This window comes from Rhodanobacter sp. IGA1.0 (genome assembly GCF_040208325.1).
GTDB classification, from domain to species: Bacteria; Pseudomonadota; Gammaproteobacteria; order Xanthomonadales; family Rhodanobacteraceae; genus Rhodanobacter; species Rhodanobacter spathiphylli.
In genome coordinates, this window is record NZ_CP157948.1 from 3,685,103 (window position 1) to 3,742,773 (window position 57,671).

45 protein-coding genes and 1 pseudogene (2 of these 46 running past the window's edge) are annotated in these 57,671 nt (G+C 67.9%); 23 read left to right on the forward strand and 23 right to left on the reverse strand.

The features are described 5' to 3' along the window. Positions 1-206: the beginning of a 3-hydroxybutyrate dehydrogenase gene (locus ABNK63_RS16530; RefSeq protein WP_007810530.1), read on the reverse strand. The gene continues 595 nt to the left of window position 1, outside the view; 206 of the gene's 801 nt are visible here — the first part of the coding sequence; its start codon is at positions 204-206; its stop codon lies off the left edge, out of view. Between the two features lie 103 nt (positions 207-309). Then, positions 310-2,199, reverse strand: coding sequence for an arginine decarboxylase (speA, locus tag ABNK63_RS16535; RefSeq protein WP_007810532.1), 1,890 nt, complete (start codon positions 2,197-2,199; stop codon positions 310-312). A 286-nt stretch (positions 2,200-2,485) separates the two neighbouring features. Here speA and speE point away from each other — a divergent pair, with 286 nt between their 5' ends. Beyond that, a complete protein-coding gene (gene speE, locus ABNK63_RS16540; protein ID WP_007810534.1) occupies positions 2,486-3,355 on the forward strand; it encodes a polyamine aminopropyltransferase in 870 nt (289 codons plus the stop codon). A 102-nt stretch (positions 3,356-3,457) separates the two neighbouring features. Here speE and ABNK63_RS16545 read toward each other — a convergent pair whose 3' ends face one another. Beyond that, a complete protein-coding gene (locus ABNK63_RS16545) occupies positions 3,458-3,652 on the reverse strand; it encodes a hypothetical protein (RefSeq protein WP_007810536.1) in 195 nt (64 codons plus the stop codon). A gap of 159 nt (positions 3,653-3,811) precedes the next feature. Between ABNK63_RS16545 and ABNK63_RS16550 the strand changes: the two genes are divergently transcribed. The 4 genes from ABNK63_RS16550 to ABNK63_RS16565 all read left to right on the forward strand — a co-directional run bounded on the left by ABNK63_RS16550 (position 3,812) and on the right by ABNK63_RS16565 (position 8,127). Next, complete coding sequence (locus ABNK63_RS16550) at positions 3,812-4,852, forward strand: hypothetical protein (RefSeq protein WP_007810538.1); 1,041 nt, start codon at positions 3,812-3,814, stop codon at positions 4,850-4,852. A gap of 131 nt (positions 4,853-4,983) precedes the next feature. Further along, on the forward strand, positions 4,984-5,616 hold the full coding sequence (locus tag ABNK63_RS16555; protein WP_350016246.1) for a ParA family protein: 633 nt from the start codon (positions 4,984-4,986) through the stop codon (positions 5,614-5,616). Between the two features lie 55 nt (positions 5,617-5,671). After that, complete coding sequence (locus tag ABNK63_RS16560; protein WP_007810542.1) at positions 5,672-6,145, forward strand: histidine phosphatase family protein; 474 nt, start codon at positions 5,672-5,674, stop codon at positions 6,143-6,145. A 107-nt stretch (positions 6,146-6,252) separates the two neighbouring features. Further along, the gene (locus ABNK63_RS16565) at positions 6,253-8,127 is read left to right on the forward strand and encodes a phospholipase D family protein (protein ID WP_350016247.1); all 1,875 of its coding nucleotides are present in this window, start codon (positions 6,253-6,255) and stop codon (positions 8,125-8,127) included. Positions 8,128-8,219: 92 nt separating this feature from the next. Here ABNK63_RS16565 and ABNK63_RS16570 read toward each other — a convergent pair whose 3' ends face one another. Both ABNK63_RS16570 and ABNK63_RS16575 read right to left on the reverse strand, forming a co-directional pair. After that, a complete protein-coding gene (locus ABNK63_RS16570) occupies positions 8,220-8,774 on the reverse strand; it encodes an energy transducer TonB (protein ID WP_007810545.1) in 555 nt (184 codons plus the stop codon). A gap of 52 nt (positions 8,775-8,826) precedes the next feature. Then, positions 8,827-10,110, reverse strand: a complete 1,284-nt coding sequence (locus tag ABNK63_RS16575) for an acetyl-CoA C-acetyltransferase (RefSeq protein ID WP_007810547.1) — start codon at positions 10,108-10,110, stop codon at positions 8,827-8,829. Positions 10,111-10,224: 114 nt separating this feature from the next. On the opposite strand from ABNK63_RS16575, the gene ABNK63_RS16580 reads away from it, so the two are divergent. Both ABNK63_RS16580 and ABNK63_RS16585 read left to right on the forward strand, forming a co-directional pair. Next, positions 10,225-11,367 (forward strand): hypothetical protein, encoded by a 1,143-nt coding sequence (locus ABNK63_RS16580; protein WP_350016248.1) that lies wholly within the window; start codon positions 10,225-10,227, stop codon positions 11,365-11,367. 93 nt (positions 11,368-11,460) lie between these two features. Continuing rightward, positions 11,461-13,944, forward strand: coding sequence for an EAL domain-containing protein (locus tag ABNK63_RS16585; RefSeq protein ID WP_350016249.1), 2,484 nt, complete (start codon positions 11,461-11,463; stop codon positions 13,942-13,944). Between the two features lie 13 nt (positions 13,945-13,957). Here ABNK63_RS16585 and ABNK63_RS16590 read toward each other — a convergent pair whose 3' ends face one another. Further along, positions 13,958-14,419 (reverse strand): GNAT family N-acetyltransferase, encoded by a 462-nt coding sequence (locus ABNK63_RS16590; RefSeq protein WP_007810554.1) that lies wholly within the window; start codon positions 14,417-14,419, stop codon positions 13,958-13,960. Between the two features lie 179 nt (positions 14,420-14,598). Between ABNK63_RS16590 and ABNK63_RS16595 the strand changes: the two genes are divergently transcribed. Further along, the gene (locus ABNK63_RS16595; protein WP_350016250.1) at positions 14,599-23,235 is read left to right on the forward strand and encodes a glucoamylase family protein; all 8,637 of its coding nucleotides are present in this window, start codon (positions 14,599-14,601) and stop codon (positions 23,233-23,235) included. Positions 23,236-23,270: 35 nt separating this feature from the next. Here ABNK63_RS16595 and ABNK63_RS16600 read toward each other — a convergent pair whose 3' ends face one another. After that, on the reverse strand, positions 23,271-24,242 hold the full coding sequence (locus ABNK63_RS16600) for an integron integrase (RefSeq protein ID WP_350016251.1): 972 nt from the start codon (positions 24,240-24,242) through the stop codon (positions 23,271-23,273). Between the two features lie 224 nt (positions 24,243-24,466). Here ABNK63_RS16600 and ABNK63_RS16605 point away from each other — a divergent pair, with 224 nt between their 5' ends. Then, a complete protein-coding gene (locus ABNK63_RS16605) occupies positions 24,467-24,817 on the forward strand; it encodes a hypothetical protein (RefSeq protein WP_350016252.1) in 351 nt (116 codons plus the stop codon). A gap of 210 nt (positions 24,818-25,027) precedes the next feature. Here ABNK63_RS16605 and ABNK63_RS16610 read toward each other — a convergent pair whose 3' ends face one another. Continuing rightward, on the reverse strand, positions 25,028-26,560 hold the full coding sequence (locus ABNK63_RS16610; protein WP_350016253.1) for an IS1182 family transposase: 1,533 nt from the start codon (positions 26,558-26,560) through the stop codon (positions 25,028-25,030). A gap of 146 nt (positions 26,561-26,706) precedes the next feature. On the opposite strand from ABNK63_RS16610, the gene ABNK63_RS16615 reads away from it, so the two are divergent. Then, a complete protein-coding gene (locus ABNK63_RS16615) occupies positions 26,707-27,138 on the forward strand; it encodes a hypothetical protein (RefSeq protein WP_350016254.1) in 432 nt (143 codons plus the stop codon). A 622-nt stretch (positions 27,139-27,760) separates the two neighbouring features. Here ABNK63_RS16615 and ABNK63_RS16620 read toward each other — a convergent pair. The 4 genes and pseudogenes from ABNK63_RS16620 to ABNK63_RS16635 all read right to left on the reverse strand — a co-directional run. Then, complete coding sequence (locus tag ABNK63_RS16620) at positions 27,761-28,840, reverse strand: IS110 family transposase (protein ID WP_350015891.1); 1,080 nt, start codon at positions 28,838-28,840, stop codon at positions 27,761-27,763. A 287-nt stretch (positions 28,841-29,127) separates the two neighbouring features. After that, positions 29,128-30,147 carry a transposase gene (locus ABNK63_RS16625; protein WP_350015803.1) on the reverse strand — a complete coding sequence of 340 codons (1,020 nt, stop codon included), beginning with the start codon at positions 30,145-30,147 and terminating at the stop codon, positions 29,128-29,130. Positions 30,148-30,298: 151 nt separating this feature from the next. Further along, positions 30,299-30,691 (reverse strand): transposase, encoded by a 393-nt coding sequence (locus ABNK63_RS16630; protein WP_350015804.1) that lies wholly within the window; start codon positions 30,689-30,691, stop codon positions 30,299-30,301. Between the two features lie 907 nt (positions 30,692-31,598). Then, positions 31,599-32,038: pseudogene (locus tag ABNK63_RS16635) on the reverse strand (transposase); the annotation flags it as partial. A 332-nt stretch (positions 32,039-32,370) separates the two neighbouring features. Between ABNK63_RS16635 and zwf the strand changes: the two are divergent. The 6 genes from zwf (at position 32,371) to tkt (ending at position 41,196) form a co-directional block, all read left to right on the forward strand. Next, positions 32,371-33,777 carry a glucose-6-phosphate dehydrogenase gene (gene zwf / locus ABNK63_RS16640; protein WP_350016255.1) on the forward strand — a complete coding sequence of 469 codons (1,407 nt, stop codon included), beginning with the start codon at positions 32,371-32,373 and terminating at the stop codon, positions 33,775-33,777. Continuing rightward, positions 33,771-34,511, forward strand: a complete 741-nt coding sequence (locus ABNK63_RS16645) for an HAD family hydrolase (protein WP_350016256.1) — start codon at positions 33,771-33,773, stop codon at positions 34,509-34,511. Before zwf ends, ABNK63_RS16645 begins: the two co-directional genes overlap by 7 nt. Positions 34,512-34,528: 17 nt before the next feature. Further along, positions 34,529-35,632, forward strand: a complete 1,104-nt coding sequence (gene tal / locus ABNK63_RS16650; protein ID WP_350016257.1) for a transaldolase — start codon at positions 34,529-34,531, stop codon at positions 35,630-35,632. Next, a complete protein-coding gene (pgi, locus tag ABNK63_RS16655) occupies positions 35,629-37,281 on the forward strand; it encodes a glucose-6-phosphate isomerase (protein WP_350016258.1) in 1,653 nt (550 codons plus the stop codon). The genes tal and pgi overlap by 4 nt, the downstream gene beginning before the upstream one ends. A 117-nt stretch (positions 37,282-37,398) precedes the next feature. Continuing rightward, complete coding sequence (gene pgm / locus ABNK63_RS16660; protein WP_350016259.1) at positions 37,399-39,045, forward strand: phosphoglucomutase (alpha-D-glucose-1,6-bisphosphate-dependent); 1,647 nt, start codon at positions 37,399-37,401, stop codon at positions 39,043-39,045. 102 nt (positions 39,046-39,147) lie between these two features. Then, on the forward strand, positions 39,148-41,196 hold the full coding sequence (gene tkt, locus ABNK63_RS16665; RefSeq protein ID WP_350016260.1) for a transketolase: 2,049 nt from the start codon (positions 39,148-39,150) through the stop codon (positions 41,194-41,196). Positions 41,197-41,430: 234 nt separating this feature from the next. Here the strand turns inward: tkt and ABNK63_RS16670 are convergent, their stop codons facing one another. Further along, the gene (locus ABNK63_RS16670) at positions 41,431-42,186 is read right to left on the reverse strand and encodes a Bax inhibitor-1/YccA family protein (RefSeq protein WP_350016261.1); all 756 of its coding nucleotides are present in this window, start codon (positions 42,184-42,186) and stop codon (positions 41,431-41,433) included. Between the two features lie 134 nt (positions 42,187-42,320). On the opposite strand from ABNK63_RS16670, the gene hemC reads away from it, so the two are divergent. Further along, the gene (gene hemC, locus ABNK63_RS16675) at positions 42,321-43,235 is read left to right on the forward strand and encodes a hydroxymethylbilane synthase (protein WP_350016262.1); all 915 of its coding nucleotides are present in this window, start codon (positions 42,321-42,323) and stop codon (positions 43,233-43,235) included. 73 nt (positions 43,236-43,308) lie between these two features. Here the strand turns inward: hemC and ABNK63_RS16680 are convergent, their stop codons facing one another. Together ABNK63_RS16680 and ABNK63_RS16685 are read right to left on the reverse strand one after the other, a co-directional pair. Next, positions 43,309-44,115 (reverse strand): DUF481 domain-containing protein, encoded by an 807-nt coding sequence (locus tag ABNK63_RS16680; RefSeq protein ID WP_007809943.1) that lies wholly within the window; start codon positions 44,113-44,115, stop codon positions 43,309-43,311. Between the two features lie 81 nt (positions 44,116-44,196). Continuing rightward, positions 44,197-45,120 carry a hypothetical protein gene (locus ABNK63_RS16685; RefSeq protein ID WP_350016263.1) on the reverse strand — a complete coding sequence of 308 codons (924 nt, stop codon included), beginning with the start codon at positions 45,118-45,120 and terminating at the stop codon, positions 44,197-44,199. A 104-nt stretch (positions 45,121-45,224) separates the two neighbouring features. Between ABNK63_RS16685 and ABNK63_RS16690 the strand changes: the two genes are divergently transcribed. Next, positions 45,225-46,205 carry a transcriptional regulator gene (locus ABNK63_RS16690; RefSeq protein WP_007809939.1) on the forward strand — a complete coding sequence of 327 codons (981 nt, stop codon included), beginning with the start codon at positions 45,225-45,227 and terminating at the stop codon, positions 46,203-46,205. Positions 46,206-46,433: 228 nt separating this feature from the next. Here ABNK63_RS16690 and ABNK63_RS16695 read toward each other — a convergent pair whose 3' ends face one another. After that, complete coding sequence (locus tag ABNK63_RS16695; protein ID WP_007809937.1) at positions 46,434-48,194, reverse strand: SLC13 family permease; 1,761 nt, start codon at positions 48,192-48,194, stop codon at positions 46,434-46,436. 196 nt (positions 48,195-48,390) lie between these two features. On the opposite strand from ABNK63_RS16695, the gene ABNK63_RS16700 reads away from it, so the two are divergent. Next, positions 48,391-49,344 carry a patatin-like phospholipase family protein gene (locus ABNK63_RS16700; protein ID WP_007809935.1) on the forward strand — a complete coding sequence of 318 codons (954 nt, stop codon included), beginning with the start codon at positions 48,391-48,393 and terminating at the stop codon, positions 49,342-49,344. Positions 49,345-49,505: 161 nt separating this feature from the next. Here the strand turns inward: ABNK63_RS16700 and ABNK63_RS16705 are convergent, their stop codons facing one another. Together ABNK63_RS16705 and ABNK63_RS16710 are read right to left on the reverse strand one after the other, a co-directional pair. Then, on the reverse strand, positions 49,506-49,874 hold the full coding sequence (locus tag ABNK63_RS16705) for a DUF488 domain-containing protein (protein WP_350016264.1): 369 nt from the start codon (positions 49,872-49,874) through the stop codon (positions 49,506-49,508). A 79-nt stretch (positions 49,875-49,953) separates the two neighbouring features. Further along, entirely contained in the window at positions 49,954-50,670 is a 717-nt protein-coding gene (locus ABNK63_RS16710) for a glycosyltransferase (RefSeq protein ID WP_350016265.1), read from the reverse strand. Positions 50,671-50,838: 168 nt separating this feature from the next. Between ABNK63_RS16710 and ABNK63_RS16715 the strand changes: the two genes are divergently transcribed. The 4 genes from ABNK63_RS16715 to ABNK63_RS16730 are packed head-to-tail and all read left to right on the forward strand — an operon-like array spanning position 50,839 to position 53,251. Continuing rightward, entirely contained in the window at positions 50,839-51,147 is a 309-nt protein-coding gene (locus ABNK63_RS16715) for a DUF2282 domain-containing protein (protein ID WP_350016266.1), read from the forward strand. Positions 51,148-51,152: 5 nt separating this feature from the next. Further along, positions 51,153-52,019 (forward strand): DUF692 domain-containing protein, encoded by an 867-nt coding sequence (locus ABNK63_RS16720; protein WP_350016267.1) that lies wholly within the window; start codon positions 51,153-51,155, stop codon positions 52,017-52,019. Then, entirely contained in the window at positions 51,994-52,749 is a 756-nt protein-coding gene (locus tag ABNK63_RS16725) for a DNA-binding domain-containing protein (RefSeq protein ID WP_350016268.1), read from the forward strand. The genes ABNK63_RS16720 and ABNK63_RS16725 overlap by 26 nt, the downstream gene beginning before the upstream one ends. 31 nt (positions 52,750-52,780) lie before the next feature. Then, positions 52,781-53,251, forward strand: coding sequence for a DoxX family protein (locus ABNK63_RS16730; protein WP_350016269.1), 471 nt, complete (start codon positions 52,781-52,783; stop codon positions 53,249-53,251). A 9-nt stretch (positions 53,252-53,260) separates the two neighbouring features. On the opposite strand, the gene ABNK63_RS16735 is transcribed toward ABNK63_RS16730, so the two are convergent. From ABNK63_RS16735 to ugpC, 5 genes are all read right to left on the reverse strand, one after another. After that, positions 53,261-54,028, reverse strand: a complete 768-nt coding sequence (locus ABNK63_RS16735; RefSeq protein ID WP_350016270.1) for a DUF3379 family protein — start codon at positions 54,026-54,028, stop codon at positions 53,261-53,263. Further along, complete coding sequence (locus ABNK63_RS16740; RefSeq protein WP_007809921.1) at positions 54,015-54,560, reverse strand: sigma-70 family RNA polymerase sigma factor; 546 nt, start codon at positions 54,558-54,560, stop codon at positions 54,015-54,017. Before ABNK63_RS16740 ends, ABNK63_RS16735 begins: the two co-directional genes overlap by 14 nt. Before the next feature lie 12 nt (positions 54,561-54,572). After that, positions 54,573-55,442 carry a ParB/RepB/Spo0J family partition protein gene (locus tag ABNK63_RS16745; RefSeq protein WP_040673564.1) on the reverse strand — a complete coding sequence of 290 codons (870 nt, stop codon included), beginning with the start codon at positions 55,440-55,442 and terminating at the stop codon, positions 54,573-54,575. Between the two features lie 270 nt (positions 55,443-55,712). Next, entirely contained in the window at positions 55,713-56,591 is an 879-nt protein-coding gene (locus tag ABNK63_RS16750) for a ParA family protein (protein ID WP_350016271.1), read from the reverse strand. Positions 56,592-56,669: 78 nt separating this feature from the next. Then, positions 56,670-57,671, reverse strand: the 3' portion of a protein-coding gene (gene ugpC, locus ABNK63_RS16755) for a sn-glycerol-3-phosphate ABC transporter ATP-binding protein UgpC (RefSeq protein WP_350016272.1). 90 nt of this gene lie beyond the right edge of the window; only the last 1,002 of its 1,092 coding nucleotides appear in the window; the start codon falls outside the window, past its right edge — the gene reads right to left on this strand; its stop codon occupies positions 56,670-56,672.

The window sequence follows — 57,671 nt, forward strand, 5'->3', positions numbered from 1 at the left end:
GCCTCCTCGTTGCTGACATCCATCGCGATGCCGATCGCCTTGCCGCCGGCGGCGCTGATCTGCGCCGCCACCGCGTCCGCCGCCTGCTGGTTGATGTCGGCGATCGCCACGCTGGCGCCATGCTGCGCGTACAGCTCGGCGATCGCCTTGCCGAGGCCGCTGGCCGCGCCGGTGATCAGGGCGACCTTGCCTTCGAGACTGTTCATGCGATTGCTCCTCGGGGTTGGGAAGGCGCGGCCGCCGGCCGCGCACATGCCGCAAATTGTAGGCGCCGCTGCACACGGCGCCATCGGACCTTGGGACAGGGCCTCAGCCGACGTCCTCGGCCAGATAGGTATAGGCGGTGAGGCCACCGTCGAGCACGCCATACAATCGCGCAGCCTCTGCACCGCTCACGCCGGCGCTGGCGATGCGTTCGCGGTAGCTCTGCCGCAGCGCTTCGAGGTCGTAGCCCACGTAGTCGAGCATCAGGTCGGTGGTGTCGCCGCTGCGCCTGTGCGCGAACACGTAGCCATCGCCTTCCACCCGCACGTTGACCGCGTCGGTGTCGCCGAACAGGTTGTGGATGTCGCCCAGGGTCTCCTGGTAGGCGCCGACCATGAACACGCCGAGACAGTAGCTCTCGCCGTCCCTCAACGCGTGCAGCGGCAGGCTCACGTCGACACCGTCGGCATCGACGTAATGGTCGATGCGGCCGTCCGAATCGCAGGTGAGGTCGACGATCACGCCCCGGCGGGTGGGCTGCTCGTCGAGCCTCGCGATCGGCGCGATCGGGAAGATCTGGCCGATCGCCCACACGTCGGGGATCGACTCGAACACCGAGAAGTTGACGAAATACTTGTCGACCAGTTTCTCGTCCAGCTCGTCCAGCGCCGCGCGATGCGAGCGCTCGGCCGGCAGCAGGCGCGTGCGCACGGCGTTGGCGACGGCATAGAACATCTCGTCCAGCCGGGCGCGGTCGGCCAGCGCCAGCTGGCCCAGCGCGTACAGCGTCTGCCCCTCGCTGAGGTGGTGCTGGGCTTCGTGGAACAGCTCCAGCGCCGGCCGCCGATCGAGTTCTCCGTACGTTTCACGCAGGCGGCGCAGCACCGGCGGCTCGTCCGCGCACGGCGGCGGGATCGCGCCAGCCGGCACCTCCTCGACCTCGGTCACGTTGACCACCATCACGGCGTGGTGCGCGGTCATCGCGCGGCCCGCCTCGGTGAGGATGTGCGGCGCGGCCAGGCCTTCGGTGGCCACCGCCTCGGCCAGCGACTGCACGATGGTCGAGGCGTATTGTTCGATGGAGTAGTTGATCGAGTTGTGGCTGCGCGAGCGCGAGCCTTCGTAGTCCACGCCAAGGCCGCCGCCGACGTCGACGATTTCCAGCGGCACGCCCATCCGGCGCAGCTCGACGAAGTAGCGGGTGGCCTCGCGCATGCCGTTGGCGATGTCGCGCACGTTGGAGATCTGCGAGCCCATGTGGAAGTGCTGCAGCTTCAGCGTGTGCTTGAGGCCGGCCGCGTCGAGCCGCTCGATCAGGCTCAGCACCTGGTTCGGCGACAGGCCGAACTTGCCCTTGTCGCCACCGGTGTTCTGCCATTTGCCGGCGCCGATCGAGGCGAGGCGCACGCGCACGCCGAGCAGCGGTTCCACGTCCAGCGCCTTCGCCTCGCTGAACACGTGCTCCAGCTCGGACAGCTTCTCGATCACGATGTGCACGCGCAGGCCGAGCTTCTTGCCGATCAGCGCCAGGCGGATGTACTCGCGATCCTTGTAGCCGTTGCAGATCACGATGGAACCGGGCCGCGCCATCGCCAGCACCGCCATCAGCTCGGGTTTGGAACCCGCTTCCAGGCCGAAGCCATGCGTGCCCGCCGCCACCAGTTCGCCGGCCACGCCGCGCTGCTGGTTGACCTTGATCGGGTAGATCGCGGTATAGCCGCCGGCGTAGCCGTGTTCGGCGATCGCCTGGGCGAACGCGCCCTGCAGCCGCGCCAGGCGGTCGGCCAGGATGTCGGGAAAGCGCACCAGCAGCGGCAGTCGCAGGCCCTCGGCGCGGGCGCGCCCGACGATCTGCGGCAGTGACAGCGCCGGGCCGTTGACGCCACGCGGGCGCATCACGATGTCGCCGGCACTGTCCACGTCGACATAACCGTCGCCCCAGTGGGGTACGGCGTAGGTGTGGCGGGCAGCGTCGGTGTTCCAGGGGTTCGCCATGGTGAGAGATCTCCTCGATGGAAAAGGATGATGTCGTCGCAGCGGCGAGCCTTGACGTCTTGCTCAACGACAGGAGCACGAGCCCGAGCGACCGGAAGCCTCGCACGCCGCGGGGCCGATCGGACTGGTCGGCCGCCGGCAGGACGCCGGCAGGCCAGCGGCCATTGTAACGGGCAGGTGTGACGATATGCGCAAGAGCCGGCCGCCGCTGGCGGGACGTTCACGGCGGTTGTCGCTACAATGGGCAGTCTTGCTATCCCACCACGGTTCGTCAGGAACACCCGCCATGTCGCAGCAGACCACGCCGAATGAAGCCAGCTGGTTCACCGAGGCCCACCAGGCTTCCGGTTCCTCCATCGGTTTCCGCACCGAGCAACTGCTGCACGCGGAGAAGACCCCGTTCCAGACCATCGAGATCCACAAGACCACCGACTGGGGCAACCTGATGGTGATCGATGGCTGCGTGATGCTGACCACCCGCGACAACTTCTTCTACCACGAGATGATGACCCATCCCGCGCTGTTCACCCATGCGCGGGCCAAGCGCGTGGTGATCATCGGCGGCGGCGACTGCGGCACGCTGCGCGAGGTGCTCAAGCACGAGGAAGTCGAGTCGGCCGTGCAGGTGGAGATCGACGAGCGCGTCACCCGCCTGGCCGAGCAGTATTTCCCCGAGCTGTGCGACTCGAACAACGACCCGCGCGCCGAGTTGCTGTTCATCGACGGCATCAAGTACATGGCCGATGCCGAGCCCGATTCGCTGGACCTGGTGATCGTCGACTCGACCGACCCGGTGGGTCCGGCCGAAGGCCTGTTCAATGCCGCGTTCTACGCCAGCTGCTTCAAGGCGTTGCGCCATGGCGGCCTGCTGGTGCAGCAGAGCGAATCGCCGCTGGCCCACCTCGAGCTGATCAAGTCGATGCGCTCGGCGATGCGCACTTCGGGCTTCAGCGCGGTGAAGACCCTGCCGTTCCCGCAGCCGTGCTACCCCACCGGCTGGTGGAGCTGCACGATGGCGCGCAAGGGCGGCGACCTGTCCGGCTTCCGCGAGCGCGGCGCGCTGAGCAAGAACTTCCCGACCCGCTACTACAACGCCGAGATCCACAAGGGCGCACTGGCCCAGCCGGAATTCATGCGCGAAGCTTTTGGCGAATAAGCCAAAAGCTTCAAATGGACATCGTGCGGATCTCCGAAGCGCGGCTTGGAACAAGCGCGCTCTGGTGGTGCCCAGGCCCACCTCGGGCCAGCAGCCCCGCCCTCAGAACATCTTCGCGCGCACCTTCGGCAGCAGCACGATCAGCAAGGTGGCGATCGGCCCCAGCAGCAGCGACAGCAGAAACCACAGCAGGCCGCTGCGGTTCTTGCCCTGCGCCAGCGCGGCGTTGATCAGGGCCAGCGTGCCCCAACCGACAAACCAGGGTGCGCCGTCGGCGAATGTCGACAGATGATCCACTACGCGTCTCCCGAACGATGCTCATGGGGGCGCGGCCCTGCGCCGGGGAACGCCCATCGTAGCAAGCCGCGTGAAAACCGCGCGTTTTGGCTGGCCGCCGAATCAGCCGCGCTTAATCTGCGGGCGGTATGCTGCACGCTTTGACTGCGGAGCACGCCCATGCTGCACGGACTGCGTCACCTCGCCCTGGTTTGCTCGCTGTCACTGCTGGCCGCGCCGGCGCTCGCCGCCAAGACCAAGCCTGAGGCCAGGGCGCACGGCCCCAGCGCCAGCGCCCAGGCCCGTGACAAGGCGCAGCTGGCCTTTCAGCGCGACCTGGTCAGCGTGCTGGCACCCGGTGGCGATCCGAACCGCCTGCTGGGGGCTGCGCTGCTGGCACGCCCACTGTTCAATCAGCCGCCCGCCAACAGCTTCCATCGACTGATCGAGCGGGCAGCGATGGCCGAAGGCGCCGGCGCCGCCGTCAGCTGGGCCCAGCTGGCCGATTGCGACGCCGAGGCCGATGCCTGCCCGAACAGCGCCGCGCTGGACAAGCTGCTGACTCAGGCACCCGACAATGCCGCCGTCTGGCTGGTCAAGCTGGGCGCCGACGCCCGGGGCATGAAGCAGGATGACGCGCGCGACGACCTGGCCCGGGCCGCGGCGGCAAAACTCTACGACGACTACAGCGGCGTCAGCCTGCAGGCGCTGGCCGGCTCGGTCGGCGTGCTGCCGCCACCGGCCGACACGCTGGACCCCGCCCATGCGGGTGGCGCGGTAGGCATGCAGACCATCCTGGTGTTCGGACTGGCCAGCAGCCAGCCGCAGCCGAGCCTGCCGCTGATCGCCAAGCTTTGCGAGAACGCCGGCAAGGATGCCTCGATCAAGTCCGACTGCCTGGCGCTGGGCAAGACGCTGGAATGGGGCTCCAGCCCGCTGGCCCGATCACTGGGCCTGCACCTGCGCGAGGTGCTTTCCGACGACCCGGCGGCGCAACAGGAAGCGAAGGATGCCCGCCGCACGCTGATCTGGCAGGTGCAGAACTTCACCCAGCTGCTGGCCCGCGCCCCGGACGATGCCGCGCTGTCGCAACGCCTGCTGGCACTGGCCCGCAAGGGCGGCACCCAGATGAGCCTGCAACTGGCTGCGTTGCGCGAGAACGACATCCCCGCCGACCCGCCCGCCGACTGGCAGCCGCGAACTGCGGCGAATCAGGAATAGGGCACAGGGGAAGGAGCGGCGCGCTTCTCCGCGTCCCGATTCCCCCCGCCCCGATTCCCTGCCCGGGCCCCATTCCCCTTTCGCGCCTCGCCCGTTAGGCTGGGATCACCTTACGTGGCAAGGGTGATCCGATGCTTACGACGCTGGTGGCAAGCAGCAAGGGTGGTTGCGGCAAGAGCACGCTGGTGACGCAACTGGCGTCGCACTGGGCACAGGCGGGGCAGCACACGGCCATCGTCGACGGCGACCGGCAACATTCCAGCTTCCACTGGGCCGAACTCCGCCCGGACAATGTCCCCGGCGTGCTGGCGCTCGAAGGCGGTCGACGCGGCCTGCAGCGGGTGCCGCCGGACACGCAGCAACTGCTGATCGACACCCCGGCCGGTTCCACCGAGCGTGACCTCGAGCCCTACTTCGAATCGGCCAACGTGCTGCTGGTGCCTGTGCTGCCGTCCTCGTTCGACCTCGACGCCACCCTGCACTTCCTCGACGAGCTGCGCTCGATCAACCGTATCCACCGCGGCAAGCTGCCGGTGGCGCTGGTGGCCAACCGGCTCAAGCCGTGGACCCACGCCAGCCAGGACGCGGTGGCCCGGCTCGCCGAGCAGTCGCCCTTCCCGATCGCGGCGCAACTGCGCGACAGCCAGGCCTATGTGCTGCTGGCCGGCCTCGGCAAGGGCATCTTCGACTACCAGTCCGAACAGGTCCGCAGTCACCAGCAGGACTGGAAGGCCTTGCTGCGCTGGATCAAGCGCCAGCATTGAAACACGCTCCCTGATGCATCCCGCGCGCCTCGCGCAACCACTGCCGGAGTTTCCCATGCACGAATTGATCCTGTTGCGCCACGCCGAAGCGGTGCCGATAGAAGCCGCCGGCGAGGATCGGCACCGTCCGCTGAGCAGCCGCGGCGAGCAGGAAGCCCAGGCCGCAGGCCTGTGGCTGGCCTCGCACAAGCTGCGTCCGGACCGGGTGCTCTGCTCGCCCACCTTGCGCACCGACGAAACCACCCGGCTGGCGCTGGCGGCGATCGACAACGCACCGGTGCCGCAGCAGGCGGCCGAGATCTACGACGCCTCGCCCGGCGAACTGCTGGCCCTGCTCGACCAGCACGACGACGCCGGCACCGTGCTGCTGGTCGGCCACAATCCCGGCATCGAGCGCTTGGTCGCGCTGCTGGTCGAAGGCCGCTCCGACGAATTCCGCGGCATGCCCCCGGGGGCGCTGGCCGTGCTGCATCTGAACGGCTCGCTGGAGCCGGGCAACGCGCGACTGGACGCCTTCTGGTCACCCTGACCCGCGGCTCCGCCCCGCCCGGCGTTTCGCCGGCATCGACGCTTCCCGTACCGTGCTGGCGGCCGTGCGATCACGGCCGCACCGGGCACAGCACGTATCATCTGCCCATGTCCGTTACCTGCCGATTCCTGCTACCACTGCTGCTGGCGCTGACGCTGCTGCAGGGCTGCACCGTGTCGCGGGCGCAGATCCGCCGCGCCGACGCGGTGGTGGCCGCCACCACCAACCGCAGCAGCAGCTGCGACCGGCCCGACCATTGCGCCACGCCGTCGCCGCTGCGGGCCGCCGCCGAGGCGGCCGTGGCCGCGTCCACGCCGGCGCAGCCGGTGCATGTGGTCACCCTGCTCGACGACAGCGAGCCGGCGCTGGCTGCGCGGATCAACCTGGTGCGGGCGGCGCAGCAGTCCGTCGACGTGCAGACCTTCATCTGGGACCAGGACGACGCCGGCCAGCTGATGCTGGACGAACTGGTGCGCGCGGCCAGGCGCGGCGTGCGGGTGCGCATCCTGGCCGACCAGCTGTTCTCGTTCGGCAACGTCGACCTGCTCGACCGGCTGGCCCGGATCAGCCCGAACCTGGAGGTGCGGCTGTACAACCCCACCTTCCACAAGGCGCGCACCCAGCCACTGGAGTTCGCCGCCGGCGTGCTGTGCTGCTTCATGCAGTTCAACCAGCGCATGCACAACAAGCTGTTGCTGGTCGACGGCCTGATCGGCATCACCGGCGGGCGCAACTACCAGGACCGCTATTTCAACTGGGACGATGCCTTCGACTACGTCGACCGCGACGTGATGGTGGGCGGCCCGGCCGCCCGCGTGATGGCGGACAGCTTCGAGCTGTTCTGGGCCCATCCCCGCGCGGCGCCGCTGACCCACCTGCGCGATGTCAATGCACGCCTGCTGGGCGACACCACGCCACCGGCCTGGCCGGCGCCGAAGTACCGGCGCCCGCAGCGGGTGGCGCAGCTGCTGCAGGCCGCCGAGGATCCGGCGTGGCTGCAGGCCTGGCTGGTCGACCCCAGCCTGCAGGTGGGCAGGGTCGACTACTTCAGCGACCTGCCGGCCAAGACCGACGCGCCCGACAAGCGGCGCGCGCTGCAGTACACCCGCCACATCATGCGCATGGTCGGCGGGGCGAAGCGCGAGGTCCTGCTGCAGACGCCGTATCTGGTGATGAGCAAGCGCGCGCAACACATCTTCCGCGTGCTGCATCGCCTTCCCGACCCGCCACGGGTAATCGTGTCGACCAACTCGCTGGCCTCCACCGATGCGTTCGCGGTGTATGCGATGTCGTACAAGCACCGCAAGCGCTACCTCACCAAGTTCGGCTTCGAGATCCACGAGTTCAAGCCGCACGCACCCAGCGCGGCGGTGGACAACGAACTGGCCAACCTGGACACCGACACCGCCACGCTGCCGCCGGACATCGTCAGCCCGGACGGTCCGGCGCGCGCCCACTTCCACCTACTGGGCAGCCGCGGCAGCAACAACCGGCCGGCGCCGCTGCACAGCGAAGGCCGGCGCTACGGCCTGCACGCGAAGTCGATCGTGGTCGATGATGCCTTCGCCATGGTCGGCTCGCACAATTTCGACCCGCGCTCGGACCACTACAACACCGAGGCCGGGGTGATCGTCTACGACCATGCGTTCGCCGACCAGCTGCGCCACAGCATCATGCGCAGCGTGCAGCCGGAGAACGCCTGGGTGGTCGCCCCGCGACAGGCGAAGGTGCCGGTGCTGACCGACATCAACCGGGCCATCGGCACGGTGTCGGAAAGCCTGCCGCTGTTCGACCTGTGGCCGTTCCGCTATGCCACCAGCTTCGAGCTCAAGCCCGGCTGCCAGCCGATGCGCGCCACCGATCCGGACTTCTACGCCTGTTACCAGCCGGTCGGCGACTTCCCCGACGTGGCGCTGTCGCCGAAGCTGATCATCACCCGGCTGGTCACCGCGTTCGGCGTGGGGGCCAAGGGCGTGCTGTAGGGGCAGCAGCGGGGAACGGGAAAGAGGCAGGGCACTGCGCGCGATGCGGTTCGGTCAGGCGGTGCCGCCGTGCGAAACAGGAAGAGTCGTCGTTACGGAACGCCGGCGATGCGGTCGCCCTGCGAGGCGTAGCGCATCGGCAGCTCGCCGCTGAGGCCGTCCGGGTGATCCGCCGGCACGGCAAAGCGCCAGCCGCGCACGCTGCGCAAGGCGTGTTCGTCGAGGACCGGGTCGCCGCTGGACTGGATGAGGCTGGCGGCGCTGACCCGGCCCTGGCCATCGATGTCGACGTGCAGCAGCACGCGGCCATCGAGGTGGCCACGCAACTGCTCCCACGACTGCGAGGTGTCGGCGGGCGTCGCCAGCGGCACCAGCGCCGGCGCCGGCGCGGGCACGAAGGCGGCCTGCACCTCGTCGGCGACGATCCGCGGCGGCTGGGCGCGGCGCGTCGGCACCACGCGCGAACGGAGGTGCGGGCGACGCGGCGCCGGGCGGGCACGCACGGCGGTGGGTGTGTCGACCGTGGCGGCATAGCGCGCCGGCGGGCCGGGCCAGACGCCGGTCTGCGTGCTGAGCCAGCCGGTGCCGGCCGTGCCGACGAGCAGGGCCAGCAGGCTGAGAGTGGAGGTGGTGCGCAGGCGAAACATGGCCGCCTTTATGCACCCGCCCGGGCGAATCGCGGCTGAAGCCGCGGCCCGCTCACCGTTCGAGGATGGCGGTGACGCCCATGCCGCCGGCGGTGCAGATCGAGATCAGGCCGCGGCCCGAGCCCTTCTGTTCGAGCATCTTCGCCAGGGTGGCCACGATGCGCGCCCCGGTGGCGGCGAACGGATGGCCCACCGCCAGGCTGGAGCCGTGCACGTTGAGCCGGGCCGGGTCGATCGAACCCAGCGGCGCATCCAGGCCCAGGCGCTGCTTGCAGTAATCCGCCGACTCCCACGCGCGCAACGTGCACAGCACCTGCGCCGCGAACGCTTCGTGGATCTCGTAGAAATCGAAGTCCTGCAGGCTCAGTCCGTTGCGGGCCAGCATTCGCGGCACGGCGATGGTCGGCGCCATCAGCAGGCCCTCGCCGTGGACGAAATCCACCGCGGCCACTTCCGCGTCGCGCAGGTACGCCTGCACGGTCAGCCCGCGCTGCGCCGCCCAGGCGTCGCTGCCCAGCAGCACCGCGGCGGCACCGTCGGACAAGCCGGTGGAGTTGCCGGCGGTCAGCGTGCCATGGCCGGAACGCTTGTCGAACGCCGGCTTCAGCGAGGCTAGCTTTTCCATGCTCGAATCGGGCCGCAGGAAGCCGTCGCGCTTGAGGCCACGGAACGGCACCAGCAGGTCATCGAAGAAACCTTCGGCATAGGCGGCCGCCAGCTTGTGGTGGCTGTCCAGCGCCAGCTGGTCCTGCGCCTCGCGGCCCACATGCCATTCCTTCGCCATCTGCTCGCAGTGGTCACCCATCGACTTGCCGGTGCGCGGCTCGGCCACGCCGGGAAACGACGGCTTCAGTTCACTGAAGGAGAACCCGCGCAGGGCGGCCTTCAGCTTGTCCATCGGCGTCTTGGCGCGGTTCATCGCCAGCAGGCGCTTGCGCAGGCGGGTGCCGTAGACGATCGGCACGTCCGAGGTGGTGTCCGAGCCGCCGGCGATGCCGGCCTCGATCTGCCCGGCGGCGATCTTGTTGGCGATGATGATGGTGTTGTCCAGCGAAGTACCGCAGGCGCGGGCCGTGGTGATGCCCGGTGTGGTCGGCGCCAGCCCGGAGCTGAGCAGCGACTCGCGCGCCAGGTTCCAGTCCGAGGCGTGCTTGATCACCGCGCCCATCGCCACTTCGCCCAGTTCCACGCCATGCAGGCCGAAGCGTTCGACCAGTGCGCCCAGCACCTTCACCGACATGCCGAAGTTGCCGACATCGGCATAGGCGGTGTTGTTGCGGCAGAACGGAATGCGTACCCCGCCGATGATGCCGACGCGCCTCTGCGTGTTTTCCATGCTCAAAACAGTCCACCACTCAAGTTGGGTCAAGGCTAACCCGCCATGCCGTGCGGCGGAAGCCCAAAACGCTGAATGGTAGAATTGTGCTCTTTGTCCGTGGATGCAAACCCCGTGGAAGCGCAAACGCCGATCGCCCTGCCCATCGTGCTGGCCCTGGAACCGGTCGCGGGCGAGCCGCCGGCGCGCCTGACGCTGACCCGCGACGAAGCCGCCGAACTGGCGGCCCTGGTTGCCACCGACCTGCATGCGCTGGTGCCGCAAGTCGACGCGGCCCGGCTCGCGCTGGCCGGCGCGCTGTTCGACCAGGTCGAATTGCTGCGCCCCGGCTTCCCGGTGTGGAGCACGCTGGACGAACTGGCCCGGCGCGTGCCGCGCGGGCACCTGGAGAACGTGGTGGCCTTCGGCAGCCACGACGGCCACATGCCGGCGCAGCCGCTGGAACCTTCGACCCTCTACGCCGAAGGCCCGATGCGGCTGCTGCCGATGAGCCTGCTGGCCCCGGCGGAACTCGCCGAAGAACTTTCCGGGCAGCTGGAGATCCAGCTGGTCGGCCGCGGCGAGACGGGCGCGCTGACCGCCGACTGGCTGATGCGCACGCTGGGCATCCGGCTGGAACACGTGCGTTACCTCAGCCGCAACGACCTGCTGGCGCTGACCTGCGTGCAGTACGAGCACGTCAACCTGGCGCCGCTGTGGTCGCTGCTGGAAACCGCGCTGCTGACGCCGTATCGCGAGGAATCCACGATGAGCGCGCGCGGCCTGGCGCTGCGCTACGCGGACGGCAAGGTGCTGGCGCAGTCGCCGTCGCAGTGGCTGGCCGGGCAGGGCGGCGACATCGCCGAACGGGCACACGCGCTGGCCGGCATCGTGTTCGAGCTGCGCCAGTACGCGGCCCTGCTCGACGCCCACCAGCTGCCGTTGCAGTTGCAGCCGGCGCCGACGCTGGCGGTCGAGGCCGGTGACGGCTACCTGCTGGAAACCCTGGCCGCGGCGGACGCCCGTTACGACCCGCCCACCCTGTTTGCGCACGAGGCGCCCGGCCTGGGCGTGGTGGCGATCACCGTCGGCCAGCGTGGCGAGCAGGGTCAGTCGCGGGTGCTGGCGCATGCCTGGCCGCTGAAGCCGCAGGCACTGGGCAGCCTGCTCGCCCTGCTGGCCGATCGCCACGGCAGCGCCGGCGAGCTGCATGCGCTGGGCAGGATCATGCTGGACGGGGACGGCCAACTGGCGGTGCCGGCCACGATCCTCCACTAGCGGGCGGATCGTTCGCCCCCCGTCTGGGCAAACGCCGGAACTCGGCGCATGATGATCCGGCGCCACAGGGGGCGCCACGCTGACGGAAGGACCATGCGGCCGCACAAGTCTGCCGAGGTATTGCCTTCGCTCGCAAACCGGCCGGACTGGTCGGAGAAGGTGCTGCGCGGCACGCCGGTGCTGCTGGCTTACCTCGACCACGAGCAGCGTTTCCGCTATGCCAACGAAACCCATCGGCACTGGCTGGGGCTCGATCCCGCGCGGCTGATCGGCCGGCACCTGGTCGACGTGATCGGCGAGCGCAACCACCGGCTGGCCGGCACGGCGCTGGCCCAGGCCTACGCGGGCACCGCGGCCAGCTACGAGGGCGAGCTGTTCAACGGCAACGAGCGCCGTTACGCGCACGGCAATTTCCAGCCCGACTTCGACCCGGACGGCCACGTCTGCGGCATCTTCACCGCGCTGATCGACATCACCGAACGGCGCACCCTGGAACTGCAGCTGCACGAAAGCGAGCAGCGCTTCTTCAGCGCGTTCCAGCACGCCGCGATCGGCATGGCGCTGACCAAGCCGGACGGCCAGTTCCTGCGGGTCAACGCGGCGGTCTGCCAGATGCTCGGCTATTCGGAGCAGGAGCTGCTGCAGCAGGACATCGGCCGGCTGAGCCATCCCGAGGACGTCGCCGCCGACCAGGCGCTGATGGCCCAGCTGCTGGCCGGCGAGCGCGACTCCTACCAGCTGGAGAAACGCAACTTCCACAAACTCGGCCACGTGGTGCACATCCTGCTCAGCGTGTCGCTGGTGCGCGATGCGGCCGGGACGCCGCTGTATTTCGTTTCCCAGGTGCAGAACATCAGCCAGCGCAAGGCCTTCGAGGACGCGCTGCACCGCGAGCGCGAGCTGGCCGAGGTGACCCTGCGCTCGATCGGCGACGCGGTGATCACCACCGACCCGCAGGTTCGCGTCACCTCGCTCAACCCGATCGCCGAGGCGATGACCGGCTGGAGCAGCGCCGAAGCGAACGGACGGCCGATCGAGGAGATCTTCCAGCTGTTCGACGCCCAGGGCGGCCTCGCCGTGGCCAACCCGCTGCGCTCGGCGATCGAGCAGAACCTCATCGTCGACCTGGCCGGCAAGACCCTGCTGCGCCATCGCCACGGCTTCGACACGCCGGTGGAGGATTCCTCCGCGCCGATCCACGACCACGCCGGCAACGTGATCGGCGGCGTGCTGGTGTTCCATGACGTCAGCGAGAACCGGGCGCTGGCGCTGAAGATGATCCACCTGACCCAGCACGACACGCTGACCGGCCTGCCCAACCGCAGCCAGCTGCCGGGCCACATCAACCGGGCCATCGACAGCGCCAGCCGGCGCCGCCAACGCGCCGCGGTGCTGTACATCGACATCGACAACTTCAAGCAGGTCAACGAGCTGGTCGGCCATACCGCCGGCGACCAGGTACTGCGCACGTTCATCGGCCAGCTGCAGCGCTGCCTGACCGGCGACGAATTGCTCAGCCGCTATGGTGGCGACGAATTCGTGGTGGTGCTCCCGCACGTGGACAGCGCGGGCGAGGCGGCGGTGCTGTGCCGCAACCTGATCACCCACGGCGAACAGACCCGCATCGCCGGCCAGCCGGAGCTGTCGCTGCACCTGAGCATCGGCATCAGCGTCTATCCGGACGACGCCACCGGCGCCGACGAACTGGTGCAGCATGCCGAGACCGCGCTGATGGCGGCCAAGGCGCAGGGCCAGCACGGCTATCGCTTCTTCACCGCGTCGATGAACGAGCGGGCGCGGGCGCAGCGGCGAATCGAGACGGGCCTGCGCCAGGCCTTGCCGGGCAATCAGCTGAAGCTGCACTACCAGCCGAAGGTCGACGCGCACAGCGGCCGCATCGTCGGGGCCGAGGCCTTGCTGCGCTGGCAGCTCAACGGGCGCGATCTGTACAAGCCGGACCAGTTCATCCCGGTGGCCGAGGATTCCGGGCTGATCCTGCCGATCGGCGCCTGGGTGCTGCGCCAAGCCTGTCGCCAGGCACGGATGTGGCAGCAGGCCGGGCACGAGATCCCGATTTCGGTGAACGTGTCGCCGCTGCAGTTCCAGCACGCGGATTTCTACACCTGGCTGGACGACGTGCTGGAGGAGGCCGGGCTGGAGTCGCGCCTGCTGGAGCTGGAACTGACCGAACGCATGGTGATGTCCGGCGGCGAGGCGACCACGGGCCTGCTGCAGCGGATCAAGCGCCGCGGCGTGCGGTTGTCGCTGGACGACTTCGGCACCGGCTATTGCAGCCTGTCCTACCTGAAGCATTTCCCCATCGACGCGCTGAAGATCGACCGCATGTTCGTGCGCGACATCATCAGCGATCACGACACCGCGACCATCACCAGCGCGATCATCGCGATGGCGCGCAGCCTCAACAAGGACGTGATCGCCGAAGGCGTGGAAACGCGCGAGCAGGGCAGTTTCCTGCGCCACGCCGGCTGCTCGCAGCTGCAGGGTTTCCTGTACGGCATGCCGATGCCGGCCAGCGAACTGCAGAAGCTGCTCGCCGAACCGGTGTCCGCGCCGTAGGGCGTGCCCTGCGCTACGAAGCCGCCGCCAGCGGCATCTCGTACATGAAATAGTGGCAGCGCTGCATGCCCAGGCCTGCGTAGGTTGCCTGGGCGTGGCGGTTTTCGGTTTCCACGTACAGCCGCAGGCCCACCGCACCGGCCGCCGCGGCGCGCCGCTCCACTTCCGCGTACAGCGCGCGGAAGACGCCGCCGCGGCGCGCGGCGGGGATCACGTAGACGCTCTGGATCCACCAGAAATCGCCGTTGCGCCAGTCGCTCCATTCGCGCGTCACCAGCAAGCTGGCAACTGCCGTACCGTCGCGTTCGGCGACCAGGTAGAAGCCGCGCTGCGGCTGCTCGAACACGCCGGCCACGCCGCGCGCCAGGATCGCCGGGTCGAGCTGCTTCTGCTCGGTTTCCCAGGCCATCGCCGCGTTCCACTGGACCAGGCTGGCGACATCGGCGGGTTCGGCGGCACGGATCTGCAGGGGCACGGCATCACTCCCATCGGTGGTGAAGCCACATCCTAGCCTGCGCGGCCTTCACATGCCGCCGCGTAGTTTCTGCGCCGGGGCCGCGCCCGGCGAATGGCCCCTCGCCACGCCGCGCCACGGCCGCCGGGTTTCCCGCCGCGTCCGTCGTCCCCCACCGGCAAGCCACAAGGATGCCCCGTTTGAACATCGGCACTTTCCTCGACCTGCTGAAGCTGCGCCGGTTGAACGCATTCCGGCGCCGGCGCGCCGCCGCGCGCACCCGGCCCGAGCAGGAGCCCGCGCTGCGCGCCGAACTGTTCAGCGCCGAACAGATGGAGCGGCACGGGCGGGCGCTGGCGAGCCAGCACCGGCTCAGCGCGCGGCGCAACGCCGACCTGCTGCTGGCGCGGCTGGCCGACAACGAGGCGGTGCTGACCCACACCTGCGAACGGCTGACCCACGCCACCCGCAAGCGCCTGCGCATCACCCCGGCCGGCGAATGGCTGCTGGACAACTTCTACCTGGTCGAGGAGCAGATCCGCATCGCCCGGCGACACCTGCCCAAGGGCTACAGCCGCGAACTGTCGCGCCTGGCCCAGGGGCCGTCCGCCGGCCTGCCGCGCGTCTACGACATCGCGCTGGAGATCATTTCGCACGGCGACGGCCGCGTCGACGTGAACAGCCTGCAGCGTTTCATCCAGGCCTACCAGGAGGTGTCGCCGCTGAAGCTGGGCGAGTTGTGGGCGATCCCGATCATGCTGCGGCTGGCCCTGATCGAGAACCTGCGCCGGGTGGCCGCCCGGGTGATGGCCGACTGGCGCTACCGCGGCCGCGCCGCGCGCTGGGCCGACAACCTGATCGCCACCACCGAAACCGACCCGAACTCGGTGGTGCTGGTGGTGGCCGACATGGCCCGCTCGGACCCGCCGATGAACGGCCCGTTCGTGGCCGAAATGGCGCGCCGGCTGCAGGGCCAGAGCCCGGCGCTGGCGCTGCCGTTGAGCTGGATCGAGCAGCGCCTGGCCGCATCGGGGCAGAGCGTCGAGCACCTGGTGCAGGTCGAGGCGCAGCAGCAGGCCACCAACCAGGTCACCATCAGCAACAGCATCGGCAGCCTGCGCACGCTGGCGGCGATCGACTGGCGCGACTTCACCGAGCACTGCAGCCTGGTCGAGCGCTGCCTGCGCGACGATCCGGCCGGCATCTACGCCGCGATGGATTTCGCCACCCGCGACCGCTACCGCCACGTGGTGGAATCGATCGCCCGCCAGCACCAGCTGACCGAACTGGCGGTGGCCGATGCCGCGATCGCGCTGAGCGCCGCCGCGGTCGCCGCCGGCCGCGACACGCTGGCGCAACACGTGGGCTATTACCTGGTCGACCGGGGCCGCGCCGCGCTGGAGCGCCACCTGGGCATCCACCCGCGACTGGCCGTGGTGCTGCGCCGGGCGTTCGACCGGGCGCCGTTGCCGATCTACCTGGGCGCGCTGGCTGTGCTCACGTTCGCCTTCGCCCAACCGCTGGTGGCGGCGGCCGCCCATGACGCGTTGCCCCTGTGGGCACTGATCGCGATCACGGTGCCCGCCGTGATCCTGGCCAGCCAGCTCGGACTGAGCCTGCTCAACTGGCTGGCCACGCTGTCCATCGCGCCGCAGCAGTTGCCGCGGATGGATTATTCGCGCGGCATCCCCGCGCACGCGCGCACGCTGGTGGCGATCCCCAGCCTGTTCGCCAGCGAACAGGACGTCGAGGACCTGGTCGAGGCGCTGGAAGTGCGTTTCCTCGGCAATCGCGACCAGCACCTGCACTTCGCCCTGCTCACCGACTTCGCCGACGCCGACCGCGAAACCCTGCCCGGCGACGAGCACCTGCTGCGGCTGGCGCAGCGGCGCATCGAGGCGCTCAACGACCGCTACGCCAGCGCCGCGGCCGACCGCTTCTTCCTGTTCCATCGCCCGCGCCGCTGGAATGCCGCCGAGCAGTGCTGGATGGGCCACGAACGCAAGCGCGGCAAGCTGGCCGACTTGAACGCGCTGTTGCGCGGCGGCGGTGGCGCGGCCTTCATGCGCGTGGTGGGCGACATCGCCTCGCTGCCGCCGGTGCAGTACGTGATCACGCTGGACACCGACACCGAGCTGCCGCGCGATGCGGCGCAGGCATTCGTGGGCGCCATCGATCACCCGCTGAACCGCGCGGTGTACGACCCCGAACGGCGCCGCGTGGTCAGCGGCTACGCGATCCTGCAGCCGCGCGTGGGAATCAGCCTGCCCAGCACGGCGCGTTCGCGCTACGCCCAGCTGTACGGCAGCGACGCGGGCATCGATCCGTACACGCAGATGGTTTCGGACGTCTATCAGGACGTGTTCGGCGAAGGCTCGTTCATCGGCAAGGGCATCTACGCGGTCGACGCCTTCGAACGCACCCTGGATGGCCGCTTCCCGGAAAACCGCATCCTCAGCCATGACCTGGTCGAGGGCTGCCATGCGCGCTCGGGCCTGCTCAGCGACACGCAACTGTTCGAAGCCTGGCCCGCCCGCTACGGCGCCGACGTCAGGCGCCGCCATCGCTGGATTCGCGGCGACTGGCAGCTGCTGCCGTGGCTGCTGCCGTGGGCGCCGACCGCGCACGACGGCTGGCGCCGCAACGCGCTGACCGCGTTGTCGCGCTGGAAGATCCTCGACAACCTGCGCCGCTCGCTGGTGCCGGCCGCGCTGCTGGCACTGCTGCTGGTTGGCTGGCTGGTGATCTCGCCGGTGCTGTCGTGGACCCTGGCGGTGCTGGCGATGGTGCTGGTGCCGCCGCTGCTGTCGGCCCTGCTGGATCTGGTGCAGAAGCCGCGCGACGTGGAACTCGACCAGCACCTGCGCGCCGGCCTGCACGACGGCGTGCAGCACTTCGTGCGAATGGCGCTGGGGCTGGCGTGGCTGCCGCACGAGGCGCATTACCATCTCGACGCGATCGTGCGCACGCTGTGGCGGATGGCGGTCAGCCATCGGCACCTGCTGCAATGGCAGACCTCCAGCGAGGTCGAGCGGCGCAGCAGCAACGCGGCCCTGGCGATGTGGCGGCTGATGTGGATCGGCCCCGCGCTGGCGCTGCTGATGATCGTGCTGCTGGCGCTGCAACGGCCGCTGGCGTTGTGGCTGGCCGCGCCGCTGCTGCTGTTGTGGCTGGCCTCGCCGCTGCTGGCCTGGTGGATCAGCCAGCCGCGCAGGCAGGACAGCTTCGTGCCGGATGCGCGGCAGCAGCGCTTCCTGCACACGCTGGCGCGCCAGACCTGGGCGTTCTTCGACGTGCACGTCAACGCCGCCGAGCACTGGCTGCCGCCGGACAACCTGCAGGAGCAGCCCGGCCCGGTGGTCGCCCACCGCACCTCGCCCACCAACATCGGCATGGCCTTGCTGGCGGGCCTGGCGGCCCACGACTTCGGCTTCCTCGGCACGGCGCGCCTGCTCGAACGCACCCGGCTGACCCTGGACACCATGCAACGGCTGCCGCGCCACCGCGGCCACTTCTACAACTGGTACGACACCCAGACCCTGCAGCCGCTGGCGCCGATGTACGTGTCGGCGGTGGACAGCGGCAACCTGGCCGGCCACCTGCTGACCCTGTGCCCCGGCCTGCTCGAGCTGATCGACGCGCCGGTGTTCGGCGCGCACCTGCTGCAAGGCCTGCTCGACACGCTGGAACTGCTGCACGACGCACTCGAGCGCGATGCCCCGTCGCAGCTGGTGCCGCTGCGACGCCTGCTGCACGAGGCCATCACCACGCCGCCGCCATCCACCAGCGCCGCGGTGCGCCTGCTCGCCGAGCTGCGCCGGCACGTCCATGCGCTGGCCGCGGCGGCGGACGCGCCGGCCGCCGGCGACGCGCGCTTCTGGCTGGATGCCCTGCGCGGGCAGGTCGACGAACTGCATGCCGACGCCGTGCTGCTCGAACTCGATGCGCCGCCGGACGAGGCCGTCGGCTTCAGCGGCATTCCCACCCTGCATCAGCTGGCGCGCATCGAACCGTTGTGCTGGCCGGACGCCGCCGACGCCGAAGGCGTACGCGAGCGTGCGTCCGCCCGGATCGCGCTGATCGAACAGCTGGCCCACCTGGCCGAGCAGCTGGCGCAGATGGACTACCGCTTCCTCTACGACAGCACGCGCGACCTGCTGGCGATCGGCTACAACGTCGACCAGCACCGGCTGGACGCCAGCTACTACGACCTGCTGGCGTCCGAAGCGCGGCTGGCCAGCTTCGTGGCGATCGCCCAGGGCCAGCTGCCCAAGGACAACTGGTTCGCGCTGGGCCGGCTGCTGACCACGGTGGGCGGCGAACCGGTGCTGCTGTCATGGACCGGCTCGATGTTCGAATACCTGATGCCGACCCTGGTGATGCCCGGTTTCGAAGGCACCCTGCTGGAGCAGACCTGTCGCGCCGCGGTGGCCCGGCAGATCGAATACGGCAACCAGCTGGGCATCCCGTGGGGCGTTTCCGAATCGGGCTACAACACGCTCGATGCGCACTTCACCTACCAGTACCGTGCGTTCGGCGTGCCCGGGCTGGGCCTGAAGCGCGGGCTGGGCGACGACGTGGTGATCGCGCCGTACGCCAGCGCGCTGGCGATGATGGTGGCGCCCGCGGCGGCCACCCGGAACCTGCAGCGCCTGGCCGGCATCGGGGCGCGCGGCCTGTACGGCCTGTACGAAGCGATCGACTACACGCCGGCGCGCCTGCCGCTGGGCCAGGACGCGGCGATCGTGCGGCAGTTCATGGCGCACCACCAGGGCATGACCCTGCTGGCGCTGGACTACGCCCTGCTGGAGCGACCGATGCAGCGCCGCTTCGAATCGCACCCGCAGTTCCAGGCCAGCAGCCTGCTGCTGCAGGAGCGCGTGCCGAAGACCGCCGCCGAATACCTGCACGCCACCGGCTTCCCCGAGCGCGCCGGCGGCGTTCCCCCGGAGGCGCGGCTGCGCGTGTTCGCCGATCCCGACCGGGCGCTGCCGGCGGTGCAGCTGCTTTCCAACGGGCGCTACCACGTGATGCTCAGCAGCGGCGGCGGCGGCTACAGCCGGCGCGGCGAACTGGCGCTGACCCGCTGGCACGAAGACATCACCCGCGATCACTGGGGCAGCTTCTGCTACGTGCGCGAGGTCGCCAGCAACGCCTGCTGGTCCACCGCCTACCAGCCCACCTGCCGCAAGACCGAGCAGTTCGAGGCGATCTTCTCCGAGGCGCGCGCCGAATTCCGCGTGCGCGAACGCGAGTTCGACGCGCATACCGAGATCGTGGTGTCACCGGAAGACGACATCGAGCTGCGCCGCACCCACCTCACCAACCGGGGTCGCACGCGGCGCACGATCGAGCTGACCAGCTACGCCGAAGTGGTGCTGGCGCCGCCGCTCGCCGACGCGCTGCACCCGGCCTTCAGCAAGCTGTTCGTGCAGACCGAGCTGGTGCCCGAGCTGCAGGCGATCGTCTGCACCCGCCGTCCCCGCGCGGCCGGCGAGCGCATGCCGTGGATGTTCCACCTGCTGGCCGTGCACGACGCCGACATCGTGGAGATCTCCTACGAAACCGATCGCGCGCGCTTCATCGGCCGCGGCCGCAGCACGGCCGATCCGCAGGTGTTCGATCGCGAGCAGGCGCGACTTTCCGACAGTGACGGCTCGGTGCTCGACCCGATCATGGCGATCCGCTGCCGGATCACGCTGGAACCGGACCAGACCGCCACCATCGACTTCGTCAGCGGTATCGCCGAGCAGCGCGATGGCTGTATCCAGCTGATCGGCAAGTACCGCGACCGCCACCTCGCCGACCGCGTGTTCGACCTGGCCTGGACGCACAGCCAGGTGCTGCTGCGCCAGCTCAACGCCAGCCTCGCCGACGCCCAGCTGTACGAGCACATGGCCACCAGCATCCTGTATCCCAACGCCAGCCTGCGCGCCCAGCCCGCCGTGCTGCGGGCCAACCGGCGCGGCCAGTCCGGCCTGTGGGGACAATCCATTTCCGGCGACCTGCCGATCGTGCTGCTGACGATCACCAGCCCCGCGCGGATCGAGCTGGTGCGCCAGCTGGTGCAGGCGCACGCGTACTGGCGCCTGAAGGGCCTGGCGGTGGACCTGGTGATCTGGAACGAGGACCGCGCCGGCTACCGGCAGGAACTGCAGGACCAGATCATGGGCCTGATCGCGTCGGGCAGCGAGGCGAGCCTGCTCGACCGGCCCGGCGGCATCTTCGTGCGCCCGTCGCAGCAGCTGTCCGGCGAGGATCGCGTGGTGATGCTGGCCAGCGCGCGACTGATCCTTGGCGACGCGCGGGGCAGCCTGGCCGAACAGATCGGACGACGGCAACCGGCCGTGCACGCGCCACGCTTCGAGCCCAGTCGTCCGCTGCGCAGCGACGGCGACACGGGCGTGGCGGAAGCCCCGGCGCCGGCCCGGCTGCAACTGGCCAACCTGCACGGCGGCTTCAGCGCCGACGGCCGCGAGTACGTCATCGTGCAGCAGGGCGGGCAGGGCACGCCGGCGCCGTGGTGCAACGTGTTGGCCAATCCGCACTTCGGCACGGTGATCTCCGACTGCGGCAGCGCCTATACCTGGGCCGAGAACGCCCACGAGTTCCGCCTCACGCCCTGGCACAACGACCCGGTCGGCGACGGCGGCGGCGAGGCGCTGTACCTGCGCGACGAGGACACCGGCCAGGTGTGGTCACCGACCCCGCTGCCGTGTCGCGGCCGCGGCAGCTACACCACCCGCCACGGTTTCGGCTACAGCGTGTTCGAGCACGTGGAAGACGGCATCCGCTCCGAGCTGTGGATCTACGTGGCGCTGGATGCCTCGGTGAAGTTCTCGGTGCTGAAGCTGCGCAACAACTCGGGCCGCGCGCGCCGAATCAGCGTCACCGCCTACGTCGAGTGGCTGCTCGGCGACCTGCGCGCGAAGACCGCGATGCACGTGGTGACCGAATCCGACCCGGCCAGCGGCGCACTGTTCGCCCGCAACGCGTACAACACCGAGTTCCCCGATCGGGTGGCCTTCCTCGACGTGGACGACCCGGCACGCGGCATCGATGGCGACCGCAGCGAATTCCTGGGCCGCAACGGCAGCATGCACGCGCCGGCCGCCCTGGCCCGCGCCCACCTGTCCGGACGAGTGGGCGCGGGGCTGGACCCCTGCGCCGCGCTGCAGTCGCATCTCACGCTCGACGACGGCGCCGAACGCCAGCTGATCTTCCGGCTCGGCCTGGGTCGCAACGGCGCGGACGCCGCCGCGCTGGTGCAGCGCTTCCGCGGCAACGGCAGCGCCGCCGACGCGCTGGACAAGGTGCGCGCGCACTGGGCACGCACGCTGGGCGCGGTGCAGGTGCGCACGCCCGAGCCCGCGCTGGACGTGCTCGCCAACGGCTGGCTGCTGTACCAGACCATCGCCTGCCGGATGTGGGCACGCAGCGGCTACTACCAGTCCGGCGGCGCGTTCGGCTTCCGCGACCAGCTGCAGGATTCGATGGCCACCCTGCACGCGGCTCCCGCGATCGCGCGGGCGCAATTGCTGCTGTGCGCCGCGCACCAGTTCGTCGAGGGCGACGTGCAGCACTGGTGGCATCCGCCGCTGGACCGCGGCGTGCGCACCACCTGTTCGGACGACTACCTGTGGCTGCCGCTGGCCACCGCGCGCTACGTGCTGGCCAGCGGCGATCGCGGCGTCCTCGACGAGACCGCCGGCTACCTCGACGGCCGCCCGCTGCATCCGGGCGAGGAGTCGTACTACGACCTGCCGCAACCCGCCGGCCTGCGCGAGACGCTGTACCGGCATTGCGTGCGCGCGATCGAGCACAGCCTCGGCCGCCGCGGCGTGCATGGCCTGCCGCTGATCGGCGGCGGCGACTGGAACGACGGCATGAACCGCGTCGGCGAAGCCGGCCGCGGCGAAAGCGTGTGGCTGGGCTTCTTCTCCGGCGAGGTGCTGACCCGCTTCGCCGAAGTAGCGCGGCTGCATGGCGACGAAGCCTTCGCGCAGCGCTGCGAAAGCGAGGTCACGCGCCTGCACCTGGCGCTGGAGCAACACGGCTGGGACGGCGCCTGGTATCGCCGCGCCTACTTCGACGACGGCACGCCGCTGGGCTCGGCCGGCAACGACGAATGCCGCATCGACTCGATCGCGCAAAGCTGGTCGGTGCTGTCCGGCATGGCGCCCGCCCAGCGGCAGCAGCAGGCGATGGAGTCGCTGGACCGGCACCTGGTGCGACGCGACGCCGGCCTGATCCAGCTGCTCGATCCGCCATTCGACCAGTCACCGCTGGACCCCGGCTACATCAAGGGCTACGTGCCCGGCGTGCGCGAGAACGGCGGCCAGTACACCCACGCGGCGATCTGGGCCACGATGGCCTTCGCCGAACTGGGCGACCACGAGCGCGCATGGGAACTGCTGCGCATGATCAACCCGGTCAGCCACGGCAGCGACGCGAATCAAATGGACGTCTACAAGGTCGAACCCTACGTGGTCAGCGCCGACGTCTACGCCGTCGCCCCGCACGTCGGCCGCGGCGGCTGGAGCTGGTACACCGGTTCGGCCGGCTGGATGTACCGGCTGATCGTCGAATCCCTGCTCGGCCTGCGCCTGGAAGCCGGCAAGCTGCGCTTCGCACCCGTGTTGCCGGCGCAATGGGACGGCTTCCGCCTGGACTACCGCCATCACGACACGCTGTACCGGATTGACCTGCGGCAAGGCGAACCCGGCACCGTGCCCGCACTGTGGCTGGATGGCGAACCGCAGCCCGACGGACAGATCACGCTGGCCGACGACGGCGTGCAGCACGAGGTGGAATTCAACTGGCCAAGAACGGAGTGAACCGGCACGCGTCAGCGGCCGCCCAATCCATCGCCTCAACGATCCAGCGGACTCAGCACGCCATGCCCGCCCCGATTGAGCACATGCGTGTAGATCTGCGTCGTCGCCACATCCTTGTGGCCGAGCAGTTCCTGCACCGTGCGAATGTCGTAGCCGGACTCCAGCAGATGCGTGGCGAACGAATGGCGCAGCGTATGGGCACTCACCGGTTTGGCAATGCCCACAGCGCGACACGCTGCCTTCAATGCGCGCGACAGCACCGCATCACCGAAATGATGTCGGCGCTCGATGCCGTCCATCGGATCAATCGAGCGCTCCGCCGCCGGGAATACATACTGCCAGCCAATTTCGCGCGGTGCGCCCGGATACTTCCGGGCCAGCGCCTGCGGCAACCACACCGCGCCGAACCCCGACGCCAAATCGGCCTCATGCAACAGGCGGGCGCGTTCCATTTCACGCAGCAAGGGCTCAGCCAGTGACCGCGGCAACATGGTGTGCCGATCCTTGCCGCCCTTGCCATCACGCACGGCGATTTCATTACGGGCAAAATCCACGTCCTTGATCCGCAGCCGCAACACTTCCATCAGGCGCATGCCCGTACCGTACAACAGGCTGGCCAACAGCCAGGGACGTCCATCCATCCTTGCCAGCGCGCGGGTGACCTCATCACGAGAAAGTACGACCGGCACACGCTGTGGCCGCTTCGCACGCACGACACCCTCCATCCATGGCAGCTCGATATTCAGCACCTGCTTGTACAAAAACAGCAACGCCGCCAGTGCCTGATTCTGGGTGGCCGCAGCGACCTTGCCCTGCACCGCCAACGCCGACAGAAACGCTTCGACCTCGGCTTCGCCCATTTCACGCGGATGCCGCTTGCCATTGGCCAGTATGAAGCGGCGAATCCATCCGACATACGCCTCCTCGGTGCGAATGCTGTAGTGCTTCAGCCGCAACACGCGCCGCACCTCATCCATCAAACGCGGCGCCGAAGGGCCGCTGACCATACGGTTTATTCCTGCGTTTGCGGGGTCATAAGACATAGCACTTCACTTTGCGAGATATGCAAAGCCCATCCTGACCCAGCCAGATCACAGGCGTCAGGCGGCAAACCCCCGCCACGCCGTAGGATTTGCCTACTTGACGCGCCCCGGATCGAAGCTGAACATGCGTTGCATATGCCCCGATGTGGGGTCTAATAAGCGTTAGATTCCCAACGGAGGCTGTTCCGATGCGATACTTCCTGACGATTTTACTAGCTCTCGCCTTAGCGGTGGTCGGTGGAGAAGTTTTCGCGCAAGAGGCGAGCCCACCTGACATCACGAAATCAAGCGGCACAACTGTCGCTACGGCAATAGTGCTCTCCGAAACCGACGACGACGCGGCCATAAAAGCTGAGGATGCGTGGTTAGGCCAGCACTTTCCTGGCTACACAAAAGTCAGCCAAGCGCTTCTCAATCCGCACGGCCACTATTACGATGCAATAGAAATCACTACGGCTTCGCAAGAGACAAAAAAGATCTACTTCGATATAACAAGGTCTCAAAATGCCCTGATAGATATGTTTAAACAATCTAACTAATCGTTCAAGGCGGACGGCTGCGCCGCCGCTTAACTCCAGCGTTGAAGCTGTAGAAAAACCCCTTTTCGAGAGGCAAAACGAATCCGCTGCGTTGGCGGATTTTCTGTTTCACTCGCGGGAGGTAATTCACTCGCTTCTGATTTGCCGCTGATGCAAGGTTTTTGGCCGTCCAGACGACCGCGTGACAAGTGCTTCGTGGCCGTCGTCGACCTACGCGACCAGCTTGCCGTAGAGCTGAAGCTTCGCCACGTTGTGGACGATGCAATGCAGCTTCCACTGCGTATCGACCTTGCGCTTGCCACGCAGCGTGAAGCGGCGCATGCCGCGTTGCTGGATGTGACCGAAGACGGGTTCGACCAGCCCCATGCGGTGGGCGTAGATCGCGCGACCCTGGTCGCTGTCGATCTTCTCGCGCATGGCGCGGCAGTGGGGGTTGGGCAGTTTGCTTTCCACGGCGCCTTCGAAGAAGGCCACTTGTCGCACCGCGGTGTCATCCGGTTTGCGCAGGCACTTGTTGCGCAGCGGACACGCTTCGCACGTAGCGGCCGTGCCTTTGAACACGATGGCCCTGCGTCCGTTGATGACGGCATTGGCACTGTTGAGTTTGAGCGTCTTGCCGGCCGGGCACAGGCAGGTGCCTTGCTCGCGGTCGAAGCTGAAGTCCCTGGGCTGGAAGAACTTCGCCTTGCTTGGCGATTTGTGTGCACTGGCGTCGGTGTAGCGCGGGTCGCGCTTGCGCATGTTGCCGTCCGCGATATAGCCGTCGATGTGGTCAGCCGCCAAGGCTTTCAGGCCGCGCTCGCTGTGGTAGCCGGCGTCCGCCAGGTAGGCCGCTTCGTCGGCGCTGCCGGCTTCGCCGATCGCTGCCAGATGATCGCGCACACCGTCGATCATCGGCTTGAGCAGATCGTGTTCCTGCGGTGTCCCATGCGCCTGCGCCTCCACGATCACCTGATGTTCGCCATCGACGGCGGCGACACCGATATAGCCTTGCAGCACGCCTCGACCGCTCTTGAGTGTGGCGCTTTCGGCATCGGTCAGGTTCAGCTTGATCGGCTTGCCTTTGGCTCCGATGCGTTCGGTCGTGGTGGCCAGCGCCGTGCGCAGTTTGTCGGCATTCTTGCGCAACGTGGCCAGCGTGCGTTCTTCATGGCGACGCTGGGTGTCCACGTTGGGATCGAGCGCCTCGCGAGCATCCTGCGCGGCATGTGCCTTGACAAGATGAGCGACGGCCCGCTCCATCTTCGCCGCCTTGCGCTCGAAGTCGGCGCGCGTACCACTCCACTCCTTGGAGGCGTTCGAGGGCAATTTGCAGCCGTCGATGGCGAACATGGCTTTGCCGATCAGCCCCTGTGCGTTGCACACCAGCAGCACGTCGCGGAACACCGCCTCCACTTCCTGGCCCAGTGTCGACACGAAGTGCGCCAGCGTCGTGAAGTGCGGCTGCTGGTCGCACGCCAGGGCAATGAACACCACGTTCTCCGTGCACGCCCGCGCCATCGTGCGCGAGGAGGTGATGCCGCGTGAATAGGCGAACAGCACAATCTTGAGCAACACCGCGGGATCGTAAGCCGGCGCCCCGGTCTCATCGTTCTTGAAGCGGGCGGCAAACCGTCCCAGGTCGATCTCGTGGTCGAGCAGGTAGCTCAGCGCATGTTCGAAGGTGCCTGGCAGCAACTGCCGCCCGTAGCTCACCGGGATCATCTTGGTCTGATCGGGGTCGTAGTGTCGGTATCGCGCCATCGTCGCTTCGCCTCGTTTCCCGCCTTTTTTGCGGGCATCGCGAATGATAGGCTGCGGGGAGGTTTTTCTACAGCTACGTTAGGGCTCACCAGAGAATGACGATCACTGAACTTCCGCGTCCCAAAAGACTTTGGGTAGCGGCAATCATGAATATTCTTGTTGCAGCGACCAGCGTTGCAGCTGTCGCATTTCTTCTGCTCAGCTCAAATCAAAATATTCCAGAGAGCGTCAAGCCAGGGTCCTCTGCCGCTTTGTTCGCCCTCGGCACAGCCGGCTTTCTCGTCGTCTCTTCTGTGCTTGCGTTGCTTCGTGTCAAATTTTCTCGTTGGCTAATGTTGGCCGCCGCATTAATATTTTTTGGCATTCTTGGCTTCCAAAGCTTGGCTCTCCTTGTTTCATCTGGGGCATCGCTGCCGGCGGGGGCTACGCCGAAGCTTTGGGCCAACGTAATACGCAATACCTTGGAAATTGCTATCAACGCATGGGCGCTTCTTAGTGCAAAAGCGTCCACGTTCTTCATGGGCAACCGCCCTAACCAGTCGTCCGAGGCGGACGGCTCCGCCGCCGCTCAACTCTAGCGTTAGAGCGCACAGGGAAGGTCATGGCGACGTACAAACAGATCCAAGATGACGTTCGGCAGAGGCACGGTCGGTCGGTAAAAACCTGCTGGATCGCTCACGTCAAAAACTTAAATGACTTGCCTATGCGCGCAGCTCCAAATCGCCAGTCGCCTACTCAGCGAGTTTGCCCATGTCCACCAAATATTCGTCCGCTCATTGAGCAGTCAATGCGTGAGCTTGGCGTACTATCGTCCAAGTAGTTCTCGGAGCGTGCGAGGTGCGCTCTAACCAGTCCCTAGGAGACTTTCCGTCAACTCCCGGCGCATAGTGCTTTTGCCCTGAGCTTTCGGGCCACTGCTGGTCATCATGTTGTCTTCGGTATTGCGTCGTGCGTGTCAATGCTTCACGGGTTCAACGATTGTCAGACTGCATTTCCCTAGACGGTCTTGTTGAGTCGATGTCGCTGACTCGGACCTTTGTATAAACCGCACCCGAAGACCTCTTTCGTTCATCGGACTGTCCGGAGCTCGGGGATCAGCCGAGACACCGTTTGGACGTCCATCTGGTTAGTCAGGTTCTCTCCGGGGTGGTCTGACCTGTTGTTTACCGTATCGCGCTGACGTTGAAACGAAACGTTTCTCTAGGCGGTGTGGGCCGCCTGCGTGTGTTGATGCATCGGATGATTGAGGCACGCGTGTGGGTCGTAGTCCACGTCGTGTGCCAGCATCGCCCAGATCTGCCGGGCATGTTTGTTGGCAATGGCCACGATCACCTTGCCGAAAGGCATGCGGCCATCGAGGGTGCGTATCCACAGCTGTTCGGGCGTGGCCTTCTCGGTGGCCACCGCCTTGGCTCGCTGCAGACTACTGCGGGCGCCCTGGATCAGTAGCGTGCGCAGGTACGCATCGCCGCGGCAGCTGATTTCACCCAGTTGCGTATGCCCGCCGCTGGAATGCTGCGTGGGCACCAACCCGATCCACGCCGACATCTGGCGACCCTGTTTGAACTCGCGGGCGTTGCCGACCGTGGCCACCACCGCATCGGCGGTGAGCGCACCGATGCCGATGACCGCACTCACGCGGACACACCGTTCATCCGCCAGCGCGTGTGCCTCGATGCGTGCCGTGCACGCGTCGAGGCGCAGGCGCAACTGTTTCCAGTGGTCCGCAAGATCACGCAGCAGTTCCTTGAACTCCCCCGGCAACCCGGCCTGCGCATCCAGGTCAGCCAGCAGCCGACGCAGCGCCACGTCGCCCTGCGCCACGATCACGCCGAACTCGGCGAGCAGGCCGCGTACCCGGTTGCCGACGGCCAGCGACTCGACCTTGTAACCCTCGCGTACCCGATGCCAGGACAGCCGCACCTGCTGGTCGATCGACTTCACCGGGACGAAGCGCATGTTGCCTTGGCGCGCTGCCGTGGCGATCGCTTCGGCGTCGTTGTGATCGTTCTTGCTGCGCGCGCTCTTGCGGTACGGCGTGACAAATTGCGCGGCCATGATCCGAGGCTGCAGGCCGTACTCCAGGCAGCGCCGCGCCCAGTGGTGTGCGCCGCTGCAGGCCTCCATCGCCACCACCGTGCCGGCTGGCAGCTGTGCCAGCCACAGGGCAAACGGCCCGCGCCGCAGGTCCTGCCGCTTCAACACATGTCCAATGCCATCCACCTCACACGCCGAAAACAGGACTTTCGCCAAATCCACGCCGATGGTTATAGTGCTCATGGAGACTTCCTCTTCTGCTGACGGTAGTGTCGCAACTCCATCATGGCCCTCGAGGCCGAAAGGGGAGGAAGTCTCTTTTTACTCGTTCAAGGCGGACGGCTACGCCGCCGCTTAACTCCAGCGTTGAGGCTGTAGAAAAAGTCCTTTCCGCCGGCGGATAGACGGCCAAATGGGCGGCTGAAGATATCGTCGCCTGCCGCGCTCCATCCTTGGTGGTTCTTCGCAGAGAGGTGTTCGCTTCCATTCGAGGCGCCTGATCGGCGCCACGATGCTTGTCTTGTGCCTTCTCAGGCCACCTTGCGGTAGTTCGCCAGCTTCTCGATGTTGTGCACCAGTGCGAACAGCTTCCACTGACCATCCACCTTGGATTGACCGCGCAGGGTGAATCGATGGAGCCGCTTGTTGTGGCGCACATTGCCGAAGACCGGTTCGACGGTGGCGAAGCGCCGCCCGTATTGTTCGCGTCCCCACGCACTGTCGATGCGCTCGCGCATGCGCGCGCTGTGGGTGCGTTCGGCTTTGCGGGTGAGTACGGCCACTTGCCGCGAGCGTGTGGTCTGGGGTTTGCGCAAACACCTCGTACGCAGCGGGCAGTCATTGCAGGCTGCTTCCGGTGCGCGGAACTTGATCGCGGCATAGCCGCCGATGGTGCAGTCCTTGCCGTTGCGATGCAGCCGCTGCCCGGCAGGACAGATCGCGTGTGACTGGTCCGGCGCGATGATGAAGTCCTCGCTGCCGAACAGGCGTGGCTTCGCTTCCTTGCGTGACTTGTCATGCAGCGGCTCGGGCTTGACCCGGTGCTTGGCCTGCTCGGCGAAACGTTCGTCGCGTCGACGCATGGCGTTGTCGGCGATCAGGGCGTCGATGCCCTTCTCGGCCAGCGCTGCGAGGTTGGCTTCGGAGTGATAGCCGGCATCGGCGGTGATCAGCGTCGAGGCGGTGCGCTGCGTGGCGCACGCTTCGAGGACGGGCAGCAACAATTCCTGTTCCGCGCCGGTGCCGTGGGCCGAAGCCTCCACGATCACCTGATGGTCGGCATCGACCACGGCCACGGCGCAGTAGCCCTGGATCACGCCCTTGTCGGTCGCCAGCTTGGCGGACTCGCTGTCGGTGCGGTTGGACTTGCGAACCTTGCCGCGGGTGCCGGGCCGATCTTCCGGATGATCGGCCAGCCACTGACGAATCTTCGCCGCCTCGCCGGTGAGACGCTCGATGCGAGCAGCCGCTTTGGCATCCAGCACGTCTTCGGCGGCGCCGGCATCGTTGGCCTGGTGGCGTTCCAGCATGGTGGTCGCCGCACGTTCCATCTTCTGAGCTTGCGCAAGAAACTCCGCTCGTGTGCCGGAGCGATGCTTGGAGGCGTTGGAGGGCAGCTTCACGCCATCGATGGCGAACACGACCCACAAGGATGTGGGAAGTGGCTGCTGGCGTCGGGAACGCCAGCAGGCTCGCGGCCGATCAGGCCTTCGCCATCAAGTAGCGTGAGCACCTGGGCAAACACCGCCGCGATCGCGTCGCGCGAGCGGCTGACGAAGTCCGCATCGTGGTGAAGTGCGGCTTGGCGTCGCCGGTCAAGGCGATGAACAGCACGTTGTCGCGGCAGGCCCGCTCGATCGAGCGCGAGCTCACCATGCCTTGCGAGTACGCCAGCAAGACGGCCTTGAGCAGCATCGTCGGTGCATGCGCCGGCGCGCCACTTTCGTCGTTGCGGTAGTGCGCATCGAACGCCGACAGGTCCAGTTGATCGACCACGTGGTACAGCGTATGGGCGACCGACCCTGGCACCAGCTGCGCCTGCAGGTCGACCGGCAACAACCGCGGACTCATGTCGATGTGCTTGTAACGCGCCATGCAGATGCCTCTTGTTCGCCTGAAGCTATTGAAGCAACATCAGCGCAGGTTTTTCTACAACCTCGTTAGACAGAACAAGACCCTCGAAGGCCCTGCAACTCGCGGTTTCAACTTACATGGAAAAATGTAGCGCCACATACACAGATCGGAGTAACTAATGCGAAGGCGCCTAGATCCAGATGATCGCCATGCCGAGGTTCTGGGGGCTGCAATGAAAGCTGCCCAAGAATTTGGCTGGTCCGAGATGACGAGGGATCACATTGCGGCGCTTGCTGGTGCATCGGCGGCATTGGTCTCCATCAGGCTCGGTACCATGGCCCAAGTACGAGATGTCGTTATGGCAGAGGCCGTAAGAACCAGCTTGCTTTCGGTGGTAGCTCAAGGCATCACCGCGCGCCATCCGCTCGCTCTTGCTGCTCCGCTCCAACTTCAACAGAGCGCTCTAGCTTCGCTACTACCTAGACGCGTTTAGCGGCAGCTCACTACTTTGTGGAGCCAGGGTCAACGGCCTCGTCCTAGGAGGCGGCGTCGCAACCGTCTAACATCTCCTTAGGAGACTTCCGGTCAACCTCGGGTGCATGATGCTTTTGCCCTGAGCTTTCGGGCCACTGCTGTCGCTCGTGTTGTGCTTCGTGCCTGCGTGCTGCTTCGTCAGTTCGATGCGGCGTCAAACGTTGCCAGACTGCATTTCCTTAGACGGTCTTGTTGAGTCGATGTTGCCGGCTCGGACCAGGGTATAAACCGCGCCCGGAGACCTCATTCGTTCAGCGGTGTCGTCGGTGCTCGGGGATCGGCCGAAGCACGTTTGGACGGCCAGAATGTTAGTCAGGTTCTCTCCGGGTGGGTCTGACCCGTTGTTACCGTGCTGCGCTGACGAGAACGAAACGGTGCTGCGACGATGCGTGGCTCAGGCGGCGCCGGCCTGCCGGTGCATGGGACGGGCGAGGCAGGCGTGCGGGTCGTAGTCGACGTCGTGCGCCAGCATCGCCCATTTGCGGGGCATGCTTGTTGGCGATGGCGACCAGCACCTTGCCGAAGGACAGCCGCGCCGCCAGGGATCGAATCCCGAGTTGTTCGGGCGTGGCCTTTTCCGTGGCGACCGCCTTGGCCCGTTGCAGGCTGCTGCGCGCGCCCTGGATCAACAGCGTGCGCAGGTAGCCATCGCCGCGGCAACTGATCGCGCCCAATCGCGCATGCCCACCGCTGGAATGTTGGGTGGGTACCAAGCCCAGGCCGCCATCTGCCGGCGTTCTTGAACTCGCTCGCCTGGATCACCGTGGCCACGGCGGCATCGGCGGTGATCGGCCCCACGCCGATCAGGTGGCTCAGCCGCTGGCAGCGCGCATCCTCGCGCGAGGTCGGCGATGCGTGCGCTGCACGCGTCGACGGCGTCGCGCAGACGCGCCCAGTGGGCGCGCAACCCGTCGAGCAGTTCGCACAGCTCTCCGCCGCGACTCTCGCCAACCCATGCCGGAAGACTTTTCAGGGGTGCAAGTTCCTGCGGCGGCGTCGACCGGTTGGGTGCGCGTCTTATGCATCAACTTAACCTGTCGACGTGCAGGCTTTGCGGGTAGATTTGGTCTTCGGTGCAAAGGTGGTGCATCAGCGCGCCAGCACCGTTGTCACGCGTACCGCCCGAGGCCCGGGATGCTGCGCCCCCTCATGGAGAAATTCGCCTCATGCCGACCCCTCGTTCGGACGCCCTGGTCTTTTTCGGCGCCACCGGTGACCTCGCCTACAAGAAGATCTTTCCCGCCCTGCTGGCGATGATGACGCGCGACGGGCTGGATCTGCCGATCATCGGCGTGGCGCATTCGGGCTGGGACGTGGAGCAGCTGCGGCAGCGCGCCCACGACAGCCTGGTCGAGGCAGCGAAGCACGGCGGCGGCGAGCTGGACGAGGCCGCGTTCGGGAAGCTGTCGGCGTGCCTGCGTTATGTCGATGGCGACTACAACGATGCGGCGACGTTCACCGCCCTGAAGCAGGCGCTCGGCGAGGCGAAGCGGCCGCTGCACTACCTGGCCATTCCACCCAGCCTGTTCGGGGTGGTGGCGAAGGGGCTCAAGCAGGCCGGCTGCGCCGATGACGCGCGGATCGTTGTGGAGAAGCCGTTCGGCCGCGACCTGGCCTCGGCCCGCGCGCTCAACCGGACCCTGCACCAGGTGTTTCCGGAGTCGGCGATCTTCCGCATCGATCATTACCTGGGCAAGGAGCCGGTGCAGAACCTGCTGTATTTCCGTTTTGCCAACACCGTGCTGGAGCCGGTGTGGAACAACCGTTATGTCGACCGCGTGCAGATCACCATGGCCGAGGAGTTCGGCGTGGACGGCCGCGGCGGCTTCTACGAGGGCGTGGGCGCAATCCGCGACGTGCTGCAGAACCACCTGCTCCAGGTGACCTCGCTGCTGGCGATGGATGCACCGATCGGCAACGACCCCGAAGCCCTGCGCGCGGAGAAGCTGCGGCTGTTCCGGGCGATGCGTCCGCTGGACCCGGCCGAGGTGGTGCGTGGCCAGTTCAACGGCTACCGGCAGGTGGAGGGCGTGGCGGCGGACTCCAACGTGGAGACCTTCGTGGCGCTGTGCCTGCACATCGACACCTGGCGCTGGGCCGGCGTGCCGTTCTACATCCGCGCCGGCAAGCGGTTGCCGCTGACCACCACCCAGGTGCTGGTGGACATGAAAACGCCGCCGCTGTCGGTGTTCGACCCGATCGGCGCGCCGCAGTCGAACTACTTCCGCTTCCGGCTCAGCCCGGAGGTGGTGATCGCCGAAGGCATGCGGGTGAAGAAGCCGGGCGAGGAGATGCGGGGCGAGGCGGTGGAGCTGGTGGCGCGGCACGATTCCGGACCGGAGAAGTCGCCGTACGAGCGCCTGCTGGGCGATGCGATCCGCGGCGACAACGGGCTGTTCACCAGCGACGAATGCGTCGAGGCGGCGTGGGCGGTGGTCGACCAGGTGCTGGCCCATGAGGGGCCGGTGGCGTTCTATGAGCCGGGCAGCTGGGGCCCGGAGGCGGCAGCCGCGATCGTCAGCGATGATGAGGGCTGGCACGACACCCGACCGGAGCAGAGCACGCCATGTTGACCGACCGCACCTCCGAATCCGCCGCCGTGGTGTTCCTGCTGGACGTGGACAACACCCTGCTAGACAACGACCGCTTCGGCAGCGACCTCAGCGACACCCTGGAGGCGGCCTTCGGCGAGGCCGAACGCGAACGTTACTGGGCGATCTACGAGGAGCTGCGCCAGATCGGCGGCGTGGCCGACTACCTGGGCGCGCTGCAGCGTTTCCGCAGCGGGCTGGACAACGAACCCTCGCTGCTGCAGATGTCGAACTACCTGCTCGAATACCCGTTCGCCACCCGACTCTATCCGCATGCGCTGGACACCGTGGCGCACCTGCGCACGCTGGGCACCACGGTGATCCTGTCCGACGGCGACGTGGTGTTCCAGCCGCGCAAGATCCAGCGCGCCGGCCTGTGGCAGGCGCTGCGGGGCGAGGTGCTGGTGTACGTGCACAAGCAGCAGATGCTGGTGGCGATGCAGCAGCGCTACCCCGCCGCGCACTACGTGATGGTGGACGACAAGCCGCAGATCCTGGCCGCCATGAAGCAGCGGATGGGCCACCGGCTGACCACCGTGTTCGTGCGCCAGGGGCATTACGCGGCCGCGGCCGCCACCGAAGCGATCGACCCCGCGCCGGACATCACGATCGCTCGCATCGGCGATCTGCGCGGGCGTAAGCTTGACGACTTTCTGCCGGCGGCTCCGGTCATCGCCCTGGCAGCTGATGGAACCTCCCCCCGAAACCCGTTGTGAAGCGACATGGAGCAAGCATGAAAGCGACCCGCCAACTGCACGACCTCGGCCAGAGCCTGTGGCTGGACAACATCACCCGCACCCTGCTCGATGACGGCACGCTGGCGCGCTACATCGAAGAGGATTCGATCACCGGACTGACCTCCAATCCCAGCATCTTCGACGCGGCAATCAGCGGCGGCGACGCCTACGACGCGGGCATCCACGCCAAGTCGCTGATGGGCATGCAGGGCGAGGCGCTGTTCACCGAGCTGGCGCTGGAGGACCTGCGCCGCGCGGCCGACCTGTTCCAGCCGGTGTTCGAGTCGACCGGCCACGTGGATGGCTGGGTTTCGATGGAAGTCTCGCCGCTGCTGGCCGCCGACACCGCCGGCTCGATCGCCGCCGCCCGGCACATCCACCACAAGGGGCGGCGCGACAACCTGTTCGTGAAGATACCCGGCACGCCCGAGGGCGTGCCGGCGATCGAGGAAGCGATCTTTCTGGGCATTCCGATCAACGTGACCCTGCTGTTCTCCTGCGCCCAGTACGCGGCCGTGAGCGAGGCCTACATGCGCGGCATCGAGCGCCGCCTTCAGGCCGGGCTGGACCCCAAGGTGGGTTCGGTGGCGTCGCTGTTCATCAGCCGCTGGGACGTGGCCAGCAACAAGCAGCTGCCCGACGAGCTGCACAACAAGCTGGGCATCGCGGTGGGCCAGCAGACCTACCGCGCGTACCGGCAGATGCTGGCCTCGCCGCGCTGGCAGAAGCTGGCCGACGCCGGCGCGCTGCCGCAGCGACTGCTGTGGGCCAGCACCGGCACCAAGGACCCGACCGCGTCCGACACGTTGTACATCAGCGCCTTCGCCGCGCCGGAGACGATCAACACGATGCCGGAGAAAACCCTGCATGCCTTTGCCGACCACGGCCAGTTGCATGGCGTGATGGATGTGGACGGCGGCGATGCCGACGCGGTGCTCGCGCGCATCAGCGAGGCCGGCGTGGACATCGACCAGCTGGCACTCACGCTGCAGCGCGAAGGTGCCGAGGCCTTCGTCAAGTCGTGGCACCACCTGCTCGACGGCATCGCCGAGAAGGCCCGCCAGCTGGCCGAGAAGTCCAAGGGGCCGGCGCTGAAATGAGCCAGGGCACACTTACCCGCCTGCCGCAGTGGCAGGCCTTGCAGCGGCATTTCCAGGACATCGGTGGAAGACACCTGCGCGAGTTGTTCGGGGCCGATCCGAAACGTGGCGAGGCGCTGGCCGTCGAGGCGGTGGGCCTGTACCTCGACTACTCCAAGCAGCGCGTGGACGCCGACACGCTGCGCCTGCTGTGCGAACTGGCCGGCGCCTGCCAGCTGCCGCAGCGCATCGAGGCGATGTTCAGCGGCCGCCGGATCAACACCACCGAGGATCGCGCCGTGCTGCACGCGGCGCTGCGCGCACCCCGCGGCGAGCAGATCCTGGTCGACGGCCACGACGTGGTGGCGGACGTGCACGCGGTGCTCGAGCGCATGGCCGCGTTCTCGGAACAGGTGCGCAGCGGCGCGTGGAAGGGCCACAGCGGCAAGCCGATCCGCAACGTGATCAGCATCGGCATCGGCGGTTCGGACCTGGGCCCGGTGATGGCCTACGAGGCGCTGCGCGATTACAGCCGGCGCGACATGACGTTCCGCTTCGTCTCCAACGTCGACGGCACCGATTTCGCCGAAGCGGTGCGCGACCTGGACCCGGCCGAGACGCTGTTCATCGTCTGCTCGAAGACCTTCACCACACTGGAAACCCTGACCAACGCGCACGCGGCGCGCGCCTGGAGCGTGGCGGCGCTGGGCGAGGAAAGCGCGGTGGCGAAGCACTTCGTGGCGGTCTCCACCAACGCCGAAGGCGTGGCGAAGTTCGGCATCGATACCGCCAACATGTTCGGCTTCTGGGACTGGGTCGGCGGGCGCTATTCGATGGATTCGGCGATCGGCCTGTCCACCATGCTGGCGATCGGCGCGCACGGTTTCCGCGAGATGCTGGCCGGCTTCCACGCGATGGACGAGCATTTCCGGCACACCCCGCTGCAGCGCAACCTGCCGGCGATCATGGGCCTGCTGGGCGTCTGGAACGCCAACTTCCTGGGCGCCGCCACGGTGGCGGTGCTGCCGTACGAGCAATACCTGAAGCGCTTTCCCGCCTACCTGCAGCAGCTGACGATGGAGAGCAACGGCAAGCACGTGACGCTGGACGGCGCGGCCATCGACTACGCCACCGGACCGATCTACTGGGGCGAGCCGGGCACCAACGGCCAGCATTCGTTCTACCAGCTGATCCACCAGGGCACCCACATCGTGCCGTGCGACTTCATCGGGTTCGGCCAGACGCTGAACCCGATCCCCGCCCAGGGCGGCGGCGACCAGCACGACCTGCTGATGGCCAACCTGATCGCCCAGGGCGAGGCGCTGGCGTTCGGCAAGACCGCCGACGAAGTGCGCGCCGAAGGCACCACCGAGGCCCTGGTGGCGCATCGCACGTTCGAGGGCAATCGCCCCAGCAGCACGATCCTCGCAAGCAGGCTGACACCGCACAGCCTGGGCACGCTGATCGCGCTGTACGAGCACAGCGTGTTCGTGCAGGGCGTGATCTGGGATATCGATTCGTTCGACCAGTGGGGCGTGGAGCTGGGCAAGCAGCTGGCAAAGACCACCATCGCCGAACTGATCGCGAAGGGCGAGCCCTCACTGCACCACGACAGCTCCACCAATACCCTGATCCGTCGCTACCGCCAGCTGCGCGACGGTCATCCCTGACGTCGTAGGAGCGCACCCTGTGCGCGATGCTTTTGCTCGGATGTGACGGAGAGCATCGCGCACAGGGTGCGCTCCTACGAGAAATGTACCCACCCGTCGCATCACTCCAGAGAACCCATGAGCCAGAAGATCAGCCCCCTCGCCGGCAAGCCGGCACCGCAGTCGATCCTGGTCGACGTGGCGAAACTGCTCGCCGCCTACGCCGACACCCGGCCCGATCCGTCGGTGCCCGCGCAGCGCGTGGCGTTCGGCACCTCGGGTCATCGGGGCAGCTCGCTCGACGGCAGTTTCAACGAATGGCACATCCTGGCGATCAGCCAAGCGATCTGCGAGTACCGCAAGTCCAAAGGTATCGATGGCCCGCTGTTCATCGGCGCGGACACCCATGCGCTGTCGCAGCCGGCGTTCGAGAGCGCGCTGGAAGTGCTGGCGGCCAACGGCGTCAACGTGATGGTTTCCAGCGGCGGCGAGTTCACGCCCACGCCGGCGATCTCGCACGCGATCCTGGTCTACAACCGTGGTCGCACCACGGGACTGGCCGACGGCATCGTGATCACGCCTTCGCACAACCCGCCCGACAACGGCGGCTTCAAGTACAACCCCACCAACGGCGGGCCGGCCGACACCGACATCACCAGGTGGGTGGAGAACCGTGCCAACGCGTTGATCGAGGGCGGGCTGAAGGAGGTGAAGCGCACGCCCTTCGCGCAGGCGCGCAAGGCGGCGACCACGCACGAACACGACTACCTCAACAACTACGTCGCCGACCTCGCCAGCATCATCGACTTCGACATCATCCGCAGCGCCGGCGTGCACATGGGCGTCGATCCGCTGGGTGGCGCCGGCGTGCATTACTGGGCGCCGATCGCCGAGCGCTACAAGCTCGACCTCACCGTGGTCAGCGAGGTGGTCGATCCGCAGTTCGCCTTCATGAGCGTGGACTGGGACGGCAAGATCCGCATGGACCCGTCGTCGAAGTACGCGATGCAGCGGCTGATCGGGCTGAAGGACCAGTACGACGTGGCGTTCGCCTGCGACACCGACCATGACCGCCACGGCGTGGTCACCCGCTCCAGCGGCCTGATGGAGCCGAACCATTACCTGTCGGTGCTGATCGACTACCTGTACCGGAACCGCCCGCAATGGGGCGACCGCGCCGCCGTGGGCAAGACCGTGGTCACCACCGCGCTGATCGACCACGTGGTGAAGCGGCTGGGGCGCAAGTTGTATGAAGTGCCGGTGGGCTTCAAGTGGTTCTCCGAAGGACTGTTCGACGGCGCGCTTGGCTTCGGCTGCGAGGAAAGCGCGGGCGCCTCGCTGCTGCGCCACGACGGTTCGGTGTGGACCACCGACAAGGACGGCCTGGTGCCGTCGCTGTTGTCCGCCGAGATCACCGCGCGCCAAGGCCGCGACCCGGGCGAGCTGTTCGACCAGCTCACCGGCGAGCTGGGCCGGCCGTACGCGAATCGTCTCGAGGCGGCGGCCACGCCCGCGCAGAAGGCGAAGCTGTCGAAGCTGTCGCCCGACCAGCTGAAGAGCGACCAGCTCGCCGGCGAGAAGATCGAGCAGGTGCTGGACAAGGCGCCAGGCAACGATGCGGCGATCGGCGGTATCAAGGCGGTCGCCGCCAGCGGCTGGTTCGCCGCGCGGCCATCGGGCACCGAAGCAATCTACAAAATTTACGCGGAAAGCTTCAAGAGCGAAGAACACCTGAAGAGCCTGCTCGACGAGGCGCAGCGGATCGTCGACGCCGCGCTCGCGTAGGGCGGGCACTGCCCGCCATCGGTCGGTGGCGATGCGAAGAGCCGGCGGGCAGTGCCCGCCCTACGCGGATCGCACCATCCTCACCCCATCGGAGAAAACACCATGTCCCACGACCTCGACCAGCAATGCATCAACATGCTTCGCTTCCTGTCGGTGGACATGGTGCAGAAGGCGGACAGCGGCCACCCCGGGCTGCCCTTGGGCGCGGCGCCGATGGCTTACGTGTTGTGGACGCGGCACATGAAGTTCCACCCGGCCGATCCGCACTGGGCCGACCGCGATCGGTTCGTGCTTTCCGCCGGCCATGGCTCGGCGCTGCTGTACAGCCTGCTGTTCGCCACCGGCTACGACGTGTCACTGGATGACATCAGGCAGTTCCGCCAGTGGGGCAGCAAGACGCCCGGCCATCCCGAATTCGGCCACACGCCCGGCGTCGAAGTCACCACCGGGCCGCTTGGCCAGGGCCTGGCCAACGCGGTGGGCATGGCGCTGGGCGAGGCGCAGCTGGCAGCGACCTACAACCGCGACGGCCACCGCATCATCGACCACCACACCTTCGCCATCGTCAGCGACGGCGACCTGATGGAAGGCGTGGCCAGCGAGGCCGCGTCGCTGGCCGGCCATCTCAAGCTGGGCAAGCTGATCTGCCTGTACGACGACAACTACGTGACGCTCTCGGCCGGCACCGACATGACGTTCTCGGAGGATCGGGGCGCGCGCTTCGACGCGTATGGCTGGCAGACCATCCATGTCGACGACGGCAACGACGTGGACGCGCTCCACGCCGCATTGCGCGCCGCCCGCGAGGACAGCAGCCGGCCTTCGCTGATCCTGGTGCGCACGCACATCGGCTTCGGCTCGCCCGAACAGGACAGCTACAAGGCGCACGGCTCGCCGCTGGGCGCGGAGGATGTGAAAGAGACCAAGCAGAACCTGGGTTGGCCGGCGGAGCCGGACTTCCTGACGCCTGAACCGGCGCTGGCGCACATGCGCGAGGCGCTGGACCGTGGCGCGCAAGCGCAGTCGGAATGGAACGACCGGATGGGCGCCTACGCCGCGGCGTTTCCCGCGTTGGCGAAGGAGTTGCAGGCACGCCTCGGCGGCGAGCTGCCGCAAGGCTGGGACGCGGACATCCCGCAGTTCCCCGCCGACGCGAAGGGCCTGGCCACCCGCGTGGCCGGCGGCCAGGTGATGAACGCCTTCGCGAAGAAACTGCCGGCACTGTGCGGCGGTTCGGCCGACCTCGATCCGTCCACCTTCACCGCGCTGAAGGGCCTGGGCGACTTCAACCCGGCGGTCGTCCCGGGCGAAGACACCGAAGGCTCCGACGGCGGCGGCTGGAGCCGCGCCGGGCGCAACTTCCACTACGGCGTGCGCGAGCACGCGATGGCCGCGATCAGCAACGGCCTGGCCGCGCACGGCGGCTTCATCCCGTTCGACGCGACCTTTTTGATCTTCTCCGACTACATGCGCCCGTCGATCCGGCTGGCCGCGCTGATGGGCCTGCACGTGGTGCACGTGTTCACCCACGACAGCGTGGCGCTGGGCGAGGACGGTCCCACCCACCAGCCGATCGAACAGCTGGCCAGCCTGCGCGCGATCCCCAACCTCACCGTGATCCGTCCCGCCGACGCCAACGAGACGGCCGAGGCCTGGCGCGTCGCGGTGACCTCGAAGAAGCATCCGGTGGCGCTGGCGCTGACCCGACAGAAGGTGCCGACGCTGGATCGCACCCAACATGCCGGCGCGGACGGCTTGCGCCAGGGTGCTTATGTCCTGCGCGAAGCCGACGACGGCAAGCCCAGGCTGATCCTGATTGCCAGCGGCTCGGAGGTTGGCCTGATCCTCGACGCGGCGGACAAACTGCGGGCGGACGGCGTGGCGGTGCGCTGCGTGTCGATGCCAAGCTGGGAGTTGTTCGACCAACAGCCGCAGGGCTATCGCGATGCGGTGCTGCCGACGGACGTCACCGCCAGGCTGGCGGTGGAAATGGGCGCCACCCAAGGCTGGCTGCGCTACGTGGGCGCGCGCGGCGACGTGCTCGGCATCGACCACTTCGGTGCGTCCGCGCCCGCCGAAAGGCTGCTGCAGGAGTTCGGTTTCACCGTCGACAACGTGGTGCAGCGGGCGAAGGCACTGCTGCCGGGTTGATGCTGGACGGCGATGCCCTTCGACTCTGGCCGCTGGCGCGGCCGACGCTCGGGGCGAACGGTGGCCCACTCGGCGGATCGTGCCTGGCGTAGCCGTCCGCGGGACGGCGTACGCCGGCAGCGACCAGTCCAGTAGGGCGGGCAGTGCCCGCCGATTTCGTCACATTTGGGGAAAGCAAAAACTGGCGGACAACGTCCGCCCTACGGTGCGCGGCGACATCGAAGTGTCACAACTTCAGTTGCGCGACTGCAGTTTCGACAGCAGGCGCAGCAGTTCCAGGTAGAGCCAGACCAGGGTCACCACCAGTGCGAACGCGCCGTACCACTCCATGTACTTCGGTGCGCCGGACTGGGCGCCGGTTTCGATCAGGTCGAAGTCGAGGATCAGGTTCAGCGCGGCAATCACCACCACCACGGCGCTGAAGCCGATGCCCAGCATGCTGCTGCCGTTGATGAAGCCCATCGAATGGCCGAAGAAGCCCATCACGAAATTGGCCAGGTACAGCAGGAAGATGCCGCCGGTGGCGGCGACCACGCCGAGCTTGAACTTCTCGGTGGCGCGAATCAGTCCGCTGCGGTAGGCCAGCAGCATCGCCGCCATGGTGCCGAAGGTCAGCCCCACTGCCTGGATCACGATGCCCGGATAGCGCATCTCGAAGATCGCCGACAGCGCGCCGATGAACAGGCCCTCGGCCACCGCGTACAGCGGCGCGGTGTAAGGCGCCCAGGTTTTCTTGAACACGGTGACCAGGCCCAGCACCAGGCCGCCGATGCAGCCGCCGAGCACCAGCGGCATGATCGTGGGCAGGCTGTCCGGGCCGCTGAAGCGGCTCCAGCTGACGAACGCGCCCACCAGGACCAGCAACAGCAGCAGCCCGGTCTTGTTGACCGTGCCGTTGATCGTCATCGCGTCGTCGCTGCGGGTGACCACGGCGCCGCTGGCGGCGTCGAGGAAGGTGTTCTTGTTGAGCGCCGGATTGCCGCTTTGCATGACTCTGCTCCCGAGGTTTTCCCCATCCTAGCCCGGTCCATCGCGGTTTTGCAGCCTCCTGCGCCAATTCGCCGTTGCGCCGCGACGCGGAAACTACGCGACAATGAGCGCTCGTTGAACCTCGCGGAGTCCCGATGAATCCTTCCACCTTGCGCATCGCCACCCGCAAGAGCGCGCTCGCGCTGTGGCAGGCCGAGCACGTGGCCGCCCTGCTGCGCGCGGCGCATCCCGGGCTGGCCGTCGAACTGGTGCCGATGAGCACGCGTGGCGACGAGATCCTGGACAAGCCACTGGCCACGATCGGCGGCAAGGGGTTGTTCCTGAAGGAACTGGAAGTGGCGATGCTGGAAGGCCGCGCGGATCTGGCCGTGCATTCATTGAAGGACGTGCCGGCGGAACTGGAACCGGGCTTCGTGCTGCCGGCGATCCTGCCCCGCGCGGACGCGGCGGATGCCTTCGTCAGCAACGACCACGCGGATCTGGCGTCATTGCCGCAGGGCGCCCGGGTGGGCACCTCCTCGCTGCGCCGACAGGCGCAGTTGCGGGCGTTGCGGCCGGATCTTCAGCTGCTGGATCTGCGCGGCAACGTGGGCACGCGACTGGGCAAGCTCGACGCCGGCGACTACGACGCGATCGTGCTGGCGTGCGCCGGACTGGAACGACTGGGCCTGGCCGCGCGCATCCGTTCGCGACTGGCCGCGCCGGACTGGCTGCCGGCACCGGGCCAGGCGGCGATCGCGATCGAGGCACGCGCTGACCAGCCGGCCGTACTCGCCTTGCTGGCCGCGCTGGACGACGCCGACACCCGCCTCACCGTCACCGCCGAGCGCGCGATGAATCACGCGTTGGGCGGCAGCTGCACGGTGCCGGTGGGTGCGTGGTGCATGCTCGGCGAACACGGCCTGCACCTGCGCGGACTGGTCGGCGACGCGAACAGTGGCCGCCTGCTGCATGCCGAAGCCGCCAGCCCCGGCGAGCAGGCGGAGGCACTGGGTCGGCAGGTGGCCGAAGCCCTGCTGGCGCAGGGCGCGGGCGAGCTGCTGGGGTAGAAGCGGGAACGGGGACTCTGCGCTTCGCGCTCTTCCCGTTCCCCGTTTCCCGCTCCCTGTTCCCGCTCTTTCCTCAGAAGCTGTAAACCAGGTTCGTCGTGGTCAGCGTGTCGGTCTTCTTGGTTCCCGGCAGCACGTCGCTGTTGTGGCGGAGCTGGAAACCCACCTTCAGCGCCAGCTTCCTGGTCATGCTGACGGCGAGGCCCGCGTCGTTCTGCAGGTAGGTGTTCTTGGAGCCCGCTTCCATCAGGAAGGTATCCTCGAACGCGGTGTTCTCGGTGAGCTTGAACTTGTAGTTGATCAGGCCGCGGCCGACCATTTCGCTCTCGGTTGGCTGCTGCTGGTGCACCACCGCGCCGTCGACCACCACGTCCACGTCGGCCGGGCGGTAGCGCTTGTAACCGGGACCGATTTCGAACGACAGCTCGTTGCGGCCGTCCTTCAGCGCGATGTAGCCATAACCCAGCGAGACGATGCCCTGCCACAGATTGGCGCCGAAATCGTCGTGCTCGTAGCGCGCGGCGCCCACGATGTAGCTGCGCGGATCGAGCTTGAGGCCGACCGAGGCGCCGCCGTCATAGCGGTTGGCGGTGGTGTTGAACTGCTTGATCGTGTTGCCGTCGGTGTCGACCAGGGTCTGCTGGCTCTTCGAGCGCAGCGCGTCGACGAAGAAGTTGTTCTTCCACTGCTCGTTTTCCTGGCTCAGGCCGAGCTTGGCGTTGATGTTCTCCGAGCGCGAATTGCCGGTGGACGAGGCGAAACCGAATTCGCCCGAGCCACTCCAGCCGCCGTTGGCGGCCTGGGTGTCGGTATCCTGGGCCTGGACGGCGAAGCTCGCGAAGGCGGCCAGCAGCAGGCCGGCGATCAGGGTCTTTTTCATCGGGGCGATCCATTTGTTAAAAGATGGTAAGGCCGCTACCTTAACGTGGCGGTTTGAACTGCCAATGAACGTTCCGGAAAATCACGGGAACGGATTCATCCCGCCGGCGGGGAGCCCCCGCGCCAGGGCCGTTTCATAGACATGCTGCTCGATCATCTTGCCGAGCAGGCAACTGGGAACGGCCAGGGCGGACGCCAGCAGCCCGCCGCCGAATCGGTCGGTGAACAGCAGGGCCGCGCAGGGCAGCACGTAGATCAGCAGCGCGGCGGCGATGCGGGGCAACGACAGGTACTGGACATGCAGGTCATGGTCGCTGCCCTGGGCCGGCGCCAGTGACTGCCAGCGCATGCCTTCGAGCAGGCCCAGCAGCAAGGCCAGCGCCAGCAACAGCAGAATCCACGGATAGGCGCCGTGCTCGGGGCCTGGCCCGCCCTGCATCATCACGCACAGCCACAGCCACAAGCCGCCGCCGTACCAGGCGGTGACCAGCCGGCTGACCGGCAGGGAGGAGGACATCCGCTGCAGGTCGGGCGAAAGCTGGCTGCGAAAGCGGTACGCGCTGTGCACCAGGCTGACCAGGCTGCACAGCAGCAACGCCACCCCGGCCATGCGCATCGACAACACGTGTCCGTGCCCGTCCCCCAGCACCAGCAGCAACAGCACGGGCAGGAAGCAGGCCAGCGCCATCCACGCCGCCCGCTTGGGCCAGCGTCGTTCCGCCGGCGGCCCGCCGTACCACGCGGTGTTCGCCGAAAGACGCAAGCCGCCCAGGGCCAGTCCCGCGCACACCAGTGCGGTGCCCAGCACCAGCGGCATCTGCATCGCGCCGTTGCCGATCTGGTTCATGCCCAGGGTCAGGCCCATGCCCAGCCAGATCCACAAGCCGTAGCCGCTGACCGCCAGCACGCGCAGCAGGATCTCGGCGTAACTGGATCGGGTCGTCCCGGCAAGGGCGGGGTCGTGCGTGCTGGTGACGTCTGTCGGCAATTCGCGGCTGGGCGACATGAGGCATCCGATGCTGGTTTCGACCATGCCGGCGGCGACTTGTGAGCAACGCAGGCCGCCTCCATGCTACACAAGGCCTGCCATCGACGAAACGCCGACGACCCATGGATCGCTACGAACGCATACTGACCCTGCACCGGCTGCTGAAGTCGGCGCACTATCCGATACCGCTGCCGCGCCTGCTCGACGAACTGGAATGTTCGCGCGCCACCCTGTATCGCGACGTGGCCTTCCTGCGCGACGCATTGCGCGCGCCGATCGAGAGCGGTGGCAACGACCAGGCCGCCGCGTTCCGTTACGAGCAGGGCGAAGGCGAGAAGTTCGAACTGCCCGGCCTGTGGTTGACCTCCGACGAGCTGGCCGCCCTGCTGGCGCTGAACGAGCTGATCGGCCGCTCCGGCCCCGGCGTGCTGGCCGGCGCACTGGCGCCGTTCAAGTCGCGCATCGAGGGCCTGCTTTCCAACCACGACAACGGCAAGGCGTTGCCGATCGAGCGGATCAGGGTGATTCCCTGGGGCGAGCGCAAGCTCGACCAGCAGGTGTTCCGCACGGTGGCCGGTGCGGTGCTGCAGCGACAGCAGCTGCGCTTCCGCTACCGCGCGCGCACCACCAATGCCGACAGCCGCCGCACGGTGTCGCCGCAGCGGCTGACCCACTATCGCGACAACTGGTATCTGGACGTGTGGGATCACGACCGCGAGGCGCTGCGCAGCTTCGCCGTCGACCGGATGGCCGAGGCGCACGCGCTGGACAGCGCCGCCATCGACGTCCCCGACAGCGACCTCAACGAATTGCTCGCCTCCAGCTACGGCATCTTCGCGGGCAAGCCCAAGGCCTGGGCCACCATCCGCTTCTCGTCGCACGCCGCGCGCTGGGTCGCCGACGAACACTGGCACTCGCAGCAAAAGGGCGAATGGCTGCCCGACGGCCGCTATGAACTGAAGCTGCCCTATTCCAACTCGAAAGAGCTGCTGATGGACGTGCTCAAGTACGGTCCGGATGCGGAGATCGTGGCGCCCATGTCGCTGCGCGAGGAGATGAAGATCCTGCTGCAGCTGGCATTGGGCGGATACGCCCAGCCATGACTGGCGCTACCACTCCTCGGTGGCGTTCGCACAACCCGGATGCACGATGAAGCGACTCCCGCACGGCACCTTCGCCTCCTCTCCCCTTGGGAGAGGATTGAGGTGAGGGCGGCGTGCGACGAAACTTGAGCGAAGTAGGCTTTGAGATGGCTTCCGGGCGGGGGGCACCCTCTCCCCAACCCTCTCCCGGAGGGAGAGGGAGCAAACGCGAAATGCGCTTTAGCTCTATTAAAACGGCCAGAACTGCGGTATCAGCCACATCGACAACGCGCAGAAGATGGCGATCAGCGGGATGCCCACCTTCATGAAGTCGGTGAAGCGATAACCGCCGGCGTAGTAGACCATGGTGTTGGTGGGATAGCCGACGGGCGTGGCGAACGAGGTGGCCGCGGCGAAGGCGACGGCCACCACGAATGGCCGCGGGTCCACCTTCATCGCATGGGCGACCGACACCGCGATGCCCACCATCAGCACCACCGAGGGATTGTGTCCCATCAGTTCGGTGAGCAGGGCGGTGAGCAGGTAGACCATCAGCAGGGCGGCCAGCGGGCCGTGCTCGCCGACCACGCCCAGGCCCATCTGCACCAGTTCCTGCGACAGGCCGCTGCGCTCGATCGCGATGCCCAGCGGCAGGATCGCGCCAAGCAGGATGATGATCTTCCAGTCGATGCCTTCGTAGACGTCCTTGCGGCCGAAGCAGCCGGTGATCGCCATGGCGATGGCGCCGCAGATCGCGGCGATCGGAATCGGCAGCCAGTGCAGGCCCGAGGCCACCACCACGCCGGCCATGATGGCCGCCGCGTAGAACGCCTTGCGTGGCGTGCGATGCGTTTCCTCGCGCTCGCTCAGCACGATGAAGGCCTCGTCGTTGCGCAGGTTCGACAGGGCGTCGTCGTCCACCAGCACCAGCAGCACGTCACCCACCGCCAGGCTGACGTCGCTGAGCTTGTCGCGCAACAGCTGGCCACGCCGGTGGATGGCCAGGGCGACCGCGTCATAGCGCCAGTTCAGGCCGGTCTCGTCGAGCCGCCGGCTTTCCATCGGGCTGGCCGGTGCCACCATCAGCTCCACCATCACGCGCGAGCGGTCGTCGCCCTTGGCATAACGCCGGTCCGGTGCGTTGCGCAGGCCGGTGCGACGCTGGAATTCCTCGATCTTTTCCCAGTCGCCGCGCACCAGCAGCACGTCGCCCACGGCGATCTCCTGGCTGCGCGGCGACCACATGCGCTTTTCGCCCCGCAACAACTCCAGCGGGTAGACGCCGTAGCGCTCGCCCAGCTTCGCATCGGCGATGCTGCCGCCAACCAGCGACGACTGTTCGGTCACTTCCAGCTCGGTGACGTATTTGCCGATGTCTTCCTGCTCCGGCATCTCCGCATCGATGTGGCGCGGCAGCAGCCAGCGCCCGACCAGCATCAGATAGAGGATGCCGACCACGGCGAGGATCACCCCCATGCGGGTGAACTCGAACACGCCGAACGCCGGCATGCCGTGCTTCTGCGCCAGCGTGTCGGCCAGCAGGTTGGACGAGGTGCCGATCAGCGTGCACACGCCGCCCATCTGCGCGGCGTACGCCATCGGCATCAGCACGCGGCCTGGCGGCGTATGCGTGCGCTGGCACACGCGCAGCGCCAGCGGCAGGAAGGTGGCGACCAGGGCGATGTTCTTGACGAAGGCGCCCAGCGGCGCGATCGCCAGCATCAGCGCCAGGGTCAGCAGCCAGGGACGCCTGATCCGGATCAGCCAGCGGCTCAGCGGTTCCAGCGCACCGGAACGTTCGATGCCCAGGCTCAGCGCGAACATCGCCGCCACCGTCACCGTGGCCTCGTTGCTGAAGCCGCTCAGCGCTTCCACCGGCGTGACGATGCCGAGGATCACCAGGGTCGCCAGCACCAGCAGGGCGACCAGATCGATGCGCAGCTTCTCGCTGGCGAACAGCGCCATCGCCAGCGCGATCACCGCCACGGTCGCCCAGGCCTGCCAGCTCACGCGGCAGGCCCCGGCCCGCGCACGCGGCAGGGCTTTCGGTCAGGAATGGATGATGAAGAAGCCATGCGTGATTCCGTGTTCGTTGCCGCCGGCCGGGTGCCGCAGCCCGGTCATACTAACCAGCCGCCGCCACCGTCGCTCGCGGTGATGCAGCCTGCCAACGGCAGCGCCTGCATTTCGTGATTGAATGCCCGCCATGAAAGCACATCAGCCCGGACCGCCCTCGACCACGCCGCAACTGCCCGCCGCGCCACCCGGGCCGACGGTGGCGCTGGCCCTGGGAGCCGGTGGCGCCAAGGGGCTGGCGCATATCGGCGTGATCGAGGAAATCGAGGCGCAGGGTTACCGGATCGTGGCGATCGCCGGCACCTCGATGGGCGCCCTGATCGGCGGCATCCATGCCAGCGGCAAGCTGGAGGTCTATCGCGACTGGGTCTGCGCGCTGGCCAAGTTCGACGTGCTCAGGCTGGTCGACTGGACCTTCACCGGCGGCGGGCTGATCAAGGGCGAGAAGATCATCGAGACGATGCGCGGGCTGATCGGCGACGTGCAGATCGAGGAGCTGCCGCTGGCCTTCACCGCGGTGGCCACCGACATCGAGCGGGGCCGCGAAGTCTGGCTCAGCCGCGGCTGCCTGTTCGACGCGATCCGTGCCTCGATCGCCATCCCCACCGTGTTTCGTCCGCACCTGATCGACGGGCGCCGGCTGGTCGACGGCGCCCTGCTCAACCCGGTGCCGGTGACTCCGCTGATCCGCGAGAACGCCGACTACACGATTGCCGTCAGCGTCGACGGCGCGCCCGTCACCACCACGCCACCGCAACCGCCAGTCCGCGACACGAACGCGCAAGCCGGTTATCGCCAGCGCATCGGCGACTTCATCGGCCGGATGGTTTCGCATGGCGAGAACCAGCCGCCGGTGCCGGGCACGCTCGACCTGCTGACCCAATCGATGGACCTGATGCAGGCCAACCTGGCGCGGCTGCGCCTGGCCGCCTACGAGCCGGATCTGCTGATCGAGTTGCCGCGCAACATCGCCAGCGCCTACGAGTTCTACCGGGCGCGCGAGCTGATCGAGATGGGCCGCCTGCAGGCCCGCGCCACGCTGGCCAGCTGGCCGCGGGCGGGCACGCCGCAGCGCGAGGCCTGAAGGTCGCGGCTCAGCGCCTGTAAAGAAAACCACTTCCTGTGGTTTTCTTCTATCGCACGTCCGGTACCTGCCCGGACGTGCTCACATGAAGCAATCACTTGCGTGACCGCTTCATGTCCGGCCATCCGTGGCCGGCCTGAGAGGTTGAAACTCACAACCTCTCAGCGCGGCCCGTGCGAGCGCAGCCAGTTTTCCAGATACGCCTTCAGCGCCACCGCGTTGTTGTGTTCCTCGTCGCGGGCGCCGTACAGCAGGGTGAGCTTGTGCCGGCTGGCGCGCTGCGCCAGCGGTTGCCAGTGTTCGGCGAGCTTGTCCAGTTCACTGGCGTAGCGATGGCGGAAACCGTCCCACAACGCGGGATCGTGCCCGAACCACTGGCGCAACGCGGTCGACGGCGCCAGTTCCTTCGCCCACAGGTCCAGCGGCACCGCGTCCTTCTTCAGGCCGCGCGGCCACAGGCGATCGATCAGCACGCGATAGCCATCGGTTGCTGCAGCCGGTTCGTAGACGCGTTTGACGGCAATGCTCACGGGCAGTCTCCCGATGCTCCGGATCAGCCGAGGACCCGACCCAGCATACGAGCCTCCGGTTCGGGCGACGTGACCTGGATCAGAGTTCCTCGACCCGGGTGACCTTGCCGCGACGCATCAGCCAGGCCACGCCGCGCAGGTCGGCCAGGCCGACCCACAGCCGGTCCAGCATGCCGTACTTGGACACGCCGGCGGTGCGCGGGCGATGGCCGACCGGCACGCTCTGGGCGGCGAAACCGGCACGCTTGACCAGCGCCGGCAGGTAGCGGTGCATGTGGTCGAAGTAGGGCAGGCGCAGGAACACCTCGCGCTCGAACAGCTTCAGGCCGCAGCCCGTGTCCGGGGTGGCATCGCGCAGCATGCGCGAGCGCACCGCGTTGGCGATCTTCGAGGAGATGCGCTTGTTGAAACTGTCGCGGCGGGTGGTGCGCCAGCCGGCGAACAGCCGCGTTTCGGCCGACGCCGCATCGCGGGCGACCAGCAGTTTCGGGATGTCGGCCGGATCGTTCTGGCCGTCGCCGTCCAGCGTGGCGATCCACGGCGACTGCGCCGCGCGCACGCCGTTCCACACCGCCGTGCTCTGGCCGCTGCGGGTCACGTGGTGCAGCACCCGCAGTTCCGGATGGCTCGCCTTCTGCGCCGCCAGCACCGCGCGGCTGTCGTCGCTGGAATCGTCATCGATGTAGATGACTTCGTAGTCGACCTGCCCGCGCAGGGCGGCAGCGATTTCGGCCAGCAGCGGCGGGATGTTGTCACGCTCGTTGAAGACGGGGACGACGACGGAGAGTTGCGGCATGGGGCGGGCCTTTCAGCAGAACGGGCACCGCGAAGGGCGGCGAACGCGCAGTTTAATGCCTGCCGGCTCGAACCGTCGAAACCGGGCCCAAAACCCGTTGTAAGGAAATCCGCGGCCACCGGGTCATCTACCGCAGCCGGAATCGTCCGGCATCCACGGGAGAGACCCATGCAAGCCCAGACCATCCTCAGCTCCGCCCTGCTCAGCCTGCTCGCCGCCGGCGCGCTGGGCGCCGCCAGCACCGCCCACGCCGCCGACAAGATGGCCGCCAGCGCCACCCAGAAGTGCTACGGCGTCAACGCCGCGATGAAGAACGACTGCCAGTCCCCGGGCCACTCCTGCGCGGGCCAGGACAGCAAGGCGCGCGATCCGCAGGCCTTCGTGGCGGTGCCCGCCGGCCTGTGCGCCAAGCTCGACGGCGGTTCGCTGCAGGCGCAGGCTGCCATGTCGCACGACGCCATGATGAAGAAGAGCTGACAGCCGTGCCCCCGTCACGCCCCGTGCGTGCGCAGCCGATCCCGACGAGTGTCGGGATCGGGCTGCGGCCGGCGCACGTCGCGCACGTGCTGCAACACCGCCCCGCCGTGCCGTTCTTCGAACTGCACAGCGAGAATCTGTTCTGCGCCGGCGGCGCCTTGTGGGACGCGTTCGACGCGCTGCGCCGCGACTACCCGGTGAGCCTGCACGGCGTGGGCCTGTCGCTGGGCTCGGCCGATCCGCTCGATCCCGCCCACCTCGCCGCGCTGCGCGCGCTGGTGCAACGCGCCGAGCCCGCCTTGGTGTCCGAGCACGTGTGCTGGGGCGCCATCGGCGGGCGCCACTACAACGACCTGCTGCCGCTACCCTACACCGAGGAAGCGCTGGATCTGATGGTGGCGCGCGTGGGCCAGTTGCAGGAAGCGCTGGGCCGCCGCGTGCTGGTGGAGAACGTCTCCAGCTACATCCATTTCAGCCACTCGACGCTGAGCGAGTGGGAGTTCCTTGCCGCACTCGCCGCGCGCAGCGGCTGCGGCCTGCTGCTGGACGTCAACAACGTCTACGTCAACAGCGTCAACCACGGCTTCGACGCGCAATGCTTCATCGACGGCATCCCCGCCGACGCGGTGGGCGAACTGCACCTGGCCGGCTTCACCCGCAAGCACGGGCTGGGCGGCGAACTGCTGATCGACTCGCACGACCAGCGCGTCGATGCCGCCGTGTGGGCGCTGTATGGCTACACGCTGGCCCGCATCGGGGCCAGGCCGAGCCTGATCGAATGGGACCAGCACCTGCCCGATTTCGCCGTGCTGGAGGACGAGGCGCGGCTCGCCACGGAGCATCTCGATGTCGTCACCGCCCTCGCTGCGTGAACTGCAGCACGCGTTCGCCGGCGCCATCGTGAACGGCGCAGCGCCCGCGCTGGAACCGTGGATCGCCGCGCGCGGCATCGCGCCCGCCGCCCGCCTGCGCATCTATCGGAACGCGAACCTCGCGATCCACGTCGATGCGCTGGCCACCAGTTTTCCCGCGCTGCAGCGCCTGCTCGGCGAGGACTGCTTCGACGGCCTCGCCACCCGCCACGCTGCGTACCGCGGCAACCGCAGCGGCAACCTGCAGGACCATGGCGCCGACTTCGCCGCGTTCGTGGAAGCGCAACCGGAAACCGCGCCATGGCCCTGGCTGGGTGACGTGGCACGGCTGGAATGGCTGCGCCAAGAAGTGGCGCTGGCCGCCGATGCCGCGCCCGCCGATGCGGCAGCCCTGGTCGCCGCGCTGGCCGACGCGGAGCAACCGCCGCGGCTGCGGCCCTGCGTGCGCGTGCTGTCCTGCGCCTGGGCGGTGCTGGATCTGTGGCGTTGTGCGCAGGCGCCGGAACACGACGCCATCGACCCCGCCGCGCCGCAATCCGTGCTGCTGTGGCGCGAAGGCAGCCAGGTGGCGATGCGTGCCATCGCACCCGCGCAGGCCGCGTTCGTGGCCGCGCTGCGGCACGGATCATCGCTGGATCTGGCGCTCGCCGCCGCCCAGCTGATCGACCCGCAGGCGCCGCCCGAAACCCTGCTGCGTCCCCTGCTCGAACACGCGCTGCTCGCCGCGTGATCCGTCATCCACTTTCCGAGGAATCGCCCGCATGAACACCACCGTCGCCATCGCCCGCTGGTCGCGCCTCACCGCGCAACTCGCCGTGCTCACCCCGCTTGCCCTGCTGCTGTTCCGCGTGTTCGTGGCGCTCGCGTTCTGGCGCGCCGGCACGGTGAAGTGGGACGACCCCAGCGGTACCGCCTACCTGTTCGACAACGAATACCAGGTGCCCCTGCTCGCCCCCGCGCTGGCCGCCACGCTCGCCACCTGGACCGAACTGGTGCTGCCGTGGTTCCTCGCCCTCGGCCTCGGCACCCGCGTGGTCGCCGCCGTGCTGTTCGTCTACAACATCGTCGCCGTGGTCTCCTATCCCGCGCTGTGGCCGAACGGCCTCTGGGCCGGCCTGATCGGCGGCGACTTCAACGACCACAAGGCCTGGGGGCTGATGTTGCTGGCCCTGGTGGGGCTCGGAGCAGGGCGGATTTCGCTGGACGCCGTGGTGAGCCGGCGGTTCCGGTGACGGGAAGACTCAGGGTGCCAACCGGCCCGGCGCCTCGTTGACCGTGCGGCGCTGCGCGGTCTGCGCGCCGCCCACTCCATCGATCGCCGCGCGCCAGTGGCGCGCCACCGCGTCGAACGGACGTGCGCCACCACGGTCGGTGAGCATCACCAGGGTGCCGTGTTGCAGCGGCACGATGCGGCCATGCCAGCCGTCGCGCTGGAAGTCGCTGGCCTTGGCCACCTGCTTGTGCGGCAGGTAGAGCACGGCGACCGGGGTGCCGCCGACGCGGCTGACCAGGTGTACGGTCTTGTAGGGGCCGACCGGGCAGTCGTGCACATAGGTGACGTCGGCGGGGGCGGGGCCGCGCAGGCTGACGCCGCGCACCGCGAAGCCGTCGACGATGGCCGGAGCGCCGATGGGCTGGACGAGCTCGAGCGAGTGGATTTCGTCGGGCATGTGCGCGACGGCAAGCGCCGGCAGCGAGCGCGCATCCAGCTGCTTCCAGCCGTAGCCGCCGAGGCCGAGCGCGAGCAGCAGCGAGGCGGCCAGTGCGAACGCCAGCTGGCGGCGACGGGTCTGCTGGCGGCGCTCGCCGGTGGCCTGGGCCAGCAGCACGCGCTCGGCGAGGCCTTCGGGCACGGACACCTCGAGCGCGGCGTGCAGTTCGCGCTCGAAGGCCTGGGCGCGCTCCCACGCGGCGGCGCACGCGGCGCAGCGGTCGCGATGGGCGAGCAGCTCGGCCGCGCGCGAGTGCGGCTCGGCGCCGAGGCGGCGGCGGAACTCAAGGCAGTCCATGCTGCGCCTCCGGGCGGCCGCCCTGCAGGATGGATTTCAGCTTCTGCCGGGCACGGAACAACTGGGTCATCACTGTGCCGGGCTGCTGGTCCAGCTCGGCGGCGATCTCGTCGCAGCTCATGCCGCCCAGCACCTGCAGCAGCAGCGGTTCGCGATATTTGTGCGGCAATCGGGACATGGCTTCACGCAGTTCGGCGGCATCGCCGTGGCGCTCGGGGCTGGCCCAGGCGGCGTCCTCGGCGAGGTTGTCTTCCAGCTCGACGGTATCCAGCGCCTTGCGCTCATGCAGGCGCGCGTGTTCGCGACGCAGGATGGTCAGCAGCCACGGCTTGGCGGACTCGGCCTCGCGCAGCGCATCGAGGCTTTTCCACGCGCGCAGCAAGGTCTCCTGCACCAGGTCCTGGGCCAGCGCGTCCTGCCCGCACAGCCAGTAGGCGAAGCGGTACAGGTCGCCGGCGTGCGCGCGGGTCAGCGCCTCGAATTGACGTTGTCGGGAACTCACTGCCAGATAGACCGGCCCGGAGCGTTTCATCTTTCACCAAGGTCAGCGGATCTTGCCGAGGATGCCGTCGAGTTCGTCGTTGCTGTGGTAGTGGATCACCAGCTTGCCGCGGCCGCCCTTGCCCTGGGCCAGCTCGACGCGGGTGGCGAAGCGCTCGCCCAGCTCGCGTTCCAGCGCGCTGATGTTCGGGTCGCGTGCCGGCGCGTGCCTGGCCTTGCCCTTGGGCGCGGTCTGCGCGCGGCGGGCGGCTTCCTCCAGCTCGCGCACCGACCAGCCCAGCGTCGAGGCCTGGCGCGCCAGCGGCACGGCGATGGACTCCTCCAGCGTCAGCAGGCAACGGGCGTGGCCCATTTCCAGCTTGCCTTCGTCAAGCAGGCGCCTGATCGCCTCGGGCATGTCGGTCAGCCGCAGCATGTTCGACACCGATGCCCGCGAGCGCCCCACTGCATCGGCGGCCTGCTGGTGGGTGAGCTCGAAGTCGTCGATCAGCCGCTTCAGCGCGTCGGCCTCTTCCAGCGGGGTGAGGTCCTGGCGCTGGATGTTCTCGATCAGCGCCATCGCCGGCACGGCGGCCTCGGAGACCTGCTTGATCAGCGCGGGGATCTCGCTCATCTGGGCGCGCTGGGCCGCGCGCCAGCGCCGCTCGCCGGCGATCAGCTCGTAGCTGTGCTTGCCCAGCTCGCGCACCACCACCGGCTGGATCAGGCCCTGCGCCTTGATCGAGGCGGCCAGTTCGTCCAGCGCCTCGTCGTTCCAGTGCCGCCGCGGCTGGTACTTGCCGGGCTGGACCTGCTGGATCGGCAGCATGCGCAGCTCGCCTTCCTGCGCCAGCATCGACGGCGTGGCGTCGCCATCGCCGCCGAGCAGGGCGTCGAGCCCGCGTCCCAATCCACGTTTTTTCGCAGCAGCCATGTCTAGAGCCTGTTCATGATCTTCAAACACCCCGCGCCGGAATCTGTTTGCGCGCAGGCCAAGGAAGAGTGAGGGAGTGGACGTCCGTCCACGACCGAATGATGACGCCGGCCTGCACGCAAACAGATCCGGCCCGATGGGTTGTCATCCCGTGGCCGCCATGCGGCAGCGCGCGGCTTGGCCTGCCGGCCAGGCAGGCCGGCACCACGCACTGCCACCTGACAGCCACGGGATGACAACGCGGGGTGTCTGAAGGTCACGAACAGGCTCTCATTCCTGGTGATTGGCGGCCGGCGCCTTGAGCGTCGGACCGCTGTCGTCGTGTGCCGGCGCCGGCGCCGCCACCTCGATGTCTTCGACCGGCTCCGCCGCCACGTTCCGCGGCAGCCCGCGCTCGCGCCGGATCACTTCGCCGGCCAGGCCGATGTAGGCGATCGCGCCGCGCGAGCTGCGATCGTACAGATGGATCGGCTGGCCATGGCTGGGCGCCTCGGCCAGGCGCACGTTGCGGGGGATGATCGAACGCAGCACCTTGTCGCCGAAATGCTGGGTGAGCTGGGCCGACACCTCGTTGCCGAGGTTGTTGCGCACGTCGTACATGGTGCGCAGCAAGCCTTCGATCTCCAGCTTCGGGTTCAGCCGGTGGCGCACCGCCTTGACCGTGTCGAGCAGGCTGGAAAGGCCTTCCAGCGCGAAGTATTCGCACTGCACCGGGATCAGCACGCCATCGGCCGCGGTCAGCGCGTTGAGGGTCAGCAGGTTCAGCGAGGGCGGGCAGTCGATCAGGATGGTGTGGTAGTTGTCCGCCACCGTGGCCAGCAGTTCCTTCAGCCGGTGCTCGCGGGCCAGCGCGTCCATCAGCTTCAGCTCGGCGGCGGTGAGATCGCCATTGCCCGGCAGCAGGTCGTAGTGCGCATCGGTGGGCACGATCGCGGCGGCCAGGGTCACTTCCTCCAGCAGCACCTCGCATCCGCTGGCCTGGATGTCACGCTTGTTGACGCCCGACGCCATGGTGGCATTGCCCTGCGGATCGAGATCGATCAGCAATACCTTGCGCTTCGCCGCGGCCAGCGCCGCGGCGAGGTTGACGGCCGTGGTGGTCTTGCCGACACCGCCTTTCTGGTTGGCGACAGCGATGATGCGGGCCATGGATGGATAGCTACCGTTCGCGAAGGACGGCTAGATTAGCATTGCCGCCGCGGCTTGCCTGCCGGGCCGGCCGCCGGTTCACGCCACGATGCGCTGGCCGCTGGCCGCATCGAACAGGTGCAGCCGCTCGCGCGCCAGGCCCAACGGCACGGCGTTGCCGGGCTCGGGCAGGGCTTGCGGCGCCACCCGGGAGACCAGCGGCTGGCTGCCGTGGCGCAGGTTGAGGAAGACCTCGTTGCCGACCGGTTCGAGCACTTCAAGCTGCGCGGTGAGGGCGGCCGCGCCGGACGGCTGCGGCTGCAGGTGCTCCGGGCGGACGCCCAGCACCACCGCACGATCGCGCCACGGCTCCCACGCGGAGGCCTGCGGCGGTTCGCCCAGCGCGATGTCGCCCTGCGCGGTGACCAGCTTCCAGCCGTCCTGCCGCTGCAGGGTGCCGTGCAGCAGGTTCATCGCCGGGCTGCCCACGAAGCCGGCCACGAACAGGTTGGCCGGCTTGTCATACAGGTTCATCGGCGTGTCGATCTGCTGGATCACCCCGCCATCGAGCACCACGATGCGCTGGCCCAGGGTCATCGCCTCGATCTGGTCGTGGGTGACGTAGACCATGGTGGCCTTGAGCTGGCGATGCAGCCGGGCGATCTCCACCCGCATCGACAGGCGCAGCTTGGCGTCGAGGTTGGACAGCGGCTCGTCCAGCAGGAACACCTTGGGATCGCGCACCAGCGCCCGGCCCAGCGCCACGCGCTGGCGCTGGCCGCCGGACAGCGCGCCGGGGCGCGAGGCCAGCCGATCTTCCAGCTCCAGCGTCTTCGCCGCCGCCGCCACGCGGCCGTCGATGTCGGCCTGCCCGTGGCCGCGCAGCTTCAGGCCGAAGCCCAGGTTCTCGGCCACCGTCATGTGCGGGTACAGCGCGTAGTTCTGGAACACCATCGCGATGTCGCGATCCTTGGGCGCCACGTCGTTGACCACGCGGCCGTCGATCGCCAGGGTGCCGTCGCTGATCGTTTCCAGGCCGGCGATCATCCTGAGCAGGGTGGTCTTGCCGCAGCCGGACGGCCCCACCAGCACCAGCAGTTC

Bases quoted from the DNA above. Each gene is read 5' to 3' on its own strand.
- ABNK63_RS16600 (WP_350016251.1), bottom strand. From the start codon at position 24,242: ATGGTCAGCGGCCCTTCGGCGCCGCGTTTGATGGATGAGGTGCGGCGC.
- tal (WP_350016257.1), top strand. From the start codon at position 34,529: ATGAAAGCGACCCGCCAACTGCACGACCTCGGCCAGAGCCTGTGGCTG.
- ABNK63_RS16645 (WP_350016256.1), top strand. From the start codon at position 33,771: ATGTTGACCGACCGCACCTCCGAATCCGCCGCCGTGGTGTTCCTGCTG.
- ABNK63_RS16745 (WP_040673564.1), bottom strand. From the start codon at position 55,442: ATGGCTGCTGCGAAAAAACGTGGATTGGGACGCGGGCTCGACGCCCTG.
- ABNK63_RS16615 (WP_350016254.1), top strand. From the start codon at position 26,707: ATGAATATTCTTGTTGCAGCGACCAGCGTTGCAGCTGTCGCATTTCTT.
- speE (WP_007810534.1), top strand. From the start codon at position 2,486: ATGTCGCAGCAGACCACGCCGAATGAAGCCAGCTGGTTCACCGAGGCC.
- ABNK63_RS16550 (WP_007810538.1), top strand. From the start codon at position 3,812: ATGCTGCACGGACTGCGTCACCTCGCCCTGGTTTGCTCGCTGTCACTG.
- ABNK63_RS16680 (WP_007809943.1), bottom strand. From the start codon at position 44,115: ATGAAAAAGACCCTGATCGCCGGCCTGCTGCTGGCCGCCTTCGCGAGC.
- ABNK63_RS16715 (WP_350016266.1), top strand. From the start codon at position 50,839: ATGCAAGCCCAGACCATCCTCAGCTCCGCCCTGCTCAGCCTGCTCGCC.
- ABNK63_RS16570 (WP_007810545.1), bottom strand. From the start codon at position 8,774: ATGTTTCGCCTGCGCACCACCTCCACTCTCAGCCTGCTGGCCCTGCTC.
- ABNK63_RS16625 (WP_350015803.1), bottom strand. From the start codon at position 30,147: ATGGAACGTGCGGCGACCACCATGCTGGAACGCCACCAGGCCAACGAT.
- ABNK63_RS16620 (WP_350015891.1), bottom strand. From the start codon at position 28,840: ATGAGCACTATAACCATCGGCGTGGATTTGGCGAAAGTCCTGTTTTCG.
- ABNK63_RS16605 (WP_350016252.1), top strand. From the start codon at position 24,467: ATGCGATACTTCCTGACGATTTTACTAGCTCTCGCCTTAGCGGTGGTC.
- ABNK63_RS16700 (WP_007809935.1), top strand. From the start codon at position 48,391: ATGAAAGCACATCAGCCCGGACCGCCCTCGACCACGCCGCAACTGCCC.
- ABNK63_RS16730 (WP_350016269.1), top strand. From the start codon at position 52,781: ATGAACACCACCGTCGCCATCGCCCGCTGGTCGCGCCTCACCGCGCAA.
- ABNK63_RS16585 (WP_350016249.1), top strand. From the start codon at position 11,461: ATGCGGCCGCACAAGTCTGCCGAGGTATTGCCTTCGCTCGCAAACCGG.
- pgm (WP_350016259.1), top strand. From the start codon at position 37,399: ATGAGCCAGAAGATCAGCCCCCTCGCCGGCAAGCCGGCACCGCAGTCG.
- ABNK63_RS16610 (WP_350016253.1), bottom strand. From the start codon at position 26,560: ATGGCGCGATACCGACACTACGACCCCGATCAGACCAAGATGATCCCG.
- ABNK63_RS16560 (WP_007810542.1), top strand. From the start codon at position 5,672: ATGCACGAATTGATCCTGTTGCGCCACGCCGAAGCGGTGCCGATAGAA.
- ABNK63_RS16750 (WP_350016271.1), bottom strand. From the start codon at position 56,591: ATGGCCCGCATCATCGCTGTCGCCAACCAGAAAGGCGGTGTCGGCAAG.
- ABNK63_RS16685 (WP_350016263.1), bottom strand. From the start codon at position 45,120: ATGTCGCCCAGCCGCGAATTGCCGACAGACGTCACCAGCACGCACGAC.
- ABNK63_RS16565 (WP_350016247.1), top strand. From the start codon at position 6,253: ATGTCCGTTACCTGCCGATTCCTGCTACCACTGCTGCTGGCGCTGACG.
- ABNK63_RS16740 (WP_007809921.1), bottom strand. From the start codon at position 54,560: ATGAAACGCTCCGGGCCGGTCTATCTGGCAGTGAGTTCCCGACAACGT.
- speA (WP_007810532.1), bottom strand. From the start codon at position 2,199: ATGGCGAACCCCTGGAACACCGACGCTGCCCGCCACACCTACGCCGTA.
- pgi (WP_350016258.1), top strand. From the start codon at position 35,629: ATGAGCCAGGGCACACTTACCCGCCTGCCGCAGTGGCAGGCCTTGCAG.
- ABNK63_RS16710 (WP_350016265.1), bottom strand. From the start codon at position 50,670: ATGCCGCAACTCTCCGTCGTCGTCCCCGTCTTCAACGAGCGTGACAAC.
- ABNK63_RS16555 (WP_350016246.1), top strand. From the start codon at position 4,984: ATGCTTACGACGCTGGTGGCAAGCAGCAAGGGTGGTTGCGGCAAGAGC.
- zwf (WP_350016255.1), top strand. From the start codon at position 32,371: ATGCCGACCCCTCGTTCGGACGCCCTGGTCTTTTTCGGCGCCACCGGT.
- ABNK63_RS16575 (WP_007810547.1), bottom strand. From the start codon at position 10,110: ATGGAAAACACGCAGAGGCGCGTCGGCATCATCGGCGGGGTACGCATT.
- tkt (WP_350016260.1), top strand. From the start codon at position 39,148: ATGTCCCACGACCTCGACCAGCAATGCATCAACATGCTTCGCTTCCTG.
- ABNK63_RS16725 (WP_350016268.1), top strand. From the start codon at position 51,994: ATGTCGTCACCGCCCTCGCTGCGTGAACTGCAGCACGCGTTCGCCGGC.
- hemC (WP_350016262.1), top strand. From the start codon at position 42,321: ATGAATCCTTCCACCTTGCGCATCGCCACCCGCAAGAGCGCGCTCGCG.
- ABNK63_RS16630 (WP_350015804.1), bottom strand. From the start codon at position 30,691: ATGGCGCGTTACAAGCACATCGACATGAGTCCGCGGTTGTTGCCGGTC.
- ABNK63_RS16735 (WP_350016270.1), bottom strand. From the start codon at position 54,028: ATGGACTGCCTTGAGTTCCGCCGCCGCCTCGGCGCCGAGCCGCACTCG.
- ABNK63_RS16690 (WP_007809939.1), top strand. From the start codon at position 45,225: ATGGATCGCTACGAACGCATACTGACCCTGCACCGGCTGCTGAAGTCG.
- ABNK63_RS16670 (WP_350016261.1), bottom strand. From the start codon at position 42,186: ATGCAAAGCGGCAATCCGGCGCTCAACAAGAACACCTTCCTCGACGCC.